At 35.4% G+C, this 42,226-nt stretch carries 38 protein-coding genes (1 of these 38 only partly in view); 18 read left to right on the top strand and 20 right to left on the bottom strand.

Annotated features, from left to right (window positions below):
- Positions 1-299: transposase (locus C8D70_RS16365; RefSeq protein ID WP_110368024.1), on the bottom strand; the 299-nt coding region annotated here is incomplete at its 3' end.
- 60 nt (positions 300-359) lie between these two features.
- Between C8D70_RS16365 and C8D70_RS21335 the strand changes: the two genes are divergently transcribed.
- Both C8D70_RS21335 and C8D70_RS16350 read left to right on the top strand, forming a co-directional pair.
- Positions 360-803 (top strand): CPBP family intramembrane glutamic endopeptidase, encoded by a 444-nt coding sequence (locus C8D70_RS21335; protein WP_110368023.1) that lies wholly within the window; start codon positions 360-362, stop codon positions 801-803.
- 987 nt (positions 804-1,790) lie between these two features.
- Positions 1,791-2,624 (top strand): glycosyltransferase family 2 protein, encoded by an 834-nt coding sequence (locus tag C8D70_RS16350; RefSeq protein ID WP_228408049.1) that lies wholly within the window; start codon positions 1,791-1,793, stop codon positions 2,622-2,624.
- Positions 2,625-2,961: 337 nt separating this feature from the next.
- Here C8D70_RS16350 and C8D70_RS16345 read toward each other — a convergent pair whose 3' ends face one another.
- Positions 2,962-3,402, bottom strand: coding sequence for a hypothetical protein (locus C8D70_RS16345; RefSeq protein WP_110368021.1), 441 nt, complete (start codon positions 3,400-3,402; stop codon positions 2,962-2,964).
- Positions 3,403-3,648: 246 nt separating this feature from the next.
- Between C8D70_RS16345 and C8D70_RS16340 the strand changes: the two genes are divergently transcribed.
- The 8 genes from C8D70_RS16340 to C8D70_RS16305 all read left to right on the top strand — a co-directional run bounded on the left by C8D70_RS16340 (position 3,649) and on the right by C8D70_RS16305 (position 12,943).
- Positions 3,649-4,200, top strand: coding sequence for a glycine zipper domain-containing protein (locus tag C8D70_RS16340; RefSeq protein ID WP_076595827.1), 552 nt, complete (start codon positions 3,649-3,651; stop codon positions 4,198-4,200).
- Between the two features lie 56 nt (positions 4,201-4,256).
- Positions 4,257-5,891, top strand: a complete 1,635-nt coding sequence (locus tag C8D70_RS16335) for an LIC_10190 family membrane protein (protein WP_110368020.1) — start codon at positions 4,257-4,259, stop codon at positions 5,889-5,891.
- A gap of 50 nt (positions 5,892-5,941) precedes the next feature.
- Positions 5,942-7,012, top strand: a complete 1,071-nt coding sequence (gene aroC, locus C8D70_RS16330) for a chorismate synthase (protein WP_110368019.1) — start codon at positions 5,942-5,944, stop codon at positions 7,010-7,012.
- 17 nt (positions 7,013-7,029) lie between these two features.
- Positions 7,030-7,593, top strand: coding sequence for a thioredoxin family protein (locus C8D70_RS16325; protein WP_110368018.1), 564 nt, complete (start codon positions 7,030-7,032; stop codon positions 7,591-7,593).
- A gap of 9 nt (positions 7,594-7,602) precedes the next feature.
- Entirely contained in the window at positions 7,603-8,142 is a 540-nt protein-coding gene (locus tag C8D70_RS16320) for a TlpA family protein disulfide reductase (protein ID WP_110368017.1), read from the top strand.
- Between the two features lie 82 nt (positions 8,143-8,224).
- On the top strand, positions 8,225-8,566 hold the full coding sequence (locus tag C8D70_RS16315) for a YkvA family protein (RefSeq protein WP_076595822.1): 342 nt from the start codon (positions 8,225-8,227) through the stop codon (positions 8,564-8,566).
- Positions 8,567-8,687: 121 nt separating this feature from the next.
- On the top strand, positions 8,688-10,067 hold the full coding sequence (gene pyrF, locus C8D70_RS16310; protein WP_110368016.1) for an orotidine-5'-phosphate decarboxylase: 1,380 nt from the start codon (positions 8,688-8,690) through the stop codon (positions 10,065-10,067).
- A gap of 53 nt (positions 10,068-10,120) precedes the next feature.
- A complete protein-coding gene (locus C8D70_RS16305; RefSeq protein ID WP_228408048.1) occupies positions 10,121-12,943 on the top strand; it encodes an aminopeptidase in 2,823 nt (940 codons plus the stop codon).
- A 102-nt stretch (positions 12,944-13,045) separates the two neighbouring features.
- Here the strand turns inward: C8D70_RS16305 and C8D70_RS16300 are convergent, their stop codons facing one another.
- The 3 genes from C8D70_RS16300 to C8D70_RS16290 all read right to left on the bottom strand — a co-directional run bounded on the left by C8D70_RS16300 (position 13,046) and on the right by C8D70_RS16290 (position 15,853).
- On the bottom strand, positions 13,046-13,855 hold the full coding sequence (locus C8D70_RS16300; RefSeq protein ID WP_110368014.1) for a T9SS type A sorting domain-containing protein: 810 nt from the start codon (positions 13,853-13,855) through the stop codon (positions 13,046-13,048).
- A gap of 160 nt (positions 13,856-14,015) precedes the next feature.
- A complete protein-coding gene (locus C8D70_RS16295) occupies positions 14,016-14,885 on the bottom strand; it encodes a T9SS type A sorting domain-containing protein (protein ID WP_076595818.1) in 870 nt (289 codons plus the stop codon).
- A 176-nt stretch (positions 14,886-15,061) separates the two neighbouring features.
- Positions 15,062-15,853 (bottom strand): T9SS type A sorting domain-containing protein, encoded by a 792-nt coding sequence (locus C8D70_RS16290; protein WP_110368013.1) that lies wholly within the window; start codon positions 15,851-15,853, stop codon positions 15,062-15,064.
- A gap of 149 nt (positions 15,854-16,002) precedes the next feature.
- On the opposite strand from C8D70_RS16290, the gene C8D70_RS16285 reads away from it, so the two are divergent.
- Together C8D70_RS16285 and dusB are read left to right on the top strand one after the other, a co-directional pair.
- Entirely contained in the window at positions 16,003-19,230 is a 3,228-nt protein-coding gene (locus C8D70_RS16285; RefSeq protein WP_110368012.1) for a hypothetical protein, read from the top strand.
- Between the two features lie 144 nt (positions 19,231-19,374).
- Positions 19,375-20,370: a tRNA dihydrouridine synthase DusB gene (gene dusB, locus C8D70_RS16280; RefSeq protein ID WP_076595816.1), complete on the top strand. Its 996-nt coding sequence runs from the start codon at positions 19,375-19,377 to the stop codon at positions 20,368-20,370.
- Between the two features lie 51 nt (positions 20,371-20,421).
- On the opposite strand, the gene deoC is transcribed toward dusB, so the two are convergent.
- The 5 genes from deoC to C8D70_RS16255 all read right to left on the bottom strand — a co-directional run bounded on the left by deoC (position 20,422) and on the right by C8D70_RS16255 (position 24,917).
- Entirely contained in the window at positions 20,422-21,165 is a 744-nt protein-coding gene (gene deoC, locus C8D70_RS16275) for a deoxyribose-phosphate aldolase (RefSeq protein ID WP_110368011.1), read from the bottom strand.
- 4 nt (positions 21,166-21,169) lie between these two features.
- The gene (locus C8D70_RS16270; RefSeq protein ID WP_002976659.1) at positions 21,170-21,640 is read right to left on the bottom strand and encodes an Lrp/AsnC ligand binding domain-containing protein; all 471 of its coding nucleotides are present in this window, start codon (positions 21,638-21,640) and stop codon (positions 21,170-21,172) included.
- Between the two features lie 29 nt (positions 21,641-21,669).
- Positions 21,670-22,605, bottom strand: a complete 936-nt coding sequence (locus C8D70_RS16265; protein ID WP_110368010.1) for an endonuclease/exonuclease/phosphatase family protein — start codon at positions 22,603-22,605, stop codon at positions 21,670-21,672.
- 381 nt (positions 22,606-22,986) lie between these two features.
- On the bottom strand, positions 22,987-23,658 hold the full coding sequence (gene trmD, locus C8D70_RS16260) for a tRNA (guanosine(37)-N1)-methyltransferase TrmD (protein WP_076595813.1): 672 nt from the start codon (positions 23,656-23,658) through the stop codon (positions 22,987-22,989).
- Positions 23,655-24,917 (bottom strand): NAD(P)/FAD-dependent oxidoreductase, encoded by a 1,263-nt coding sequence (locus C8D70_RS16255; protein ID WP_076595812.1) that lies wholly within the window; start codon positions 24,915-24,917, stop codon positions 23,655-23,657. Before C8D70_RS16255 ends, trmD begins: the two co-directional genes overlap by 4 nt.
- Before the next feature lie 66 nt (positions 24,918-24,983).
- Between C8D70_RS16255 and C8D70_RS16250 the strand changes: the two genes are divergently transcribed.
- A complete protein-coding gene (locus C8D70_RS16250) occupies positions 24,984-25,847 on the top strand; it encodes a glycoside hydrolase family 25 protein (RefSeq protein WP_076595811.1) in 864 nt (287 codons plus the stop codon).
- A 23-nt stretch (positions 25,848-25,870) separates the two neighbouring features.
- Here the strand turns inward: C8D70_RS16250 and C8D70_RS20890 are convergent, their stop codons facing one another.
- From C8D70_RS20890 to C8D70_RS16240, 3 genes are all read right to left on the bottom strand, one after another.
- A complete protein-coding gene (locus tag C8D70_RS20890) occupies positions 25,871-26,038 on the bottom strand; it encodes a hypothetical protein (protein ID WP_181416148.1) in 168 nt (55 codons plus the stop codon).
- A 171-nt stretch (positions 26,039-26,209) separates the two neighbouring features.
- A complete protein-coding gene (locus tag C8D70_RS21330) occupies positions 26,210-26,344 on the bottom strand; it encodes a hypothetical protein (RefSeq protein WP_410493714.1) in 135 nt (44 codons plus the stop codon).
- Positions 26,345-26,554: 210 nt separating this feature from the next.
- On the bottom strand, positions 26,555-27,067 hold the full coding sequence (locus C8D70_RS16240; protein WP_110368008.1) for a 5' nucleotidase, NT5C type: 513 nt from the start codon (positions 27,065-27,067) through the stop codon (positions 26,555-26,557).
- 216 nt (positions 27,068-27,283) lie between these two features.
- On the opposite strand from C8D70_RS16240, the gene C8D70_RS16235 reads away from it, so the two are divergent.
- Positions 27,284-29,176, top strand: coding sequence for an ABC-F family ATP-binding cassette domain-containing protein (locus C8D70_RS16235; protein ID WP_110368007.1), 1,893 nt, complete (start codon positions 27,284-27,286; stop codon positions 29,174-29,176).
- 181 nt (positions 29,177-29,357) lie between these two features.
- Here the strand turns inward: C8D70_RS16235 and C8D70_RS16230 are convergent, their stop codons facing one another.
- Positions 29,358-30,413, bottom strand: a complete 1,056-nt coding sequence (locus C8D70_RS16230) for a Gfo/Idh/MocA family oxidoreductase (RefSeq protein WP_110368006.1) — start codon at positions 30,411-30,413, stop codon at positions 29,358-29,360.
- Between the two features lie 181 nt (positions 30,414-30,594).
- On the opposite strand from C8D70_RS16230, the gene C8D70_RS16225 reads away from it, so the two are divergent.
- The 3 genes from C8D70_RS16225 to C8D70_RS16215 all read left to right on the top strand — a co-directional run bounded on the left by C8D70_RS16225 (position 30,595) and on the right by C8D70_RS16215 (position 34,347).
- On the top strand, positions 30,595-32,880 hold the full coding sequence (locus C8D70_RS16225) for a TonB-dependent siderophore receptor (protein ID WP_110368005.1): 2,286 nt from the start codon (positions 30,595-30,597) through the stop codon (positions 32,878-32,880).
- A gap of 93 nt (positions 32,881-32,973) precedes the next feature.
- The gene (locus C8D70_RS16220; RefSeq protein ID WP_076595806.1) at positions 32,974-33,489 is read left to right on the top strand and encodes a hypothetical protein; all 516 of its coding nucleotides are present in this window, start codon (positions 32,974-32,976) and stop codon (positions 33,487-33,489) included.
- A gap of 267 nt (positions 33,490-33,756) precedes the next feature.
- Positions 33,757-34,347 (top strand): hypothetical protein, encoded by a 591-nt coding sequence (locus C8D70_RS16215; RefSeq protein WP_076595805.1) that lies wholly within the window; start codon positions 33,757-33,759, stop codon positions 34,345-34,347.
- A 96-nt stretch (positions 34,348-34,443) separates the two neighbouring features.
- On the opposite strand, the gene C8D70_RS16210 is transcribed toward C8D70_RS16215, so the two are convergent.
- Positions 34,444-35,079 (bottom strand): peroxiredoxin, encoded by a 636-nt coding sequence (locus C8D70_RS16210; RefSeq protein ID WP_076595804.1) that lies wholly within the window; start codon positions 35,077-35,079, stop codon positions 34,444-34,446.
- A 94-nt stretch (positions 35,080-35,173) separates the two neighbouring features.
- Between C8D70_RS16210 and C8D70_RS16205 the strand changes: the two genes are divergently transcribed.
- The gene (locus tag C8D70_RS16205) at positions 35,174-36,058 is read left to right on the top strand and encodes a mechanosensitive ion channel family protein (RefSeq protein WP_076595803.1); all 885 of its coding nucleotides are present in this window, start codon (positions 35,174-35,176) and stop codon (positions 36,056-36,058) included.
- A gap of 28 nt (positions 36,059-36,086) precedes the next feature.
- On the opposite strand, the gene C8D70_RS16200 is transcribed toward C8D70_RS16205, so the two are convergent.
- From C8D70_RS16200 to C8D70_RS16175, 5 genes are all read right to left on the bottom strand, one after another.
- Entirely contained in the window at positions 36,087-38,288 is a 2,202-nt protein-coding gene (locus tag C8D70_RS16200) for a reprolysin-like metallopeptidase (RefSeq protein ID WP_110368004.1), read from the bottom strand.
- A 399-nt stretch (positions 38,289-38,687) separates the two neighbouring features.
- Positions 38,688-39,878 (bottom strand): ADP-forming succinate--CoA ligase subunit beta, encoded by a 1,191-nt coding sequence (gene sucC / locus C8D70_RS16190; protein ID WP_045500844.1) that lies wholly within the window; start codon positions 39,876-39,878, stop codon positions 38,688-38,690.
- Between the two features lie 207 nt (positions 39,879-40,085).
- Positions 40,086-40,472 (bottom strand): DUF423 domain-containing protein, encoded by a 387-nt coding sequence (locus C8D70_RS16185; RefSeq protein ID WP_076595801.1) that lies wholly within the window; start codon positions 40,470-40,472, stop codon positions 40,086-40,088.
- Between the two features lies 1 nt (position 40,473).
- Complete coding sequence (locus C8D70_RS16180; RefSeq protein ID WP_110368003.1) at positions 40,474-41,544, bottom strand: hypothetical protein; 1,071 nt, start codon at positions 41,542-41,544, stop codon at positions 40,474-40,476.
- 166 nt (positions 41,545-41,710) lie between these two features.
- On the bottom strand, positions 41,711-42,226 hold the 3' portion of the coding sequence (locus C8D70_RS16175) for a hydroxymethylglutaryl-CoA reductase, degradative (RefSeq protein WP_110368002.1). It continues 813 nt past the right edge of the window; only the last 516 of its 1,329 coding nucleotides appear in the window; its start codon lies beyond the right edge, outside the window; it ends in the stop codon at positions 41,711-41,713.

The raw sequence follows: 42,226 nt of genomic DNA, 5'->3' as shown, positions 1-42,226 counted from the left end.
CCTTTCGCTACCAGCTGCCAGTCTCTTTGAAGAATTTCACCAGAGGATTTATCAGTCCATCTTCTTCTTTTCACATGGAGTTTTACGATTTTACCACGTAATGGATAATCATCTACAATAATTTCAGGTAAAAAGCCCTTAGATTCCAGTAGTCTTTCTTTGAATTCATCAGGGATGCTGTTTTTTTCTTCAAAATAGATATGAAGTTCTGCATCATAAGGTTCTGCTTTGAGGATATCAAAGTGCTGAACTAAAAATTCCGGAAGTAATAATTTAAGAAGTTCGTGATCGCTTAACATTAGGCAAAGATAAAGCTACTTAACATTCCCCCCAACTTTTGAGACTGATCCGATATTATTATGAAAAAGCTGTTCGTTTTCTTTCTGATTTCTTTTGTCTTAGCAGTTTTAAACGGATATTTCTTCAATTATATTAATGACACCTACTTACATTTTGATATCAATTATAATAAGTCTCAAAATATCTCAAAAAACAAACTAAACTTTATTGCTATATTCATTGCTCCTTTTATTGAAACTTTTATATTTCAGCATCTCCCCTACTTGATTTTAAGCAAATGGATAAGGCTCAACAATAAAGCATTCTGCATCATCATTATGAGTATCATTTTCGCATCAATGCATTACTATAATTGGCTCTATATTGTGATGACATTTTTTGGAGGCATTATCCTCAACAACCTTTATATTTACTATTACAAGCACATTACTAATTACAGTTTTATTATAGCAGTACTCTTCCACGCTTTATTCGACCTTTATGGTTTCTTGTTTATAATGTAACTTTTATTTTATTAATAATATAAAACAAGCTCTTCCTGGTCAAAAAAGAGATTAATAAATAATGTAAAAGATAATGATCAATAGGAAAATTATCTCTTTCAAAAATAGAGGATTCCAGCAGACTTTTATGAGCAGCGTCATAACAGCCAAAAAAAAATCCCCGGAAATTCCGAGGATAAAAACTAATAACCATGAAAACTCAAATTAAACATGAGTTACATTTCTATATTGAAAAATCGTGCCAAGAATAACGATTTAGAGAAAAAAAGTCATTTTCTTGTTGCAGCACCATTTTCACCAATTTAACATTTAAAACGGATTTTACAGATACCTTAAAAACCTCTTCATAATTATATTTAATAGTTTCATATAAATATAATGCTCCGGCAAAAGTATTAAAAAAAAAATAATTTACATTTTAATAAAATAAAATTTACATTCAGTACATAAAAAAAATAAAATAGCTAATCTGTCATAAAAAGTATTTTCAATAACAAATTGACACACTAGACATATTCATCCAAAAAAATATTAATCTCAAGACACAAAAAATTTATAAAAAATTTCTTGAAGATCAACATTAAAATATCATATAAGTTTTTTATATAAAAAGCCCCCAGAAATGGAGGCCTCAAAAAACACAAATGATGAAAAAAATTTTATATCATAGATAAAAATTATTTTATCTATTAATTCTTAGCCAAAGATATACACCTCTTTTTTTTTATTTTATGAGTATAATCATAAAATTATTATTTCTTTTAAATACAGAATTTGGAGGCTAGATACTTTATTTCTCAAAAAAAGACAGTAATCAAAATCTATAGGGGTATGATCCTTATGCCTGATAAAATACCATTATTCTAAAAACCCAAGAAATTATTTTATTTCGCAATAATATAAGAAAAAATAACAAACATATAATGATTATGATTATATGTTTCACACGTATAATTTTATAATTTTACATTATTAATTCCATAAATCGTGATAAGTTTTTCTGTACTTGTAGCCAACTATAATAATGGAAAGTATTTCAAGGAATGCTATCAATCATTAATTAACCAAACCTATAAAAACTGGGAAGCAATTATCATTGATGATGCTTCTACAGATGATTCGGTTGAGATCATACAGTCTCTGATCAAAAATGATTCCCGTTTTAAACTTTATCATAATGCAACTAATGAAGGTTGCGGGTCTACAAAAGCAAAATGCATGAAATATGCTCAAGGAGATCTATGCGCTTATCTTGATCCTGATGATGCTATTTATCCGGAAGCACTGGAAAAGGTCGTACTGGAATTTATGAACAGAGATGATCTTTCAGCAGTATATTCTAAAATGATGCTTTGTAATGAAAGTCTGATTCCGGAAAAAATTTATACTGGCACTAAACAAATTTATAACAACCGTTATTTCTTTAACTATCCTATTCAGCTAGCTCATTTTTTTACTTTTAAAAGAGAAGCCTATGTAAGGACTCCGGGAATTAATCCCAATCTGAAAAATGCAGTAGACCAGGATCTTTATCTGAAAATACTGGAACAGGGAGGAGTGAAATACCTGAAAGAACCTCTGTATCTGTACAGGCTTCATTCTAATGGAATTTCTCAGGATAAGGCAAAGCAAAGTTCAAAAGATTCATTTGCAAGAGTGATACATGACACCATGAAAAGGCGGGGAATAAAAACTATTAATCATAAAATTATCCCTGAGGTTTTCACAAGTTCAGATGAAATTTTTAAACTCCTGAACTACCAGACCAACAGAATGCATCGTCTTATCAGTAAAATAAAAGTTACTTTAGATAATATATAACCAAAGGCTGTTCAAATTGAGCAGCCTTTGGTTATATATCAAAAGAAAAGGCCTCCAGAAGGAGGCCTAAAAAACACAAATGATGAAAAAAATCTATTTAGAAAAATCCAAACAGAATATTGTAGAATCATTCAAAATGATCATTATACCATTACATTTCTAACCAGAAAACATTATACAGTAACGGAACAGAAGAATGAATAATTTCTTTAAGAATCAAACGGCATCCTGAAGATCAATAAAAATATAATTTTATATTATTAAAAGTTTTGCAATTCAGATTTAATCTTCATCTCTGGATGGGTAAATTTAGTTAAATATTTGTTTGTTCACAAGACTATTCATCCCAAATGATTGGAATGTACACTGTAATATATCCATCAGAATCTACATTAGCGTCAGAAACTGTAGCAACTATTGTTCCATAACCTACCCAGCCACCCTGCCCCTGCATTGCAGAAAAAGTGTAGGTTCCTGCAGGAAGACCATGATAATATTGCGGGACAGACTGAAATCCACCACTGTAATAAGTATCATACACTTCCCCTGTCGCTATATTTTCAGCAAGAAAACTTCCTACATCGTAATTTCCTGAGAGAATTTTTGTTCCGTTTTTTGAAAGAAGACCATAACGTATCTTGTAAGTCTGAGTTTTGAGCGTTTCATCTGCTGCTCCTGAATAACCTTTATAGGTCTGTGTTATTTCCCTGGAGGAAAACGATGTTGCAACAGTAAGCAGTCCAATCAGTGCTGATACTGTAAAAATTGATTTTTTCATATTAAAAAGTATTTTGGTATTCAAAAATACTCAACTTATATGAATTTAATAAAAACTATCAATGAAATAAAATTTACAAAATACTCTGAAACTACGCATTATCAATATAAAATTCATGATTATTCAAAATTACTTTACTTTTCAGACTGTTAATTTTAACATTCATTAACTGAAATTTGGCTTCATAATTGAAAATACAACTAAAATTAAAAGTCATTTTGGCTTTACGGTATTAAAATTTGAATTATGAGAAAGATAGTATTAGCAGGGTTTTTATCCGTCTTTTTAATGACGGCCTGCAAGAAAGATGACAGCGTTGCAGAAAAGTCACTGGAAGCACAGAAACTTGAATTTCAGGCCAGACAACTTGAAATAGAAAAACAAAAACTGGCAATAGAAAAGGAAAAAATGGTATATGAGGCTCAAAAAAAAGCAGATAGTGTATCAGAAAGCAAAAAAGCCAGAGCGTCGGCTGAAAATAATTCAAAACCACAGGTGATCAGAGAAACACGAACAGTGTATAGAGACAGAAACTCAAATTCCGGTTCAGGAAGCAGCAACGGAAGTTATGCCAATAACGGAAGTGGTACTTCCCAGGGAACTACTCAGAAAAAAGGATGGAGTAAAGCAGCCAAGGGAACTGTCATTGGTACCGTAGGTGGAGCTGCTGTCGGAGCCATAGTTGCTAAGAAAAACAGAGGACTGGGTGCTGTTATTGGCGGTGTTGTAGGAGGTGCAACCGGGTATACTATTGGTAGATCACAGGATAGAAAAGATGGAAGAGTACAACCCCGTTAATAAATATTTTTAATGATAAAATACAAAGATTGCTTACTTTTAAGCAATCTTTTTTTATGATACTGATTCTGTTTTCTTCCGTTTTCATCATTCCTGTCCTTACGGGCTGGGGAAAGATCATGGAAACAATATGGGGAATTTTATTTCAGGGAATCTCTGGAAAAATTTTATCCGGAATCCTTGGAATAACCCTGATATGGACAATTATTTCTTTTTTCACTCCCTTAAATATGAGCGTGGAAGTACCTTCCATTCTATTGGGACTCTTCTTTTTCTTTAAAAAGAAACTTTACAAGGAATTTCATCAATTTTCAAAAAAGGATTTTGTAGTATTGAGTGTAAGCTCTCTGGCTGTAATATTCGCAGGCTCTTTCTATCCTTATATATTGGATCATTTTGGATATTATATTCCCACATTGAAATGGCTTACTGAATATGGACTTGTAAGAGGAATTTCCAACACAGACCTTACATTAGGCCAAATGTCTCTCTGGCATGTTTTTCAGGCTGGATTTTCAAACTTTTCGGATCCTTTTTTAAGAATCAATACAGTATTGTTAATCATCTATACATTATATACCGTTGAAAAAAGAAACTGGATACATCTTTGCTTTCTTCCGGTGTTACTGCTTTTTTCACAATCTCCAAGCCCTGATCTCCCTGTTATTATTTTTTCATTGATTATTTTAAATGAAATTATGGCAGGACAGAAAAATACTACTTTTCTTTTTGCATTTTCAATATTTGTTTTTGCCATAAAACCAACCATGATATGGCTGCCTGTATTGACTTTCCTAAGCTCACTTCTTATTTTTAAAGCCAATTTCAGATACCTCATTTCAGGAATAATCATTCTCCTGCTTTTCTTCATTAAAAACCTTTGGACATTTGGATACCCCATCTTTCCGTTAGCATTAGGTGATGTAGGAATATTCTGGAAACCTAATCCTGAAGTTTTAAAAATTTCCTCACAATTTGCCATCATGAAAACCTATGATATGCAGTATACCTATGAAGAAATTCAAAAATTTTCAACTGCAGATTATATCAGAAACTGGTTTTCTTTGGATGGAATAAAATCTAAAATCAATATTCTCTTTGTTTTGAGTTTGGTTATTTTCTCAGTATTTGCCTGGGTAAAAAAGAGAAAACTCATCACCCTGATTTGTATTTCGTTATTGATGAAAAGTATATTGGTTTTGATATTTTCCGCACAATACAGATTTTTTATCGATGTTTTTTTTGTGATATTCTTTGTTATCTTCCATGAATATTTTGACCGGAAGAAAGCAGTTTTCGTTTTCTCAGTCTTAAGTATATTCTTTATTTCTATATTATCTTTTCCTGAATTTATTCAGAGTTATCTTCCGAGTTTCAGAGTCGGAACATTCATGACCGGATTTGAAAAAGAACAGATTTACAAGCCTTCAACTTACCAATATGAAAAGTTTGATACCTATAAAGTAGGAAATTTTAAATTTAATGTGTCCCACCATTATCCTTATAGTTTTGACACTCCGCTTCCGTCCATTACTCCGGCTTATCTTTTCGATAATGTGAAGACAGGCATTTTTCCACAACTTTCGGATAAAAATGACATCAAAAAAGGATTTATCTGGAAAAAAATGACATCAGAAGAACAAGTGGAAGCCCAAAAGGTTATCAATACTATCGAAAACATTGATAAATAGAACAAATCCAGAAACTTTATTATCTGAAGAAAAAAAGGTAATTTTGTATCATGTTCAACACATTAGGTAATCTTCTTAGTCTTACAACATTTGGAGAAAGTCACGGAGTGGCTTATGGCGGTATCATCAATAATTTTCCGGCAGGTTTAGCGGTAGATCTCGATCATGTTCAGTACGAATTGAACCGAAGAAAGCCCGGCCAGTCGGCAATCGTTACACAAAGAAAAGAAAGTGACACTGTAAAGTTTCTTTCCGGAATCTTTGATGGAAAAACAACAGGTACGCCCATCGGTTTTATCATCGAAAACGAAAATCAGAAATCAAAGGATTATGATCATATTGCTGGCGCGTATCGTCCAAGTCATGCTGATTTTACTTATGATCAGAAATTTGGGTTCAGGGATCATCGCGGAGGCGGAAAATCTTCTGCAAGAGAAACAATGAACTGGGTAGTTGCAGGGGCACTTGCCAAGCAGCTTTTACCGGACATTGAGATCAACGCTTATGTATCTTCTGTAGGTGATATTTTCTGTGAAAAGCCTTATCAGGCTTTAGATTTCTCCCAAACAGAGAGCAATGATGTTCGTTGCCCCGATGCTGAAACGGCAGAAAAGATGATTGCAAGAATCAAAGAAATCAAAAAAGAAGGAAATACCATCGGAGGAACTATCACCTGTGTGATTAAAAATGTTCCTGTAGGAATTGGTGAACCAATATTTTCAAAGCTTCAGGCTGAGCTGGCAAAAGCAATGCTGAACATCAATGCCTGCAAAGGTTTTGAATATGGAAGCGGTTTCTGCGGGGCTAAAATGACAGGAAAAGAGCATAATGATGCTTTCAATACAGATTTCACTACAAAATCTAACCTTTCAGGAGGTATCCAGGGCGGAATTTCCAACGGAATGGATATCTATTTCCGTGTAGCTTTCAAACCTGTGGCTACTATTCTGAGACCTCAGGACAGTATTGACAAAGATGGAAACCCAGTTATTGTAGAAGGAAAAGGACGCCACGATCCTTGTGTAGTTCCAAGAGCCGTTCCTGTAGTGGAAGGTCTTGCTGCATTTGTACTGGCAGACCTGTTTTTGATCAATAAAACAAGAAACATCAATAATTTTTAACATAAATATTTTTAGTAATGAAAAATTACTGGGATAAAGGAATTTCGTTTGAAAAATATCTTCAGATTGCAAAAGAAAGATTAGAGAATCCTGCCAACCAACAGGAAGCTGACTATAAACAATATTACGAACTGGGTCTTCAGAGAATGGACCGAACGGTAAAAAAATACGTTCCGGATGAAGATCAGCTGAAAGAACTTGCAGCCAAAAACTTTGACGGAAAAATTCTGATTATTTCTGAAGCATGGTGTGGAGATGCAAGTGCAACAGTGCCTGCTCTTTTCATATTTTTTGAAGGACATAACGAAGTAAGAGTTTTTCTGAGAGACAGTGATAAAAGTTTAATCAATCAGTTTTTAACTAATGGTACGGAATCCATTCCGAAAGTACTTATCCTTGATAAAGACCTGAATGTAAAAAATTCATGGGGACCACGTCCTAAATATGGATATGAACTTCTGATGAAATATAAAGCCGATCCTGAAGCATATTCAAAAGATTCTTTCTATAATGATCTGCAAATATATTATGCTAAAAACAGAGGGAAAGATGCTGTTCAGGAAATTTTGGATCTTCTATAAAAAAGAGATATGAAAAAAAACATCATTTATCTTATACTTATTGTGATTATCGCTGGTGTTGCTTTTATACCAGGAGTAAGAAACTTTCTGAAGGATACATTCTTTCCGGTAGCTACTATAGAAAATGCAGTTCATATCAGTGAAGAAGATTATGATATAGAGCTTAAAGGAATCAATACGCCAAGCACTAATCTTAAAAACTTTAAGGACAAAGGTATTTTTCTGAACTTCTGGGGAACATGGTGTCCGCCTTGCAGAAAAGAATGGCCTTCTATTCAGAAACTGTATGATACCAGAAAAGATCATGTAGATTTTGTACTGATTGCCATGAATGATAAGGAAGAGGATGTAAGAAAGTTTTTGAAAGAAAATAATTATACTGTTCCTGTATATATTGCTCAAAGTCCAATTTCTGAGAAAATTCTTCCAAAGGTATTTCCTACCACTTTCCTGCTGGATAAACACGGAAGAATCCTTATTAAAGAGGATGCCACAAAAGACTGGAACACAGAGACTGTGCATCAGTTCATTGACAATATTATCAAATAATATTTTAACTAAATTTTATAATTTGTTGGTACAGGATTTGCGAATTTTATAGCATTGAAAAATTTATTAATCCAAACACAAAATGAAATATTCAAAATTAAATCTTGCAAAAGAAGCCATCAATCATAAGGGCTTTATAAAAAAGATCCCTGATATTTTCAGAATGGTTAAAATGTGGAGAAAAGGAATTTATCCAATGAAATCCATAGACATTATTCTTCCTTTACTGGGAATTTTATATGTGCTCTCTCCTATTGACCTCCTTCCTGAATTTGTGATACCGGTAATTGGAGTCATGGATGACCTGGCAGTATTGTCACTTACCATTCCTAAGCTCATTAAAGAGGTGGACAAGTTTTTATTATGGGAAGCTCAGCAAAAATACAGTGGTGCCCAAATCATTGATGCTGAAATCGTAAAATAATAGTTTATTATATTTTTCACTCCATCCCGGCCAATCCGGGATGGTTTTTTATTGACAAATGAGCGATAAATTTTTAAGCCTTATTTCAATTCCTTAAATTTGCAATATCTAATAAAAAATAATGGAAAGTAAAAAAGAATTCTTCTTAGAGTGTTACAAACTAGGCATCATCAAATTCGGCAGGTTTACCCTGAAAAGCGGTATTGAAAGTCCTTTTTATGTAGACTTGAGACCTTTGGCTTCAGATCCTAAAATTTTAAAAAATCTTGCAAATTATTTACTGGAAATGCTTCCGTTAGATAATTTTGATTTAATCTGTGGAGTTCCTTATGCTGCGCTTCCTATGGCTACTGCAATGTCTCTGGAAAGCTATATTCCATTAATTATTAAAAGAAAAGAAGCAAAAAGCTACGGTACCAAAAAGCTGATTGAGGGAATTTACCAGAAAGGACAAAACTGTCTTTTGGTAGAAGATGTGATCACTTCGGGGAAATCTTTGCTGGAAACCATTCCTGAAATAGAACAGGAAGATCTTAAAGTTTCTGACATTGTGGTGGTATTGGACAGAGAACAGGGAGGAAAGGAATTATTGGAAGGTAAGGGCTATAGAGTTCACACGCTTTTCAATATTTCGGAAGTATGCCATATTCTTCAGGAAACAGGTGAGTTGTCAGATGAAGAAGTAAAAAGAATCCAGGACTTCCTTCAGGGGAACCACATTCAGTTTGAAGAAGAAACAAGATCTTCTTATGAGCAGAAACTTCAGGCAGCACAACATTCCGTTTCAAAAAAATTACTGGAAACGGCCTTGACAAAAAAATCAAACCTTATTGCCTCTGCAGATGTTACCACAACTCACGAGCTATTGGAACTTGCTGAAAAAGTAGGTCCGCATATTATTGCTTTAAAAACGCATATCGATATTATTTCTGATTTCGAATACGAAAAAACAATTACTCCTTTAAAAGCTATTGCTGCAAAACACCAGTTCTTACTGATGGAAGACAGAAAATTTGCTGATATCGGAAACACGCAGGAACTTCAGTTCACAAGCGGGGTTTTCAAAATTACGGATTGGGCAGATTTCGTAACTTCTCAGGTAATCGGAGGTTTTGAATCATTAGACTGCTTCAAAAATGTAGGAGTGGTAGCCATCGTTGGAATGTCTTCTAAAGGAGCTTTAACAACTGCAAGCTATCGTGAAGAAGCTTTAAAAGTAGCTTTATCTCACCCTAATGTAATTGGCGGTGTATCTCAGAATAAAATTCCTGAAGATCTGCTATTGTTCACTCCGGGGGTAAATCTTGCAGACTCGGGAGATGGTAAAGGGCAGCAGTACAACACACCGGAACATGTTTTCAAAACACTTCACACAGATTTTATTATTGTAGGAAGAGGAATCTACAAATCCAATGATCCGGAAGCATCAGCAATCACTTATAAAACAGAGGGATGGAACGCTTACATTAATTCTTTGGAAAAAAAAGCAATTCAAGGTTAAAATGCTATAAAGTATATACAAAATAAGTTATATTTGGGCTTTATCACGAATATTTGAAAAAGATCAGCCTTTGCCTTATTTTGTTATGTGGAGTTGTACAGGTTTCTGCACAGACAGACAGTATATACATTGAAACAAAACTGTCTCCTGACAAAAAGAATCTTGATGTCCGTCAGGAAATTGTTTATTACAATCATTCCGGGAAAGACCTGCAGACCATAAAACTCCTGAATTGGGTTTCCGCGTACAATAAACGGGGAACTTCTTTAGTCTACAGAAAACTGGAAGACCGGAATAATGATTTGCATTTTGCAAAAAATGATCAATTGGGAAAACTTCTTGAACTGAATATTAAAAATTCTGAAAATGAAGTTCTTCCTGTCAATACACTCTCGGATGAAAATCTTTTTATTCCTCTGAAAAATGTATTAAAACCTGGCGAAAGCGTCACTTTACAGTTGCAATACAGGATGCAGCTTCCCGATAAAACTTTTACGGGATACGGAACATCCACTCAGAATACTGTATTAAAATATTTCTTTATTGTTCCGGATCATTTTGATCCGGACAATATTTCCAGAAGAAACTATCACGATATTGAGGAACAGATAAGCTTTAATACTTTCTGGACCATTAACTTTGACATCCCTGTAAATAGTTTTGTTGAGGGAAATCTTCCACAGGTTCAGATGAATTCATTTAAGGGATATCTCGATTCAGATCCTGAATTCCTGATTTCTACAACAGAATTTCAATCCATCAAAACCAATGTTGACGGCGATGAAATCGAAATTAAATTTGGATATAATCTGAAACCGGATGAAAAACAAAACCTGGAGTTTTATCTTCCTTTACAATTAAAATTCATTAAGGAGCGCATCGGGTATCTTCCGAAAAGTATCTTTATCTCAGATAAATTCAGAGCCAAAGAAGACTTTTTCGGGAATAATGATATTACTTTCTGGAGATTCAGATTCCGTCTGTTTACCGAGACCGAAAAAACGGATATGGATTATTTTGGGATCATTGCTAAGAAAATTCTTGACGAAGGCATTATTGCAGATAAAGAAAAAGATCACTGGTTTAAAAATGGGTTAAAATCTTATCTCGAAATTCAATATCTCAAAAAATTCTATGCTGACACGAAACTTTTAGGTACACTTCCCGAGACCAGAATCTTTGGACTTCAACCGTTAAAGTTATTCCATGCCTCCAAAGTAAAACTTCTGGACCGCTATGGGCTTTCCTATCAATATATCATGCTGCAGAACCTTGATCAGAAAATCGATGAACATTTTCCCGTTTTGAGTAATTTCAATGATATGGCCATCAGCAGCTTTGAAACCGGAAGTCTTTTCAACTATTCGGCAGACAAAATGGGATATGAACAATTTGATAGAATTGTAAAAAATTATATTTCTCAGAATTCAGGAAAAAAAATTAATCCTGATGAATTTCTGTCATCCCTTGCTGAAAACAATAAGTCAGCCGCCTATCTCTCCAACTTTTTCAAACAAAAGAACAGGATTGATTTTAAATTGAAAAACATCAGAAAAGATAATGATTCTCTGCAAATAAAAATTGTAAGAAATACAGACATTTCTATTCCTGTAAAACTGGAAACAGAAACCAGAGAAGGAGAAAAGAAAACTTACTGGATCGATACGGAGGAAAACGAACGCACCACCAGCCTGTCACTTCCTGCTTCAGAAAATATTTACAAAACCACCTTAAACAGCGGCTATATTTTCCCTGAATCCAATTACAGAGACAACTTTCTGTATGCGAAAGGACTGTTTTCCAATACGAAAAAAATTAAACTTAAATTAATAAAAGATATTCCTAACCCGGAATACAATGAGATTTACATCAGCCCAAGAGTGCGTTTCAACAATACGTATGATAAATTTCTTTTGGGAGCTAATTTTAAAAATCAGTCTTTCTTTGATCAGAAATTCCTGTATTCGGTGACTCCAACCTATAGTACCGGAACAGGAAAACTTACGGGTTCCGGAGCAGTCTCCTACTCTATTCTGCCTGCAGAAAGCATTATCCGAAGTCTTACATTCGGTCTTTCAGGCTCTTATTTCCATTATGATTATGATCTGGCCTACAGAAAAACCTCAATATCATCTTCAATTAACTTCAGAAAGAACCCAAGAAGTACTGTAAGCAGAAGTCTTGGAGTTTCCTATAATTATTTTGAAAGAGATCTGAGTCCTCAAATGATCGCCAATAATGATTACAGCAAATATAATCTCTGGAGTATTGGCTATGGTTATAGCGATAACCAGATGATTCATGAAAAAAGCTTCAGCCTGAGCGCCCAGGGAATGGAAGATTTCAATAAAATAACGGCTGAAGGCTTCTACAGATGGGAATTTGCCCCTAAACAAAAGCTAAGCTTACGTTTATTTGCCGGATACTTCTTAAGAAACAACACCAGAAATAACCTCTTTGACTATGGAATTTCCAGGGTTTCCAACTATTCATTCTCTTATACTCTTTTGGGAGAAAGTGCCAGCAGCGGCCTCCTTTCTCAACAGTTTATATTAGCTGATGGTGGTTTTAAATCTTTCCTGCCGGGAACAGTGAACCAATGGATCACCTCTGCCAATGTAGATTCCAGTGTATGGAAAATATTCCATGTGTATGCGGATGCCGGAGTATATAAAAATAAAGATCTTCCTGCCAAATTCATATGGGACACAGGAGTTAAAGTAAGAATCATCCCTGATTTTCTGGAAGTATATTTCCCGATCCAGTCTTCTCTGGGTTTTGAACCTTCATTCAAAGATTACGGAAAACGTATCAGATATACTTTAATTCTTAATCTCGGATCCATTATTAATGCAGCAAGAAGAGGCTGGTATTAATAGAAAAAATTGTGGATATCTTTGTGGATTAAATCTTATATAGATAACAATATAAAAGTCAAAGAACAGCTTATGAATACAGGCTGTTCTTTTTATTAAAAACTAATCTTTTATAATTTTCTGTGAGATCGGAATATTGTTAATCGTTCCTGTCACAATATAAGTTCCTTTGGGAAGTTCTGCAATATCAAGAACTGAAGCCAGTTTAGTAGGTGATTTTTTAACAACCTGTCTGTATGTATCGTAAACTTTCACATCTTTCACCTCTGTTCCGAATACTATTCTGCTGTCTTTTATAAAAGGATTCTGTACAAAACCAGACTTCACGCTGCCTTCGAGAGAGAAGTCTGACATATTATCATTACTTCCTACTAAATTTCTTTTGATGCCTGTAGTTGTAGTGGGAGAAGGAGCTGGGCCATCTCCTTTAAATTGATCTGCATTGGATCCATATCCTACAAAATCCAGAACATTGGACGCAGAAGGCCCGGTGACCTGCACTATATTTCCGGCTAATGCAACTTTTCCTGATACGTTGGAGATTTTTAATCCGGAAGATTTATTAGGAGTTCCGTCAAAATTTATAATTGTAGTTGCAATAAAATCCGGTTTTGGCAGATTTTCAACACCACCTTCAATCGCTGACTCCTGAATTAAATAGGTTTCTTCCGGTCCTAATGTAAAATCCGGAAGCGTATGATATTCTGTAAAAGCACCTATGGCCGGAGCATATTGAATACTTGCTCCCGTTAAAGAAACCAAAGTAGTTCCGATATTTTTAAGGACGATATAATTATTTTTCAATACAGATCCTGAATTGACATTCCCGCCATAGATTTCATTGATCACAATCTGGGCATTGGAAAACGAAGTTAATACTATAAGTCCAACAAGAGTAAAGATTTTTTTCATAGTAATAATTTTAGAAATGGATTGATCATAAAAACATCAAAAATAATACCACCAAATTAAGAAATATATAAGATACAAAAATCTAAAAATCTGGAAATAATTACATAAAAAGCCAGCTGCTTCAATTAAAGCAGCTGGCTATATTTTTATCTAAAAAAAATTAGTCTTTAAGAACTTTCTGAGAAACCGGCTGGTGGTTTACGGTACCTGTAACGATATAGTTTCCTTTTGCTAATTCAGCAATGCTTACAGCTTCGTTTGGCTTTACAGCAGTTTCTTTTACAAGCTGTCCGAACATATTGAAAATCTTCACATCTTTCACGTCAGATCCGAAAATAATCTCATTATTTTTAATTAAAGAGTTCTTTACGAAGTTTCCTGACTTTTCGTTTTTGGCATCAATAACAGCTAAAGAGGCAGTAGACGAAGTAACCGTTAAAGAAATATCATCTATTCTCCAGTTGGCAGTACCAAGAGATGGAGTTCCGGCACCAGCACTGTCGCTTCCATAAATTCTTAGCGTAACCGGAGCCGATTCTGCACCAACTAAATTAGCACCTGAAAAAGTGATGTTACTCAATGCCCATGTACTATTATTATTAACATTGGCTGTACCTATCGCTGTTGCATAATTATCAATGCTTGAATATACTGTAATCTTTCCAGGGCCTGTAGATGTTCCTCTGGACCCGAAACTTAAAGAATTTAAAGTTACTTTATTACCTGCGACAGGAGTAACAGTTACACTAAAATAGGTACTAGTTGCAGTGGAAAGAGCTTCTTTAAAAGCTGCAGCACCAAAATTACTGGATCCACTTGCTCCGGTATATCCTGAAGATACGGATGAAGTGGTAATTAAAGTGGTTGTACCATTATTATTTCCCTGAGTTGCTGCAAATGCTACACTTGAAATATTAGCATTGATACCAGAAATGGGATTTACAGAACTACCATCCCAAAGGTAAGTTGTTTGTGCAAAAGCAACTGCACTCATCACAATTGTTGCAAAAAGAGAATAAAGTTTTTTCATGATTTAAAATCTTTGTTATTAATAATTTCAGTGACTAAATTACATCGATTTTTCAATAATTCACAATATTTAGATTAAATTTCTGTTAATAAAATAAATCATTTACATGAAGAAAATAAAAAAACGCCATTTTGATAAAATGGCGTCGTATATTGAACTATAAGTCTATCCTGATACTATTTTTTAATCACTTTTTCTGAAACAGCTTTACCGTTGACAGTTCCCGTTACGATATAAGCTCCTTCTCTAAGGTCAGAAACATTCAGCGACTGATTTTCATGAACAGCAGCCGTCTTAACAACCTGACCTGCCATATTGAAGATTTTAACATCAGATGTTACTCCGAAGCTGATGTCACTTTTTAGAACAGTATTTTTAACGAAAAGATTTTTATTTCTTTTCACTTCATTGGTAGCAAGTGAAGCAGAAGTACCAACAACCTTTACATCATCAATCCTGTAATTTCCTGAATTACTTGTCACAGAAGACCATCTAAGCCTTAAATTAGAAGCGTTTTCTGCTCCTACAGGCAATTGAATAGCTACACCTCCATTTACAAGATCCCAGGTGCCAGAATTTTTGTTGTAAGTATACGTCACATTATTCCAAACAGTCCCATCTGTACTCCATTGAAAATTAACATTCTGGTTAAAGCTGCTTGTTCCTCTACCTCCCCATATAACGTTAATATTACTATACCCAACTGTAGATAAATTGGAATAAGTTAAAGAATGAGTGACTCCATTTGTACCAGTTCCCGCAAATGCAGCATTGCTTCCTCCTGATGCACCGGAATATCCGGATGAAGCAGAAGCTGTATTTATATTCCAACCGTTTGTACTACTTGTACTTGTCCACCCGGATGGTAATGCGGAAGTTGTACCAAAATTTTCTGACAAAAGAGTTGTTTGTGCAAAAGAGGCCGTAGCAAGCATAGCTACAGCAACTAACGAATACATTTTTTTCATGACTTGAATTTTTTTAATTAATTATTTCACTTACTAAAGTAAAAATATTTTCTAATATATCACAAAATTTTGATTAATTTTTTATTTTTATTTGTTAATCTCATAGTATTAACATTTTTTACCTATTTTTACGATTTATTTTCCAAAACTTGCGGAATCTTGTCATTCTATCCGTTTTATTCTTCTTAGGCATATTTTCAGGAAATGCTCAGGTTTTTTCGTGGAAAAATCCCAACGTTCCTGAAGACAGTATTAAAAGGGATAGTATTCTTGCTGCAAAGCTGGAACAGGATATCTTTGCCAAGGACACTCTGGACTTCATAAGAACCCACAATAAGATCATTATTGATGAAGCTGTACTGGCAAAAAATGATAAAAAGAGATTTTTAGGAGAACTCAATTCAAAAGGTTCTATCATTCGGGGAATTACTTTTGGTAATAATCAGGGGCAATCTGTACAGAGTTCTATGGATCTTCAGATATCTGGGCGTTTATCTAAAGATGTTACCATTTTAGCAAGTATCTCAGATCATAACCTGCCGATTCAGGCTGATGGTTATACCCAGACTTTGGAGGAGTTTGACAAAATCTATATGCAGCTTAATATTAAGGACAAGTCTATTCTCAGAGCGGGGCATCTTGATCTGGTAGAAGCTAAGAATTATTTTGCCAAATACCAGAGAAGAAGTATGGGACTTCAGTTCCAGACAGAATTCGGGAAGGAGAACAAGACATTTGTAGATATTTCTGCAGGTGTTGCTAGAAGTGAATTCCACAGAATCCGTTTTCAGGGGGTTGAAGGTAACCAGGGACCTTACCGTCTGACAGGGAAGAACGGTGAACAATTTATCACACTGATTTCCGGATCTGAACAGGTTTTTATTGATGGAATTTTAATGAAGCGTGGTGAAAACCAGGATTATATCATCAATTACAATACCGGTGAGGTTACTTTTACCAGTTTCCGCCCTATTTTCCAACAGAATTTCATCACCATTTCTTATAACTATGCCAACAGGAACTATTCAAGGTATTTGTTTACCGGAAAGCTTGAGCATCAGAGAGAAAAATTCAAAGTGGGATTCAACTGGTTTATGGAAAATGACAACAAAAATGCTCCTCTTTCTCTAAATCTTTCTAAGGAAGATGAGCAGATTCTTGCAGAAGCCGGAAATAATCCTGACCTGATGTATGCCCCTTCAGGAGTAGTAACCGAATATGATGTCAATAAGATTTTATATAAATTAAGTCCTGCCGGAAACTTCTATGAATATTCTACGGATTCAAGTTTAACACTGTATCAGGTTTCTTTTACCTATTTCGGAGCCAATCAGGGAGATTATAAAATTGCACAGACTACCAACAACGGACGTGTTTTTGAATATGCAGGTCCTAATGGCGGAGACTACAGAGCAGTAAGAAAACTTCCTTCACCTCAGAAATCACAGGTATACTCTCTAAACTCTGAATATCTGCTGAATGAAGGAAAAATAGGTGCTGATATCTCGCTGAGCAATTATGATGTCAATTTATTTTCATCAAAAGATTCTGATCAGAATATGGGATATGCGTGGCGTATTTTTGGAAATAAAAGCTTCACAAAAAACACATGGAAAGGAACTCCAAGCTTTGAATATCAATATATAGACAGGCAATTTCATATCCTTGACCGTATCAATGATGTAGAATTCTCCAGAGATTTCAACCTTACGCAGGAATTCAATAAAAAGACCCAGAACAGATTTATCTTCAGCTTCCTGAATAAATGGAATAATAAGTCTACGCTGAATTACCGCATCAATTATCTGAATGAACAGGATTCTTACAAAGGGATTAAAAATGACCTTGATTTCGGCTGGCTGACAGGAAAATTCTTTACAAAAGGTAATCTGTCTTATCTGAGTACCAACGCTACTCTTCAGGATACGAAGTTCATCCGTGGTGGAGTTTCAACGGAATTTACCGGTAAAAAAGGAAGCTGGGCCATTGGTGGAAGCATGGAGCATAACGAGAAGAAATATAATGATACCCAACTTATGGATGTCACAAGTTTCAGCTGGAAAGAAATCTTTTTGCAAAAGAAAATCGGTGACAGTACAAGAACCAAATTATTGGCAAAAGTGTATATGAGAGATAACGATTCGGTGCGTGATAACAGACTTCAGAATATGAACAATATTTTGGGGATCATGGCTGAAAGTCAGATTATCAAAACAGAAAGAACCACCTTAAATGCCTTAATTCACTACCGGAAATTCTTCTACGCAGGTGCAGAAGGTGAAGTAACCCGTAATAATGATTTTGTTGTCGGAAACATCTTATACAATCAGCAGCTTTTCAGGAACGGAATGCGTCTTCAGGCTTTCTATGAGCTTGGAAACGGGCAGGAAGCACAGAGGGAATTTCAGTACATTAAAGTAACAGACGGACAAGGTGTTTATAAATGGACCGATTATAATGGCGATGGCATTCAGCAGCTGGACGAATTTGAAATCGCTGAGTATTCTGATCTTGCCCAATATATCCGTGTGTATACTAATTCTGTAAGATACATTCCTTCCAATAAAAATAAATTGCAGCTGGCCTTATTTGTCAATCCGGCCATTGTTTTCAATTCTGAGAATAAATTTTTAAAACGTTGGAATTTCAATATTTCATTAAATTCTCAAAACTCATTCTATAAAAAGGAAAAAGTTCTTGTTCTGAATCCTTTTGAAAAAAACAGTGATCAGATCCTTAAAAATCAGAATATTTTGGCTTCCGTACAGTTTAATCCAACCGAAAAATCAGGATGGAACGGAAATTACAGATTCATCACCAATGACAATCTTATTAATGCCAATTTCAGTAATGAAGAACGTGAACAGACTTCTCATTTCCTGAATATAGGATATTGGTTCAATAAAGAATTCAGAGTGGATTGGGAAAACTCGGTTCATGATATCCAAAACTCCTCACAATTATTTAAAACAAGGGATTATCGTCTCAATAATTTTGAAACCAAGCCCAAAGCAACGTATAAATTTACAGATGCCATTCAGGCTGAATTATCTTCTGCTTTCCGCCAGAAACAAAGATTGGATGGAGAAGAACTTCTTAAAGCTTTTGATATTACAGGAACCATCCAATGGGAGCGCAGAAAAACGTCTATCCGTGGGAATTTCTCTTTCATCAGTAACAATTTCACAGGAAACAATTTCAGTATTGTAGGAAACCAGATGCTGGATGGGCTTAAACCTGGAAAAAACCAGGTATGGAGTGTGTTTATCCAACAGGCAATCAACTCGTTTATCCAGCTGAACCTTAATTACGAAGGAAGAAACTCCGGTGACCGGACCATTCACATCGGTAGTATGCAGGTAAAGGCGAGCTTCTAACAATGAAAAACTGAAGTGAGCAGACCATTAGAACTTACATTATTTGAATTCTTTTTCTATGCTCAAATTTCTAAACAAAACAATCATTTATACCGATAGATAATATCATATTTCTGAATGTTCAGAATTTCGTAAATTTGCACCATGATAAAAATAGGCAACATAGAACTGCCGGAATTTCCACTTTTGCTGGCTCCAATGGAAGACGTAAGTGATCCTCCGTTCAGACGTTTGTGTAAAATGCATGGTGCAGATTTAATGTATTCGGAGTTTATTTCTTCCGAAGGGTTGATTCGTGACGCTATCAAAAGTCGTAAAAAGCTGGATATTTTCGATTATGAAAGACCCGTTGGAATACAGATATTTGGTGGAGACGAAGAAGCAATGGCTATGTCTGCAAGAATTGTTGAAACCGTAAATCCGGATCTGGTAGATATCAATTTTGGATGTCCTGTAAAAAAAGTTGTCTGCAAAGGAGCGGGAGCTGGTGTTCTGAAAGATATCGACCTTATGGTACGTCTTACAAAAGCTGTTGTAAGCTCTACTCACCTTCCTGTCACGGTAAAAACCCGTCTGGGATGGGACAGCACCAGCATTAATATTGATGAAGTAGCAGAACGCCTGCAGGAAACAGGAATTAAAGCTCTTACCATCCATGCAAGAACCCGTGCTCAAATGTATAAGGGTGAGGCAGACTGGGAACATATTTCAAGAATTAAACAAAATCCTAATATTGAGATTCCCATTTTTGGAAATGGTGATATAGATTCTGCTGAAAAAGCTTTAGACTACAAGCAAAAGTATGCATGTGACGGTATTATGATCGGGCGTGCTGCTATTGGATATCCATGGATATTCAATGAAATCAAACACTTCTTTAAAACAGGAGAACATTTACCTGAACCAACAATTTCAGATCGGTTACTGGCTGTTCGTCAACATGCAGAATGGAGTACTGAATGGAAAGGAGAAAGATTAGGGTTGGTAGAAATGAGACAACATTACAGCAACTATTTCCGTGGAATTCCTCATTTCAAGGAATTCAGAAAAAAATTCCTGGAAGTTTTCACTATGGAAGAAATGGACAGCTTAATTAAAGAAACCCAACAGTTCTACGAAGAATATCAGGCACAGCTATAAAAATAAAACCATCAGCAAAACTGATGGTTTTTTATTATTTAGAATCTAATATTAATATCCTTCTGATGAAGATTCGTTTTTAATTAATCCCAGCGCTGAAGAAGTTCCAATTCTTTTAACTCCCATTTTGATCATTTTCTCAGCATCTTCCGGAGTTCTCACTCCTCCGGCTGCTTTTACAGGAAGTCTGCCAGCATTGCTGAGCATAATTGCTATTCCTTCAAAGGTTGCTCCGTTAGGCTTTCCTTCTGCAGTCTGATAAAATCCTGTAGATGATTTGACAAAAATTTTCGACAACTCATTTTCAGAAAAATTTTCTTCTGCCCAGGTAGAAATCTTTTTAGTAAGATCTGCAATCTGTTCATCAGTTAATGCAGCAATTTCAATAATCCATTTTGCAACTTTTTGATGCTCAATAGATAATTGGGTACATTTTACAAATTCTTCTCTTACCAGCTCTATATTCCCTTGTAAATAAGCCGTATAATTAATCACAAAATCTAATTCATCTGCTCCGTCTTCTATTGCTTTTGAAGCTTCTGCAAGTTTCTCATCAACAGAATACGTTCCTTCGTGGAAACCTATCACAGTTCCTACTACAACATTTGAATTTCTTTCCTGAATATATTTCCTGATCTCAGCTACGTAATCCGGTCGAATCATTACGGCAAAAATACCATTGTCTATTGCTTCCTGCGTAAGTTCTTTATCTTTTTGAAGTGTTTCTTCGTGGGAAATACCTGATTGCTCTGGAGTTTTCAGGTAAGTTGAATCCAAATATTGGGCTATGTTCATATTGTTATACTTTCAATTGTCTGTAAATACCTTGTTCTAAAGATATAAAAGTTTCTGTTCTTGTTACTCCCTTCAGCTTTTGAAGCTTGCTAAGAATCTGCATTAAGTGATCATTGTCTTTACAAAGCACTTTCAGGAAAATAGTGTAATTTCCTGTAGTATAGTGGGCCTCCACTACTTCGTTGATATCATGCAAAGACTTTACCACTTCCGGATAATGGCTTGGCTGGTCTAAAAATACACCAATGTAGGAAATCACTTTGTATCCAATTTTCTTAGGATTAAGAAATGAAATTGAATTTTCAATAACTCCTGCATGTTCGAGTTTTTTGATTCTTTGATGCACTGCAGTGGTGGAAATTCCAACATTTTTTGAAATGTGGGCTAAAGAAGTTTTAGCATTATCCATCAACATGTAGATGATTTCTTTGTCAATAGAATCTAAATGGTAGCTTGTGTTGCTCGAATTTTTCATTTTCTACTTTTTTTATTATTTATGTTTTTTTACTGTAAATTTTTAAATTTTACAAAAACCGGAAAATGATCGCTATATCCGCCTAAATACCGTGTACCAGCATAAGTTCGGAATGGCCGTCCTTCAAAATTTCTGGTTCTGCTGCTAATTTTTTCAGAATTGAATATATGAGCATCCTGAAAAACCAGCGTCTTATTATCAAGCAAAGATCTTGACATAATGATCTGATCATACAGCAATCCAGATTTATAATGAAAAGTAGAATAATTTCTTGTGGAAAACAATTGCTGAAAAGGGTTCATTAAAGCCTTCTCATCGTCATTGTCATAGAGAATTTGTACTAAATTTTCATCATCCGGGTTTTCGTTAAAATCACCACACAATATAACATGCTCTTTATCAGCATTTACAATTTTTATAATCCGTTGCCGTACTTCATTCAATATAAAGGTTCTTTTAGGTTTATTGATATCTTTTTCGCGCTTAGAGGGAAGATGGGCGATAAAGACATTAATAATTTCCCCTTTATATTTTATTTTTGAAAAAAGTACGTCTCTGGTTGTGTCGTAATTTTCTGTGTTTTTATTTACTATTTCAAAAAAGAAAGTAATGGTTTCCGAATCTATTACCTCTACTTTATTTTTATCATATAACATGGCTACATCCACTTTTCTTTCGTCCATAGAATTGTAATGTACAATTCCGTATTCCGAATTAAAGGGCTCCATCTCCACAAGATCTTCCAAAACTTTCCTTCCGGAAACTTCAGATAATCCTATTACAAATGGCAGTACACCATTATCCTCCTTCATCAACTGAAATACATGTGAGATCTTGAAGAGCTTATTTCTGTATCTCTTTTCATCCCAATTCCTTAATCCTGACCGGGTAGGATCTAATTTGTGGACAGGTTTCGGATCGGGTAAAAATAAATTTTCAACATTATAAAAAGAGAACAGCTCCATCTACACTAATTTCTATACTTTTAATTTATTATGTTCTTTTTACTTTAAGATGTAAATTTATTCTTTTTTTTCAAATTTTCGTGATTTACTTCTAAAACAGTAAATCGATTTCCAATAAAAAACAATTCAAATATAGTAAAAAATACTAATGAAATAAGTTAATATGAATTAATTTTTCAATCATCCTCTAGTTCTGATATATTTATCAAAATTGAGACAATACGCAAAATCCGGAATAATAGAAATAAATTCTCAAGTTAAAACCAAAAAAATTAATATTTTTCACTATTATTAAAAATGAAACAAAAATTATTCCATTTATCTATAACGAATGGAATTAAATATGAAACCCGAAAAAAGATAAGTTCTGACAATTTTCGATTACAATAAATCGGGACGTTTTTCCTTTGTTATTCTTACAGCTTCGTCATGCCGCCATTCTTCGATTTTTCCAAAATTTCCGCTCAGCAAGATCTTGGGAACATCCAGGCCTTTATAGCTTTCAGGCCTTGTATAGATGGGTGGTGAAAGAAGATCGTCCTGAAAACTGTCTGTTAAAGCGCTCTGTTCATCATTCAAAACTCCGGGAAGCAATCTGATAATTGAGTCTGCCAAAACACAGGCTGCGAGTTCTCCCCCGGTAAGAACGTAATCTCCGATTGAAATTTCTTTTGTAATATGAAGATCTCTTACTCTTTGGTCTATTCCTTTGTAGTGGCCGCAAAGAAAGATGAGATTTTCTTTGATGGAAAGTGAATTGGCAATTTTCTGATTCAAAGTAACGCCATCCGGTGTCAGATAAATGACTTCATCATAATTCCGTTGAGATTTAAGCTCTGAAATACATTTATCCAGCGGTTCTACCATCATTACCATTCCTGCTCCGCCCCCGTAAGGTTCATCATCAATTTGTCTGTGCTTATTGATTGCCCAGTCTCTCAAATGGTGAAAATGTACTTCTACCAGCCCTTTATCCATCGCTCTTTTCAAAATAGAAGTTTTGAAAGGACTTTCCATCAATTCCGGAAGTACGCTTATTATGTCAATTCTCATTGTAATGTTCCGTTTTTCTTAGTAGGTATAATAATTAATCTTAAAGAAGAATCTTTGTTGATATAACTCCACATCCAGTTGAAGAATATGGCCAGCTTATTTCGAACGCTCAAAATTAGCATTAAATGGAGAAACATCCAGAAATACCATGCCAGAAATCCCTGAAATTTTATAAACGGCAGATCAACAACAGCTCTGTGCTTCCCAATAGTCGCTAATGAGCCTTTATCATCATACTCGTATTCTTTCCATTCTTCCAGGCTTTTCTTTAAAATATTTTTCCCTAAATTTTTTCCCTGATTAATGGCTACGTTAGCTACCTGAGGATGCCCCTGTGGATATTTTGGTGTTTCCATATAGGCAATATCTCCGATGGCATAAATATTATCGTAACCCTGTATTTTATTATATCGATCTACAATATATCTGTTTCTTACTAATTTTTCTTCCGGAAAACCTCCTACTACATTTCCGGTAACGCCGGCTGCCCAGATCACATTGTTGGATGGTATTTCTTTTCCGCTTCTGAGATGCACTTTGTCACCATCATAATCTGTTACCACTTCTCCGCTCAAAAAAGTAACACCTAGATCTTTCAGATATTTCTCAGATTTTTCCTGGGCCTCGCTGCTCATTACAGCAAGGGGTTTTTCTGTGGAGCTTACCAGGATAATCTTCAGATGATCAAAGTTCATGTAAGGATAATCTCTTGGAAGAATGTCTTTTTTCATTTCAGCAAAAGCTCCCGCCAGTTCTACTCCGGTAGGACCGCTTCCAACGATCACAATATTCCAGTTTCCGTCATCGCTGCGGCTTTTTTCAATAATCAGTTTTTCAAAGGTCATCAGAACATGATTTCTGATACTGATGGCTTCCTGGGTATTTTTCATTCCGAAAGCTTTTCCTTCCAGATCTTTGTTTCCGAAAAAATTAGTTTTACAGCCCGTTGCAATGATGAGTTTATCGTAAGTAAATTCTGCTTCGTCGGTAATGACTTTATTGTTGGCAGGGTCTATTTCCTTCACCTCTGTCATACGGAACTGTGTGTTTCTGGATTGCTGAAAAATCTTTCTGAAGGGAAAAGAAATGTTGGAAGGTTCTATCCTTCCTGAGGCTACCTGATAAAAAAGCGGCTGAAACATATGATGGTTCATCCGGTCGAGAACAATGACCTTTTTGTTCTTGTTATTCAATGTTTTTGCAAGCTGCAGCCCCGCAAATCCTCCTCCAATAATGATGATTTTTTCGCGTGTTTCCATAATACACAAATTTACTGATTTTATTTTAGCATTTGGCAGTGAAAAAAGTTAGTTTTGCAAAACTTTATGACACCAAAAAAGTATACCAAAAAAACTGCCAAACAAGTCCATAAATCGCGACGGAAGAAGTATTTTTTCCGGAGATGGGTCATATTGGCGATTTTAATGATAGCATTAGTGGGAACAGGGCTTTACTTAAAGCAGTCCGTCAGTTATTACTATGCCTTGTACTTTAATAAATTTAAGCATAAAAAGCTTCATAACAGTGAAAAAGAGGCGGCAAGAATTCAAAGGATATTAGCCAGCAACCTTGACAAAACCTATGGCTTTGATGTTTCGCATTATCAGAACCGGGAAGATATCAAATGGGATAGCCTCAGCATCGGAAATAAAACGATTCCGCTGGAATTTGTTGTGATGCGTGCAACAATGGGAAACCGGAGTGCCGACAAGCATTTTGATGAATTCTGGGAAAGTGCCAAAAAACATGAGCTTATCAGGGGAGCCTATCATTTTTACAGAGCTGATGAAGATCCTGTGATCCAGGCCAATAATTTTTTAGAGAATGTGAAACTTGAAAGCGGAGATCTTCCTCCGATTCTTGATATTGAAAAAATTCCAAAGCGCAAAACCAACAAAAAACTGGTTGAAGACCTGAAAGTATGGTGTAAAATTGTAGAAGACGCTTATGGTGAAAAGCCCATCATCTACACCTACTACCATTATTATAAAGATTTTCTGAAAGGGGAATTTGAAGGCTACCCTTTATGGCTTGCCAATTACAATGATGTTCCGTCTCCTTCGCCTGATGATGAATGGGACTTCTGGCAATTTACAGAAAACGGAATTGTTCATGGCATTAATGCAAAAGTGGATCTGGATGTTTATAATGGAAGTTCGTGGTCATTAAAAAGACTGACACTGGATTAAATAGCTAGAAAACACATGATGTATTAATCATCTTTATTCGGATTATTGTCTCCGTTTTCATCCATTTTCACATCAATATTAATGGCTGGTGCGGCAATAGTCATTTTTTGCCAGTCACCATAAAATTCTCTTATCAATCCGGTTCTGAACAAAGCAGCACTGATTTTAATTCTGCCATCAAAATATTTCAAACACTTTTCGTTTTGGCATTGACTCCCCAGTTTTTATCGATTAGTTTTTTAGGTTAAATTGTAACCTCTTTAATATTTTGAGTTTTTCCATTTAAAAATATTTTCTGCTGATCATACTTTTAAAATTCTGTATTTTTTCCTGATAAGGATCGTATCCCGGTACTTCTATTTTTATTTTCTGCCGGGAACCTGTATTGGAAAGATCAATTGAAAATTTCCTTTTTCATCAGAGATCGTTGCTATTGATTTCTTTTCAATTCCAATTTTCACATAAGGAATCGGCTCATTTTCATTTTTAGAAATAATGGTTCCGGAAATAACCTGTGCTTTAAGGCCATAGAAGAAATAAAAAAAATAAAGCGTACAATATTTTCATGTTAAAAGTTTGAAGCAAACTTATTTATTTTTAATACGTCGCACTCTCAATACTTTATTAAATTTATTCTACGTTTTATTAGAATTACTTTAAAAATTACCAGAATTTTATAATGACGCTAAGAAGAATTTTAACACAGATTAAAGGATATTCATAACCTCTTCCCATGAATGAACTCTTTCATACGTATCATTTTCTATCAATTCATTATGAGGCTGGGTAAATATCAATCTCTGCCCTGAAAAATGATCTAAATTTTTAGGATAATCATCAATCATAACATCTCCGGCAACTACTTTTTTACTTCCACAAAGAACAATCTGTTCCCAGGTAATGAATGGAAAATGCTCTGCCAGCCAGTCATATTTTTCTCTTAAGCTGTTGGGAAACTCCATTCCGGCAGAGACAATATAGAGTTCATATTTATTATTCAGATATTCAATTGCCTCACGGCTTCCTTTCATTACAGGCAATGTTCTGAAAAAACCTACTTCATTCACGTGCTTTTTTCCATTGGGAAAAGACTCTATTTCAGGCTTACCCGCCAAATCACTGATTTCAATTTCTCTTCCTGTATCTCTTTTTTCAAATTGTACCAGCTGATGATATACATCTGCCATTACCCCGTCCATGTCGACAATTACTTTTTTCATTACTTCAATCAGATTTTGTATTATGTATTAGTATTTACAATGTACATTTCATTATGGTTAATCAAATTTACTGATTAGTTTTTTCAGACAAGGAACACAGTCTATTAAAAAATCATAAATATTCATTTTCATAAGAGAAGTTCCGGAAAGTTTTATGGTTACATTTTCGTATTTTTGCAGCTTAGTTAAAAATTAAAATCAAACTATTAATTCCCAATGAATTACGTTTCTGCAGAAAATCTTACCAAATCTTACGGCATCAAAGTTTTGTTTAAAAATATTTCTTTCCACATCAATGAAGGAGATAAAATAGCGATTGTTGCCAAAAACGGAAGTGGAAAATCTACGCTTCTGAAAATATTAATGGGTAAAGAAATTGCAGACAGCGGAACTGCGATCATTAACAAAGATATCCAGGTGGTATTATTTGACCAGGAAATCGACTTTGATCCTAAGCTCAGCATTGAAGAATTTATGATGACCCTTGATTCTGAGCCTATCCTCGCCCTTAAAAACTATCATCGATCCCTTCATTCTACAGATAATGATTTTATTGAGAAAGCATTAGCTGATATGGAAGCTCATAAAGCCTGGGACCTGGAAAATGAAATGAAACAGATTCTTTCCCAGCTTAAGATCACTGATCTGGATGCCAAAATGGGAACTCTTTCCGGAGGACAGATCAAACGTGTAGCATTGGCTAAACTTTTAACAGAAACAAGAGCTGAACACAGACATACCCTTCTTATCATGGACGAACCTACCAACCACCTGGATGTGGATATGGTAGAATGGCTTGAAAATTATCTGAACAAAGCAAAAATCACTTTATTGCTTGTAACCCACGACCGATATTTCCTTGACAGTGTTTGTGATATTATCTGGGAAATGGAGGATCAGAATCTTTACGTTCACAACGGTTCGTATGCCACTTATCTGGAGAACAAGATGATTCGTGAGGAGAATCTTAATGCTACAATTGACAAGGCCAACAACCTTTACAGAAAGGAGCTGGAGTGGATGCGAAGACAGCCAAAAGCAAGAACCACAAAATCAAAAAGCAGAATTGACGCTTTCTACGAAACGGAAAAAGTTGCCAAAACCGATACCAGAAAGGACGGACTGGAACTGGATTTTGAGATGAAGCGTCTGGGAAATAAAATTCTTGAACTCAAAAATATTGACAAGAGCTTTGGACCGAAAGTTCTTTTAAAGGATTTCAGCTACCAGTTTCAGCGTGGAGAAAAAGTGGGAATCATTGGAAAAAACGGAGCAGGAAAATCTACTCTTCTCAATATCATTCAAGGGCTTGAAAAAGCGGATAAAGGAGAAATTGAAACAGGAGAAACGATTTCTTTCGGTTATTTTGCTCAGAAAGGCCTTAGCTATAAAGAGGATGAACGTGTAATTGATTTCATCAAGGAGATTGCAGAATTTTATCCTTTAGCAAATGGAAGAAGTTTATCTGCATCACAGTTCTTAAGATTGTTTTTATTTGACGATCAGACTCAGTACTCTCCTATTTCTAAACTTTCGGGTGGTGAAAAGAGAAGACTTCACCTGATGTATATTTTGTATCAGAATCCTAACTTCCTGATTTTTGATGAGCCTACCAATGATCTTGATCTTCCAACATTAACTGTTCTTGAAAACTTCCTTCAGCAATTTCAGGGATCTTTGATTATCGTTTCCCATGACAGATATTTCATGGACAGAATTGTAGATCATGTACTGGCTTTTGAGGGTAATGGAAAAATCCGGGATTTTGTAGGGAATTTCTCAGAATACAGAGAAGCCAGAAGCCGTGAAGAAGCATTGGAAAAAAATGCAGCGGTAAAACCTGAGCCTGTAAAAGAAGTAATTTCTTCAACAGAGAATATCCAGTCTTCGAATTCTAAAAGAAAGCTCACTTTTAAAGAACAAAGAGAACTGGAAACCATTGAAAAAGAAATGCCTGAACTGGAAGAACAACGTGCTAAAATTCTGGATAAGCTCAACAATGAAGCTGATTACGAAAAGATAGCCACTCTTTCTTCTGAGCTGGAAACGGTTTCAGAAAAACTGGAGAACCACGAAATGAGATGGCTGGAACTTCAGGAAATCCTTTAATAATGATGAGTTAAAAATGATGAATTATGAACGAATTCAAAGAGTTGGAGAGTTTGAGGGTTTGAGGGTAAATGAGTTGAAAATTTATAATCACAACTACAATCAACCTTAAACTTTAAACCTTGAACCTTGAACCTTAAACTTTAAACTTTAAATTCGTTCATAATTCATGACTCACCATTTATAATTGAATGATTCTTCCTTCTTTTGCACTTTCAAGAGAAGCATCAATGATTTTCATATTCTGAATAACTTCTTTTCCGGGAGATGGTAAAGCATATCCAAAAACAATATGTTCATAAATCTGCTGGTAATAATCCATATAATTTCCGGGTTCGCTAGAGGTAAGAATTCTTTCTGTTTCAGAATCATCATTCAGAAAGTTTAAAATTCCGTCCGGTTCTTTTAGCGGCTGCGTCCATTCTTTAGCATATTCAGGAACAGCACCAGCCACCAGCTCATTTTCCTGATTATCGGTTCTTTCCTGTAAGAAAGTTCCTCTATCCCCATGAATTGCGTAGGCATAATGCCCTTCTTTACTGAAAACAGACGATTTCAGTCTTACTCTCAGATTGTTTTTATAGAATAACAGAATTTCAAAATAATCGTTAGCGAAGTCAGTTCCTTTCATAGAAAATACATCTGCAAAAAGTTTTTCAGGGTATCCAAAAAATTGTACCGCCTGATCTACAAGATGTGCTCCCAGATCGTGAAGAGATCCTGATCCCGCCTGATCAGGACTTTCTTTATGCTTTTTTCCACTGGCAGTGGTACGGAATCTGTCAAAACGGATTTCAACTTCTTTAATATTCCCTAGTTTCTTATCATTCAGAATTTTTTGAACCTGTAATAAATCCCGGTCGAATCTTCTGTTTTGATATACACTTAAAAACAATCCTTTTTCTTCTGCCAATTGTACCAGCTCTTCTGCTTCAGAAACATTTACAGTAAAGGGTTTTTCCACAATAATATTTTTTCCTGCTTCCAGTGCTTTTTTCGCGTACTCATAATGGGTCTGAACCGGAGTATTGATGATTACCAATTCCACATCAGCATGCTGAAGCATTTCTTCCACGGAACGGCAGATGGTTGCTTCGGGATATTTCTCCTTTGATTCCTCCTTACTTCTTTCCACCACAGCAGACATAAAAAATCCCGGATGTTCCTTTAAAAAGGGTGCATGGAATACTTTCCCACTCATTCCAAAGGCACAAAGCCCTGCTTTTACCAATTGCATATTATAATTTTTAACAAATATATTGATAAAAACTTCTCTATTCCCCAGTCTAAAGGAGGTATAGAAATAATTCATCCCATCAACTCTTAAAATATGATTTAAATCATAAAATTATTTTTATCTATTCTAAACAAATACTTACATTTGCGCCTTATTTAAAACTGTTCTATATAAAAATAAAATGAAAAGACAATTACTTTCTTTAGGCCTTCTATTGATCGCAGCTTCGGCAAGTTCACAGCTGAAAAATGCTGAAGCAGATACAATCAGAACTCAGACTATTGAAGATATCAACCTTCATAAAACAGGAAATCCTAACCAGGCAAGACCCTTATCGACAAAATCAAACCTGACGATAATGGAAAACCCTCAGCCCATTGCTATTGTAACCCACGAAATTATTGAGCAGCAACAGGCAAAACAATTGAGTGATGTTCTTCAGAATGTAAATGGTTTGTACATCACTTCATCCAGAGGAAATTCTCAGGACAGCTTTGGTGGGCGTGGTTTCATTTTAGGAAATGATAATATTTTTAAAAATGGTTCAAGAGTAAACAGTGGTGTTTTCCCTGAAGTAAGTGGTCTGGAAAGAGTAGAAGTTTTAAAGGGAGCCAATGCGATGCTTTTTGGGAATACAGCAGCAGGGGGTGTTATCAATATGATTACCAAAAAACCCCGGTTCAATTTTGGCGGAAGCATAGGTTTAAATGGTGGAAGCTGGAATTCTTATAAACCGACTGTTGATATCTATGGTCCATTATCCAAAAATGCTGCATTCAGAATAAATGGAGCCTATGAGCATGCTGAAAGTTTCAGAGATGTTGTAGAATCAGAGAAATATTATTTCAACCCTTCATTCTTATTTAATTTAAGTGATAAATCTCAGTTAATTGTTGAGGCAGATTATCTTAAAACTAATTTTACACCTGATTTCGGTCTTGGATCTATTACGGAAAAAGACCAAAGCTACAGATTGAATGATACCGTTTCCAGAAACACTTTCTTCGGAACTGACTGGCAATATCAAAATGTACAGCAAGCTTCTACGAATGTAACATTTAATCATCAATTTAATGAAAAATGGTCTCTGAACGCGGCTGCTTCATACCAAAACTATACTAAAGATTATTTCTCTTCTGAAAGAGTACAATGGATATATGATACCAAAGATACCACTGTAGATCCTAACAGATTATCATGGAAAAGACCTTTTGGAAAAACTTATAACGAACAAAATTATACTTCTGCACAAGTAAACATCAATGGAGAGTTCAATACAGGAAGAATCAGCCACAAAGTTTTAATTGGTGCAGATGCTGATTACAGCCAGTCAGATGCTTATGCCTATAATATTACAGCGCCCAAAAATCTCCTGTATTTAGATGACCCTTCAACATGGGGAAGTATTGATATGCCAAATTCTACCCTTAGCACAAGAAACAGAATCAACACAAGAAGAATCGGGATCTATGCACAGGATTTCATCAGCATAACAAAGCAACTAAAAGTAATTGCGGGGCTAAGATGGTCTTATATAGAAAATATGCCTACGCTGACAACCCGTTTTACATTAAATGATAAAATTGAAGTAGCAAATTCTTCAACTTCTGACAATGCGTTTTCTCCAAAAGTAGGCTTGGTATATGCTCCTAATGAAAATCTTTCAGTGTTTGCAACCTATACGAATTCTTTTGCAGCAAATGCGGGGTATACTTCAGATCAATTTGGCACGGTAAATACCAATCAATCTGCTTCAGATGTTCAACTTCAGTTAAACACTTTATCTAGACAAAGCATAAAGCCATCCACTGTTGATCAATACGAAATTGGTATTAAAAAGAATTTCTGGAACAATGCTTTAGCTGTTAACTTAACGGCTTACCAGATTATGTACAATAATTATTATCAAACATATTGGTTTGCTTCTGCTTCCAATGGAGCACCGGTAAATTCCACAGACACCAATCTTAAAGAATTTGCAGGAAATATGAGAAGCCGCGGTGTGGAACTGGACATTACAGGAAACCCTACAGAAAACTTATCTATAATCGGAGGTTTTTCTTATAACAACTCCGTTTATACTGATACTCCTGAAAAAGGATATATTGAAAACCAAAGACTGGTAAGAACACCGGCTACAACAGCAAATGCTTCTGTTTTCTATAAATTTACAAACTATGTAAAAGGGTTAAAAATCGGAGCTGGAATTTATTACATCGGAGACAGAATTGCCGGATGGAATGATACAAAATCTACCAATACCAGTAGAAATAATGTAAGCAGAATGTTTGATCTGAAAGATTACACAACTGTTTCCGTATCAGTAGGCTACGAGTGGAAAAAATTCTCCGTTCAGGGGAGAGTGGGAAACCTGTTTGATGTCGTAAACTATAACGTTCACGAGAATTATTCAGTGAATCCTATTACGCCTAGAAATTACTATTTCACATTAACATACAGACTTTAGAACTCTTTATATAATAATTCTTTATTAAAAGTGGAGATTGCATTTTTGCAGTTTCCACTTTTGAAATTTTAAACAAAAACAAAACAATAAGATATGGATAAGATTAAAGACACAAGAAGCTTCATGAGAATTACACACCGTTATCTGGGATATTTCCTTGCCGGAATTATGGCTGTATATTCATTAAGTGGAATTCTTCTGGTATACAGAGACACTGATTTTCTGAAAAGCGAAAAGAAATATGAAAAAAACATAGCGCCCAATCTTTCTGAAAAAGAATTGAAAAAAGAACTGAAAATGAAAGGTCTGGAAGTTGAAAAAACAGAAGGAAGCGTTCTTTATTTTAAACAGGGAACTTATGACAGCGCAACCGGAAAAGCCAAGTACACTAAAAAGGAACTACCTTTCGTATTGGATAAAATGGTTTCTCTTCACAAATCACAATCAAAAGATGCTATATCTCCCTTAAGCGTATTCTTTGGAGTTTCCCTTTTCTTTTTTGTAATATCAAGTTTCTGGATGTTTAATCCCAAGACAAAAGCATTCAAACGCGGAATCAAGTTTACCATTGCCGGACTTATCATTTCCGTGATTCTTTTATTTATTTAATATAATAAGAGGTCCACGAAAAGAAAAAACAACAATTTGGAATATTAACAACATGACATCTACTTTTACCATTTCCATTCCAAAAGACCAGTTTCATTTCATTTATGATTACGATATCCTCAGGTATTATGTTAAAAAATTAAATTATATCTTACTGATAACGTTAACGTTTATTTAGAAAAATTACGTAAAATTAAGAGTCTGGCACATTTATTGTTTTTTCTGTAATTCGTGAATAATAACATTTAATTATTAAAATAATAAATTATGAAAAAACTTATTTTAACAGGGATATTAGCCGTAGCAGGCTTAACAGCAACTGCCAACGCTCAGATTCAAAAAGGTAATTGGATGGTAGGAAGTAGCATCGTTGCAAGTAATTTTGGTTTAAATACAGGTGGTGGATACAACATTTCACTACAGCCAAAAGCAGCTTATTTTATTCAAGATAATGTAGCAGTTGGGGGATATGTAGATTTAGGATTTAATAAAGTAACAAATGGATCACCTACCAATTTTGTTTATAAAGTTGGTGCTCTAGGGAGATATTATGTTTCTCCAGGAGAAAAAGGAGTAGATAATCTATTACACCATGGAAGATGGTTCTTCGAAGGTAACTTAGGTGTTGGAGGTACTTCTACTGAAGGTTCTAACTCTACAACTGGTTTAGATTTTGGAGCAGGACCTGGTTACTCATACTTCATTACTCCAAACATTGGTGTTGAAGGTTTAGTAAAATATAATGGTGTTGCAGGATTTGGTAGCGAGGGATTAACTTCTACTTTAACTTTCAACGTAGGATTTAGCATTTATTTACCAACTTCAAAAGGTAAGCAAATCATCAACGACGTTAAGTAATCACTGAAATACTTATAAAAAATGAAAGCGCCCCGGAAATAAATTCCGGGGCGCTTTTCGTACAAATTAAAACTAAACTATAAAAAATCAAATAAATCATGGATTAGGCTGGGGCGTGTATCTCAAATATGGTTTTATTTCCGTTACCCCTTTTGGGAACATTTTTCGTGCATCTTCTGTAGAAACGGTAGGCGGAATAATAACATCCTCACCATTTTCCCAATTAACAGGTGTGGCCACGCGATACTTATCCACCAACTGTAAAGAATCCAGCACCCTGAGGATTTCGTTAAAATTCCTTCCTGTAGAGGCCGGATAGGTAATAATCAGTCTTACTTTTTTTAAAGGATCAATAATCAAAAGAGAACGTACCGTAGCTGTAGCTGATGCATTGGGATGAATAAAATCATACAGTTCCGAAACTTTTCTGTCTTTATCAGCAATAATTGGAAACTTAACAGTGGTATTCTGAGTTTCATTAATATCTTTCACCCAGTTCTGATGGTCTTCTACCCCATCTACACTCAGAGCAATCACTTTTGTATCTCTGGCTTCAAATTCAGACTGCAATTTTGCGGTATACCCCAATTCTGTAGTACATACCGGCGTATAATCTGCAGGGTGCGAAAACAAAATCCCCCAGGAATCTCCAAGATAATTATAAAAATTAATATCACCTACTGACGACTCTGCCTGGAAGTTGGGTGCTGTATCTCCTAGTTTGATTGACATAATATTTCCTCTTTATAGTCTACAAATTTAGTAGACTTTTTGGAACTGGCAAATTTTTTGATGAAAATTTATATATTTAACTAAAATTTTATTCATGGAGAAAACCGGATTAAGGTATCTAGATGTTGTTTATAAGGTATTGGAAAATTGGTACATCACATTCGCTGAACTTACCCCAAAGCTGATTGTTGGGATTTTAGTATTTACATTCTTCCTAATCAGCAGTAAATATTTAAGTAAAGGTGCTGTCAAATTATTTCACAAATTTTTCCCGAAAAGTCAAAAAGAGAGTTCATTAGTAACCTTAATCAGCATATTCAGATTTCTGATCATGCTAATGGGAACCTTTATTGCTCTTGAAATAATGGGTTTCAGCGGTTTTCTCTGGAAATTTATCGGAAGCTTAGGAGTTGCAGGGGTTATTGCAGGGGTTGCCCTGAAAGACCTTGTTTCTAGTATTTTCTCGGGAATGCTGATCGGAATCGATAAAGCATTTAAGGCAGGAGATTATATTACCATCGGAGCACACTCGGGAACAGTACAGGAAATTGGTTTTTTAACCACGAAAATTCTTACTGATGACGGAAAGAAAGCTTACATCCCCAATCAGGTTATTTTCAATGCTCCATTTTACAATATTACCGCTTCGCCACAACGCAGGGTTATTTTAAATTTTGAGATTCCTGCTGATGAAGATATCAGCAAAGCACAGAAAGGAATTCTTGATGTGGTTAAAAATCTTGATAATGTGGATAAGTTAGACACGGTAGAAGTAATTTTTACAGATTTGAAACAGGGATCATTTAATCTTCAGGTAAAGTTCTGGATAAAAGTAGGAGCTAATCTGGCTCAGATAAAAAGTAAGGCTTATCTGAACATTAAAGAGCGTTTTGATACTGATAAAATTCAGCTGGTGACTCCTACAAGCATCAGCATTACAGCAGGAGAAAATACCGTATCAGAAAATCTTGACAAATAAAAACCGCTTTTTAAAAGCGGTTTTTATTTTATTTGCTGATAATAAGTTTCTCTATATACTTCTTTCCATTCTGAACATTAACACTTACCAGATAGGTTCCGGCAGGAATATCAAGTACCTGAATTTTTACGAAACCTTTCAGATATCCTGTTTTTAATACCCTCCCTGAACTGTCCATCAGGCTGTACTGAGCCGTATCAGCTTCATCATCAAGCCTGATATTCACTTCCTCACGAGAAGGATTAGGATAAACAGCAAAACGACTAGCCTTTAGTTCTTTTTTTACAGTCAAAGCACTTTTAGTTATGGAAAAATTAGTTGTATTTACAGCATAATATATATTTCCAACAGCTTTTACCATAATTCTTGCGACACCTATATTTTCATTGGGGAAGTTCACTACAGCAGAACCATTGTTAGGAACACTGTCAGCAAGAACAGTATCAAAGTGATAGCCTCCGTCTTTAGAAAGAAGAATGGTAACATACCTTGTATTTACAGCTCCGGTATTCGTACCTGCTACATCCCATTTTACGGTATTAGGGCCTGCAGTGTATGAACTTCCCATATGTGATGTCACTTTAAACGGACCGGCATTCGTTACAGTTACTACCATGGCATCACGGGCAGTTTGATTTCCAGTTGCTCTGTTATCATTAACAAGCAGGGAGAAGTTCAGTGTTCTTGCAACATGAGGGGTAACTTCCCATATCGGAGTTAAATTATTAGATAGAACGGCTGACAGATGAGGAAAATATCTCATGTTCTCTGTTTTTGGCAATCTCGACCTATATACAGGGCCTGCAACATTGGAAGCCAGAGGCGGCTGCGTATTGTTCCGGCTATCATATTGCTCCCATAAATAGGTAAGCGGATCATTGTCAGGATCTGTTCCCTGCCCTGTCAGTACAAATGCAGTTCCTTTGGGAATAGAATAATCCAGACCAGCATTGGCTGTTGGAATCCTGTTAGTCATCCGTCTTTTTACAGAACAATCTGTATCTCTTGAAATTGAATAATACATTTCTCTTACACTGGCAGCATGAAAATACGGATCACTATGCGGCTGGATGCTGTTCCCCCCGCATATTCCAGCATATCCCATAATGGTACTGCCGCTTCCCGGCTCATACGCCGTTCTGTTATTTACATTTCCTTTGCACGCTACAGTATTAGCTCTGAAGGTATGATTGGCTCCAAACTGATGTCCCATTTCATGAGCCACATAGTCGATATTAAAAGGATCATTGATGGGAGTACCGGATCCTGTAACTCCTTGTGCTTTCAATTGGGAACATATAACCCGCAGCCCTGCAATACCGCCACTGTTGACTCCAAAAACATGACCTATATTATAATGTGCAAATCCTATCACATTATTGATATTCTTTACATTCTCATTAAGCATCTTATCCTCATCTCCATTGGTGTAGGGATCAGTTGCCGGATTTCTGTAAATAAGAAGATGATTATTGGCAACCATGACCATTGTAACGGCAATCGTCTTTTCATACACTCCGTTTACTCTTGTCATCGTTGTAGCCATTGCCGCCATTGCTCCATGTATTGTACCTCCATGATATTGGGTATATTCTCCAGTAGCGGCTAATGCCAGTTTATATGTTCTGAAAACCCCGTCTGAAACCATAGGTCTTCCGGCCAATGTACCACTCAAAGGCGGGTCAGTATCCAAAAGCTTATCGGCATCTTCCTCTATACCGCATTGAAAAGGGACTGAACTTTCCGGAAGATCTTTTCTCCTGTAACAAATAAAAGATTTATTATCTCTGGTAAAGGCATCAAGATAACTCACATCCCATCCGTTAAAATACATTACACTGATCCCTGTTTCCTGACTGATACTGAATCTGATCGTATTTTCCGGATTACTTTTCTGCCAACCTGTATAGGAACGGATGTCTGAAAATCTTTTCTGAAGCTCAGGCTCCATTACAGAAGCTTCCTGTACAATATAATCATGAAACTCTCCGCCAGCATCCGGAAATTTCAGAACTAAACCGTAATTCTCAGAAAATCGTGCGGGAGCTTTTTTCAGATCTTCCTTTATCTTTTCAAGATCCAGATGATATAGCGAAAAGACTTTAGGCATAATGTTTCTGGGTGCTAGTTCTTTTCCATCCTCCCTTTCGGCTACTCTCCAGTAATTCTGCTGCCCGAAACTTAATACAGCAGCCAGCATGCTGAAAAAAATAAATGTTTTGTTTTTCATAGATTTTCAATTATTTGTGTTAAACAATTTTTATGTTCTGCATAAAGCATTTAAATACAAAATAAATAGCTCTTTGCAGGTCTTAAAATTTCTTATAAATACGACATTCACAAATAAATACAACCAATTAAGAATAAAAAACATTTTTATTGATAAATTAATTTAATTATATAGCAGAATTAATAATGTATATTTTTAATTTTACAATAGCATCATATTTTTATGAATTTAAAATGGACTATAGATTCTCCAAAATCTTCAATTTTATCCGCAAAAAGGTATTCAGCTCCACTTTTTTACATTCTATTTTCAAAAATTTATTATTTTCAGAAAACAAATAACCACAAAAAAACCGCTCCAAAAAATGGAACGGTTTCTATTTTATTTAAAAATTTTAGATTAAGCTAAAACTTCTTTTACTTTATTGGCAGCTTCTTCTAAAGTAATTGCAGAGTGTACCGGAAGACCAGACTCGTCAATTAATTTTTTAGCTTCTACAGCGTTAGTTCCCTGTAATCTTACGATCAATGGAACCGGAAGGCTACCCATAGCTTTGTAAGCATCTACAACTCCCTGAGCAACTCTGTCACATCTTACAATACCTCCGAAGATGTTGATCAGGATCGCTTTTACGTTTGGATCTCTTAAGATGATTCCGAAAGCAGTCTGTACTCTCTGAGCATCTGCAGTACCACCCACATCAAGGAAGTTTGCAGGGTTACCACCTGATAATTTGATGATATCCATAGTTGCCATTGCAAGACCTGCTCCGTTTACCATACAAGCAACGTTACCGTCTAGTTTTACGAAGTTAAGACCCGCTTCACCAGCTTCTACATCCATTGGATCTTCTTCTCTTGTATCTCTAAGCTCCGCTAAGTCTTTGTGACGGAACAATGAGTTGTCATCTAAAGTTACTTTAGCATCTACAGCGATAATCTTGTTATCAGAAGTTTTTAATACCGGGTTGATTTCGAAAAGAGAAGCATCAATTCCTGTATAAGCATTGTAAAGAGATGAAATAAATTTCACAAATTCTTTGAATGCATTTCCTTCAAGACCCAGGTTGAAAGCAATTTTTCTAGCCTGGAATCCCTGAAGACCGATAGCCGGATCAATCAATTCATTGTGGATCAAATGAGGAGTTACTTCAGCAACGTGCTCGATATCCATACCTCCTTCAGTAGAATATACGATTGTATTCTTCCCTTCAGCTCTGTCTAAAAGAATAGAAACATAAAATTCTTTAGTTTCAGATTCTCCAGGATAATAAACATCTTCTGCAATCAAAACAGAGTGTACTTTTTTACCTTCAGCAGAAGTTTGTGGGGTTACCAACTGCATTCCGATGATATTCTGAGCGTTTTCTTTAAGTTTATCCATATTTGGAGAAAACTTAACACCCCCACCTTTACCACGACCACCCGCGTGAATCTGTGCTTTTACAACCCAAGCCTGTGCTCCGGTTTCAGCAGTCAATTTTTCAGCAGCTGCTACAGCTTCATCTACGTTGTTTGCTACGAAACCACGTTGGATAGCTACTCCATACTTTGATAAAATCTCTTTTGATTGATACTCGTGAAGATTCATATTATTTTTATTATTTTATTTTAATATTTAAAGGTTGACAAATTTACTAAAAAGACACGGAAGTTCAAGTTTATTGACTTAAAAATTAAAGTCTGACTGACTTGATTTTTAACATATCTATCTATTTTCCCCTATTCTTCCGCTAATTTCTCAGATTGAAGAGATTGAATGTTCGTATTAACCGTCTTCTTCTGTGAATTTTCATTCTTACATTCTGTTTTTAGCAAAATAAAAGATCAGCATTCCCCAGCTCAGGATCATCATCAGACCTCCAAGCGGAGTGATTGGGCCTAAAAATTTAAGGTTCACTCCCAGATAATCCTGCATGCTCAGGAAATAGATGCTTACAGAAAATAAAAGTGTTCCCGTAATCATTAAAATGGAAGTCCATTTTTCAGCAGAAGTTTCAAATTTTAAGATATAACCGATGATCAGCAGGAAAAAAGCTGCATACATCTGATACCTTACTCCTGTTTCAAAACTTTCCAGCCTTTCCACAGCTAATATTTTCTTTAAAGCATGTGCTCCGAATGCACCCAGGATTACAGACACCATTCCGTAAACCGCTCCAAAAATTAATGTGATTGTTTTCATTTTATAACTCTTCTAATTCTAGGGTTAAATATTTTTTTGTTTTATAATTCTGCCATACCCCAACGATTTTGCTTCCTTTCAGATCGGCTTCTATTAAGGCCCTTGGTATCCATTCCTTAAGTTCCTCACTGTGATAATCATCTTCTGTGATGAAAAAATGGTCATGAACAAATTCTCCTCTCCAGTTGATTGGTTTTTTGTTCTTGTCATACCAATAAGTGGCTGAAAAGGAATCATCCTCATTAATTTCGCTAAACAAAACCGTAATAGGATATTTTCCGTCAATTTTTCCTTTATATAATTTATTTCCTGGACCTGTCTGCCCAATCTTTTCAGAACCTGATATCAGATTCTTACCATAAATACTCAGGTATTTCTCAAGTTCTTTATAGGTAAATTCCAGCTCGTGACTTCCCAAATCGTCCAATGCCCGCATGGCATGATTGGAACATCTACCTGCTACAAAAGTCAACTTATCCTTTCCAAAGTAATATCTGATACCGGCTAAAGTATGTTCCGTAAAACAGTCTTCATACATAGCGATCTGATCTTGAGTTTCCTCTTCAGGATTTTTCTCAGCTTTCAGTGTAACAAGAAAATCAGAAATTCTTTTTTTTACTCTTTTCTGAATAATTCCCTCAACAGTTTTCACTGAACCGGGTTGAAATAAATCTTTGGCATTAATAAAGTTTCCTGTTCTCAGATCAAAATTCTTCCAGATCAGAAAACCTTCCGGATAAGCACCTGAAGCTTCACCATCTATGGCAATACTAAGAATATTCTTAGGTGTTTCAATCTTATTCCAACTATAGAAATAAACATAGTTGGAATAAGAGTTTGTGGCTGTAGAAGCCAGTTTAAAAGGATTTCCACCTGAATTCGGAACATATTCCAGTTCATTGACCTGAAGAAATGTATTGATCTTATGGGCTACTGCAGGATTTCCTGTGTAAGTAACCACAGGAAACACGAAGTTTTCAGATTTAGGCTGCAGATCATTTATCTTTACATCTTTATACTGCGAAAAACTTAAACCAGAAATCAATAAGAAAAATACAATACTTTTTTTCACTATTTTGATTTTAAGTACATTAAAATGAACTTGGCAACCAATGTAGAAATTCCCAGTATGATAAACATATTGGCGAACTTCTTGGAGCTTCTGAAACCTTCATTGTCTGTTTTCTTCAGAAAAAATCCAAAAAGGAGAAATACTATGGGCAAAATGATCTGTAACATTAGTTCCCTCTCATTCTGTTAAATTCATTGATCACCTCGTGATGACTTACCGTCTTATCTTTAAAATAAGTCACAAAATGCAGTTTTTCTTCTTCTGTAGCGCCCAGTTGGTTCAGGATATTCAATAAGTGCATTTTCATATGCCCTTTCTGAATTCCTGTTGTTACGAGAGAACGTAAAGCACCAAAGTTTTGCGCAAGACCTGAAACTGCAAGAATACTCATTAGTTCCTGCGCAGAAGGTTTTCCAAGCAGCGCTAAGGAGAATTTTACCAAAGGGTGAAGGTTGGTAAGTCCACCTACTACTCCTACGGAAATTGGAAGATCTATCCAGAATCTGAAAACGCCGTTATCTGTAGTACAGTGGGTCAGAGATCTGTACTGTCCGTCTTTTGCCGCATAAGCATGAGCACAGGCTTCTGTAGCTCTGAAATCATTTCCGGTAGCAATTACAACGGCATCTACACCGTTCATTACTCCTTTATTGTGAGTGGTTGCACGGTAAGGTTCAATTTC

The organism is Chryseobacterium sp. CBTAP 102 (genome assembly GCF_003201365.1).
Lineage (GTDB): Bacteria > Bacteroidota > Bacteroidia > Flavobacteriales > Weeksellaceae > Chryseobacterium > Chryseobacterium candidae.
Note: the sequence above shows the minus strand (reverse complement) of the source record. Positions and strands in the feature narration are given on the sequence as shown.

Excerpts from the sequence above, each read along its gene's own strand:
- C8D70_RS21335 (WP_110368023.1), top strand. The coding sequence starts at position 360 with ATGAAAAAGCTGTTCGTTTTCTTTCTGATTTCTTTTGTCTTAGCAGTT.
- C8D70_RS16345 (WP_110368021.1), bottom strand. The coding sequence starts at position 3,402 with ATGAAAAAATCAATTTTTACAGTATCAGCACTGATTGGACTGCTTACT.
- C8D70_RS16340 (WP_076595827.1), top strand. The coding sequence starts at position 3,649 with ATGAGAAAGATAGTATTAGCAGGGTTTTTATCCGTCTTTTTAATGACG.
- C8D70_RS16335 (WP_110368020.1), top strand. The coding sequence starts at position 4,257 with ATGATACTGATTCTGTTTTCTTCCGTTTTCATCATTCCTGTCCTTACG.
- aroC (WP_110368019.1), top strand. The coding sequence starts at position 5,942 with ATGTTCAACACATTAGGTAATCTTCTTAGTCTTACAACATTTGGAGAA.
- C8D70_RS16325 (WP_110368018.1), top strand. The coding sequence starts at position 7,030 with ATGAAAAATTACTGGGATAAAGGAATTTCGTTTGAAAAATATCTTCAG.
- C8D70_RS16320 (WP_110368017.1), top strand. The coding sequence starts at position 7,603 with ATGAAAAAAAACATCATTTATCTTATACTTATTGTGATTATCGCTGGT.
- C8D70_RS16315 (WP_076595822.1), top strand. The coding sequence starts at position 8,225 with ATGAAATATTCAAAATTAAATCTTGCAAAAGAAGCCATCAATCATAAG.
- pyrF (WP_110368016.1), top strand. The coding sequence starts at position 8,688 with ATGGAAAGTAAAAAAGAATTCTTCTTAGAGTGTTACAAACTAGGCATC.
- C8D70_RS16300 (WP_110368014.1), bottom strand. The coding sequence starts at position 13,855 with ATGAAAAAAATCTTTACTCTTGTTGGACTTATAGTATTAACTTCGTTT.
- C8D70_RS16295 (WP_076595818.1), bottom strand. The coding sequence starts at position 14,885 with ATGAAAAAACTTTATTCTCTTTTTGCAACAATTGTGATGAGTGCAGTT.
- C8D70_RS16290 (WP_110368013.1), bottom strand. The coding sequence starts at position 15,853 with ATGAAAAAAATGTATTCGTTAGTTGCTGTAGCTATGCTTGCTACGGCC.
- dusB (WP_076595816.1), top strand. The coding sequence starts at position 19,375 with ATGATAAAAATAGGCAACATAGAACTGCCGGAATTTCCACTTTTGCTG.
- deoC (WP_110368011.1), bottom strand. The coding sequence starts at position 21,165 with ATGAACATAGCCCAATATTTGGATTCAACTTACCTGAAAACTCCAGAG.
- C8D70_RS16270 (WP_002976659.1), bottom strand. The coding sequence starts at position 21,640 with ATGAAAAATTCGAGCAACACAAGCTACCATTTAGATTCTATTGACAAA.
- C8D70_RS16265 (WP_110368010.1), bottom strand. The coding sequence starts at position 22,605 with ATGGAGCTGTTCTCTTTTTATAATGTTGAAAATTTATTTTTACCCGAT.
- trmD (WP_076595813.1), bottom strand. The coding sequence starts at position 23,658 with ATGAGAATTGACATAATAAGCGTACTTCCGGAATTGATGGAAAGTCCT.
- C8D70_RS16255 (WP_076595812.1), bottom strand. The coding sequence starts at position 24,917 with ATGGAAACACGCGAAAAAATCATCATTATTGGAGGAGGATTTGCGGGG.
- C8D70_RS16250 (WP_076595811.1), top strand. The coding sequence starts at position 24,984 with ATGACACCAAAAAAGTATACCAAAAAAACTGCCAAACAAGTCCATAAA.
- C8D70_RS16240 (WP_110368008.1), bottom strand. The coding sequence starts at position 27,067 with ATGAAAAAAGTAATTGTCGACATGGACGGGGTAATGGCAGATGTATAT.
- C8D70_RS16235 (WP_110368007.1), top strand. The coding sequence starts at position 27,284 with ATGAATTACGTTTCTGCAGAAAATCTTACCAAATCTTACGGCATCAAA.
- C8D70_RS16230 (WP_110368006.1), bottom strand. The coding sequence starts at position 30,413 with ATGCAATTGGTAAAAGCAGGGCTTTGTGCCTTTGGAATGAGTGGGAAA.
- C8D70_RS16225 (WP_110368005.1), top strand. The coding sequence starts at position 30,595 with ATGAAAAGACAATTACTTTCTTTAGGCCTTCTATTGATCGCAGCTTCG.
- C8D70_RS16220 (WP_076595806.1), top strand. The coding sequence starts at position 32,974 with ATGGATAAGATTAAAGACACAAGAAGCTTCATGAGAATTACACACCGT.
- C8D70_RS16215 (WP_076595805.1), top strand. The coding sequence starts at position 33,757 with ATGAAAAAACTTATTTTAACAGGGATATTAGCCGTAGCAGGCTTAACA.
- C8D70_RS16210 (WP_076595804.1), bottom strand. The coding sequence starts at position 35,079 with ATGTCAATCAAACTAGGAGATACAGCACCCAACTTCCAGGCAGAGTCG.
- C8D70_RS16205 (WP_076595803.1), top strand. The coding sequence starts at position 35,174 with ATGGAGAAAACCGGATTAAGGTATCTAGATGTTGTTTATAAGGTATTG.
- C8D70_RS16200 (WP_110368004.1), bottom strand. The coding sequence starts at position 38,288 with ATGAAAAACAAAACATTTATTTTTTTCAGCATGCTGGCTGCTGTATTA.
- sucC (WP_045500844.1), bottom strand. The coding sequence starts at position 39,878 with ATGAATCTTCACGAGTATCAATCAAAAGAGATTTTATCAAAGTATGGA.
- C8D70_RS16185 (WP_076595801.1), bottom strand. The coding sequence starts at position 40,472 with ATGAAAACAATCACATTAATTTTTGGAGCGGTTTACGGAATGGTGTCT.